Annotated in this window: 42 protein-coding genes and 1 tRNA gene (1 of these 43 running past the window's edge); 21 read left to right on the top strand and 22 right to left on the bottom strand. The window is 54.4% G+C overall.

The features are described 5' to 3' along the window. Positions 1 to 2263 carry the 5' portion of a PVC-type heme-binding CxxCH protein gene (locus tag ABX962_RS00215; RefSeq protein WP_372715480.1) on the bottom strand. 2366 nt of this gene lie to the left of the window's left edge, so 2263 of the gene's 4629 nt are visible here — the first part of the coding sequence; its start codon is at positions 2261 to 2263; the stop codon falls past the left edge of the window. A 617-nt stretch (positions 2264 to 2880) separates the two neighbouring features. Here ABX962_RS00215 and ABX962_RS00210 point away from each other — a divergent pair. The 5 genes from ABX962_RS00210 (at position 2881) to ABX962_RS00190 (ending at position 11022) form a co-directional block, all read left to right on the top strand. Then, the gene (locus tag ABX962_RS00210) at positions 2881 to 3330 is read left to right on the top strand and encodes a MarR family winged helix-turn-helix transcriptional regulator (protein ID WP_372715478.1); all 450 of its coding nucleotides are present in this window, start codon (positions 2881 to 2883) and stop codon (positions 3328 to 3330) included. Between the two features lie 84 nt (positions 3331 to 3414). Continuing rightward, a complete protein-coding gene (locus ABX962_RS00205) occupies positions 3415 to 3978 on the top strand; it encodes a flavodoxin family protein (protein ID WP_372715476.1) in 564 nt (187 codons plus the stop codon). Between the two features lie 64 nt (positions 3979 to 4042). Beyond that, positions 4043 to 5413, top strand: a complete 1371-nt coding sequence (locus ABX962_RS00200) for a Gfo/Idh/MocA family protein (RefSeq protein WP_372715474.1) — start codon at positions 4043 to 4045, stop codon at positions 5411 to 5413. 108 nt (positions 5414 to 5521) lie between these two features. Further along, positions 5522 to 5728, top strand: a complete 207-nt coding sequence (locus tag ABX962_RS00195) for a hypothetical protein (RefSeq protein ID WP_372715472.1) — start codon at positions 5522 to 5524, stop codon at positions 5726 to 5728. Between the two features lie 680 nt (positions 5729 to 6408). Further along, positions 6409 to 11022 carry a chemotaxis protein CheB gene (locus tag ABX962_RS00190; RefSeq protein WP_372715470.1) on the top strand — a complete coding sequence of 1538 codons (4614 nt, stop codon included), beginning with the start codon at positions 6409 to 6411 and terminating at the stop codon, positions 11020 to 11022. An 887-nt stretch (positions 11023 to 11909) separates the two neighbouring features. Here ABX962_RS00190 and ABX962_RS00185 read toward each other — a convergent pair. Both ABX962_RS00185 and ABX962_RS00180 read right to left on the bottom strand, forming a co-directional pair. After that, the gene (locus ABX962_RS00185) at positions 11910 to 13949 is read right to left on the bottom strand and encodes a glycoside hydrolase family 32 protein (protein ID WP_372715468.1); all 2040 of its coding nucleotides are present in this window, start codon (positions 13947 to 13949) and stop codon (positions 11910 to 11912) included. 125 nt (positions 13950 to 14074) lie between these two features. Next, a complete protein-coding gene (locus ABX962_RS00180) occupies positions 14075 to 15403 on the bottom strand; it encodes a sugar porter family MFS transporter (protein ID WP_372715466.1) in 1329 nt (442 codons plus the stop codon). A gap of 363 nt (positions 15404 to 15766) precedes the next feature. Between ABX962_RS00180 and ABX962_RS00175 the strand changes: the two genes are divergently transcribed. Then, positions 15767 to 15910: a hypothetical protein gene (locus ABX962_RS00175; RefSeq protein ID WP_372715464.1), complete on the top strand. Its 144-nt coding sequence runs from the start codon at positions 15767 to 15769 to the stop codon at positions 15908 to 15910. 96 nt (positions 15911 to 16006) lie between these two features. On the opposite strand, the gene ABX962_RS00170 is transcribed toward ABX962_RS00175, so the two are convergent. The 3 genes from ABX962_RS00170 to ABX962_RS00160 all read right to left on the bottom strand — a co-directional run bounded on the left by ABX962_RS00170 (position 16007) and on the right by ABX962_RS00160 (position 19212). Then, entirely contained in the window at positions 16007 to 16183 is a 177-nt protein-coding gene (locus tag ABX962_RS00170; protein ID WP_372715462.1) for a hypothetical protein, read from the bottom strand. 211 nt (positions 16184 to 16394) lie between these two features. Next, positions 16395 to 17840, bottom strand: a complete 1446-nt coding sequence (locus ABX962_RS00165; RefSeq protein WP_372715460.1) for a nucleoside hydrolase-like domain-containing protein — start codon at positions 17838 to 17840, stop codon at positions 16395 to 16397. Beyond that, entirely contained in the window at positions 17833 to 19212 is a 1380-nt protein-coding gene (locus tag ABX962_RS00160; RefSeq protein WP_372715458.1) for a polysaccharide lyase family 1 protein, read from the bottom strand. Before ABX962_RS00160 ends, ABX962_RS00165 begins: the two co-directional genes overlap by 8 nt. 261 nt (positions 19213 to 19473) lie before the next feature. Between ABX962_RS00160 and ABX962_RS00155 the strand changes: the two genes are divergently transcribed. After that, positions 19474 to 20247 carry a helix-turn-helix domain-containing protein gene (locus tag ABX962_RS00155; RefSeq protein ID WP_372715456.1) on the top strand — a complete coding sequence of 258 codons (774 nt, stop codon included), beginning with the start codon at positions 19474 to 19476 and terminating at the stop codon, positions 20245 to 20247. Positions 20248 to 22138: 1891 nt separating this feature from the next. Here the strand turns inward: ABX962_RS00155 and ABX962_RS00150 are convergent. The 4 genes from ABX962_RS00150 to ABX962_RS00135 all read right to left on the bottom strand — a co-directional run bounded on the left by ABX962_RS00150 (position 22139) and on the right by ABX962_RS00135 (position 26708). Continuing rightward, positions 22139 to 23140: an NADP-dependent oxidoreductase gene (locus tag ABX962_RS00150; protein WP_372715502.1), complete on the bottom strand. Its 1002-nt coding sequence runs from the start codon at positions 23138 to 23140 to the stop codon at positions 22139 to 22141. Between the two features lie 106 nt (positions 23141 to 23246). Next, positions 23247 to 24380, bottom strand: coding sequence for an alkene reductase (locus ABX962_RS00145; protein WP_372715454.1), 1134 nt, complete (start codon positions 24378 to 24380; stop codon positions 23247 to 23249). Between the two features lie 73 nt (positions 24381 to 24453). Next, positions 24454 to 25824 (bottom strand): NAD-dependent succinate-semialdehyde dehydrogenase, encoded by a 1371-nt coding sequence (locus tag ABX962_RS00140; protein WP_372715452.1) that lies wholly within the window; start codon positions 25822 to 25824, stop codon positions 24454 to 24456. Between the two features lie 113 nt (positions 25825 to 25937). Beyond that, positions 25938 to 26708, bottom strand: coding sequence for an SDR family NAD(P)-dependent oxidoreductase (locus ABX962_RS00135; protein ID WP_372715450.1), 771 nt, complete (start codon positions 26706 to 26708; stop codon positions 25938 to 25940). Positions 26709 to 27092: 384 nt separating this feature from the next. Here ABX962_RS00135 and ABX962_RS00130 point away from each other — a divergent pair, with 384 nt between their 5' ends. Continuing rightward, positions 27093 to 28481: a PQQ-binding-like beta-propeller repeat protein gene (locus ABX962_RS00130; RefSeq protein ID WP_372715448.1), complete on the top strand. Its 1389-nt coding sequence runs from the start codon at positions 27093 to 27095 to the stop codon at positions 28479 to 28481. A gap of 98 nt (positions 28482 to 28579) precedes the next feature. Further along, positions 28580 to 28846: an RNA polymerase sigma factor gene (locus tag ABX962_RS00125; RefSeq protein WP_372715446.1), complete on the top strand. Its 267-nt coding sequence runs from the start codon at positions 28580 to 28582 to the stop codon at positions 28844 to 28846. A 531-nt stretch (positions 28847 to 29377) separates the two neighbouring features. Here the strand turns inward: ABX962_RS00125 and ABX962_RS00120 are convergent. From ABX962_RS00120 to ABX962_RS00110, 3 genes are all read right to left on the bottom strand, one after another. After that, positions 29378 to 29743, bottom strand: a complete 366-nt coding sequence (locus tag ABX962_RS00120; RefSeq protein WP_372715444.1) for a SpoIIE family protein phosphatase — start codon at positions 29741 to 29743, stop codon at positions 29378 to 29380. 960 nt (positions 29744 to 30703) lie between these two features. After that, positions 30704 to 32467 (bottom strand): hypothetical protein, encoded by a 1764-nt coding sequence (locus ABX962_RS00115; protein WP_372715442.1) that lies wholly within the window; start codon positions 32465 to 32467, stop codon positions 30704 to 30706. Positions 32468 to 32634: 167 nt separating this feature from the next. Further along, positions 32635 to 32717: transfer RNA gene (locus ABX962_RS00110), tRNA-Ser, on the bottom strand. A gap of 110 nt (positions 32718 to 32827) precedes the next feature. On the opposite strand from ABX962_RS00110, the gene polX reads away from it, so the two are divergent. Next, positions 32828 to 34549, top strand: a complete 1722-nt coding sequence (polX, locus tag ABX962_RS00105) for a DNA polymerase/3'-5' exonuclease PolX (protein WP_372715440.1) — start codon at positions 32828 to 32830, stop codon at positions 34547 to 34549. A 400-nt stretch (positions 34550 to 34949) separates the two neighbouring features. On the opposite strand, the gene mqnC is transcribed toward polX, so the two are convergent. The 4 genes from mqnC to ABX962_RS00085 all read right to left on the bottom strand — a co-directional run bounded on the left by mqnC (position 34950) and on the right by ABX962_RS00085 (position 38041). Continuing rightward, positions 34950 to 36104 carry a cyclic dehypoxanthinyl futalosine synthase gene (gene mqnC / locus ABX962_RS00100; protein WP_372715438.1) on the bottom strand — a complete coding sequence of 385 codons (1155 nt, stop codon included), beginning with the start codon at positions 36102 to 36104 and terminating at the stop codon, positions 34950 to 34952. A 36-nt stretch (positions 36105 to 36140) separates the two neighbouring features. Next, positions 36141 to 36953 (bottom strand): menaquinone biosynthetic enzyme MqnA/MqnD family protein, encoded by an 813-nt coding sequence (locus ABX962_RS00095; protein ID WP_372715436.1) that lies wholly within the window; start codon positions 36951 to 36953, stop codon positions 36141 to 36143. Positions 36954 to 37118: 165 nt separating this feature from the next. After that, positions 37119 to 37820 carry an RluA family pseudouridine synthase gene (locus ABX962_RS00090; RefSeq protein WP_372715434.1) on the bottom strand — a complete coding sequence of 234 codons (702 nt, stop codon included), beginning with the start codon at positions 37818 to 37820 and terminating at the stop codon, positions 37119 to 37121. Continuing rightward, positions 37817 to 38041: a hypothetical protein gene (locus tag ABX962_RS00085; protein ID WP_372715432.1), complete on the bottom strand. Its 225-nt coding sequence runs from the start codon at positions 38039 to 38041 to the stop codon at positions 37817 to 37819. Before ABX962_RS00085 ends, ABX962_RS00090 begins: the two co-directional genes overlap by 4 nt. A 275-nt stretch (positions 38042 to 38316) precedes the next feature. Here ABX962_RS00085 and ABX962_RS00080 point away from each other — a divergent pair, with 275 nt between their 5' ends. From ABX962_RS00080 to ABX962_RS00070, 3 genes are all read left to right on the top strand, one after another. Further along, on the top strand, positions 38317 to 39735 hold the full coding sequence (locus tag ABX962_RS00080; protein WP_372715430.1) for a DUF6513 domain-containing protein: 1419 nt from the start codon (positions 38317 to 38319) through the stop codon (positions 39733 to 39735). Positions 39736 to 39882: 147 nt separating this feature from the next. Next, positions 39883 to 41664 carry a TlpA family protein disulfide reductase gene (locus ABX962_RS00075; RefSeq protein ID WP_372715428.1) on the top strand — a complete coding sequence of 594 codons (1782 nt, stop codon included), beginning with the start codon at positions 39883 to 39885 and terminating at the stop codon, positions 41662 to 41664. Between the two features lie 152 nt (positions 41665 to 41816). Next, the gene (locus ABX962_RS00070) at positions 41817 to 42047 is read left to right on the top strand and encodes a hypothetical protein (protein ID WP_339937162.1); all 231 of its coding nucleotides are present in this window, start codon (positions 41817 to 41819) and stop codon (positions 42045 to 42047) included. On the opposite strand, the gene ABX962_RS00065 is transcribed toward ABX962_RS00070, so the two are convergent. After that, positions 42021 to 42818 carry a (5-formylfuran-3-yl)methyl phosphate synthase gene (locus ABX962_RS00065; protein ID WP_372715426.1) on the bottom strand — a complete coding sequence of 266 codons (798 nt, stop codon included), beginning with the start codon at positions 42816 to 42818 and terminating at the stop codon, positions 42021 to 42023. The two genes, ABX962_RS00070 and ABX962_RS00065, sit on opposite strands and share 27 nt — an antisense overlap. A gap of 143 nt (positions 42819 to 42961) precedes the next feature. On the opposite strand from ABX962_RS00065, the gene ABX962_RS00060 reads away from it, so the two are divergent. After that, entirely contained in the window at positions 42962 to 44143 is a 1182-nt protein-coding gene (locus ABX962_RS00060) for a ribonuclease D (RefSeq protein ID WP_372715424.1), read from the top strand. 17 nt (positions 44144 to 44160) lie between these two features. Here the strand turns inward: ABX962_RS00060 and ABX962_RS00055 are convergent, their stop codons facing one another. Continuing rightward, positions 44161 to 45597, bottom strand: a complete 1437-nt coding sequence (locus ABX962_RS00055; protein ID WP_372715423.1) for an arylsulfatase — start codon at positions 45595 to 45597, stop codon at positions 44161 to 44163. A 394-nt stretch (positions 45598 to 45991) separates the two neighbouring features. Continuing rightward, positions 45992 to 49132 (bottom strand): hypothetical protein, encoded by a 3141-nt coding sequence (locus tag ABX962_RS00050; RefSeq protein WP_372715421.1) that lies wholly within the window; start codon positions 49130 to 49132, stop codon positions 45992 to 45994. A 261-nt stretch (positions 49133 to 49393) separates the two neighbouring features. On the opposite strand from ABX962_RS00050, the gene ABX962_RS00045 reads away from it, so the two are divergent. The 5 genes from ABX962_RS00045 to folP all read left to right on the top strand — a co-directional run bounded on the left by ABX962_RS00045 (position 49394) and on the right by folP (position 53555). Beyond that, complete coding sequence (locus ABX962_RS00045; RefSeq protein WP_372715419.1) at positions 49394 to 49732, top strand: hypothetical protein; 339 nt, start codon at positions 49394 to 49396, stop codon at positions 49730 to 49732. A gap of 67 nt (positions 49733 to 49799) precedes the next feature. Continuing rightward, positions 49800 to 50597: a DNA repair protein RecO gene (gene recO, locus ABX962_RS00040; protein WP_372715417.1), complete on the top strand. Its 798-nt coding sequence runs from the start codon at positions 49800 to 49802 to the stop codon at positions 50595 to 50597. Next, positions 50594 to 51961 (top strand): tol-pal system YbgF family protein, encoded by a 1368-nt coding sequence (locus tag ABX962_RS00035; RefSeq protein WP_372715415.1) that lies wholly within the window; start codon positions 50594 to 50596, stop codon positions 51959 to 51961. The genes recO and ABX962_RS00035 overlap by 4 nt, the downstream gene beginning before the upstream one ends. A gap of 9 nt (positions 51962 to 51970) precedes the next feature. Continuing rightward, a complete protein-coding gene (gene lptE, locus ABX962_RS00030; protein ID WP_372715413.1) occupies positions 51971 to 52528 on the top strand; it encodes an LPS assembly lipoprotein LptE in 558 nt (185 codons plus the stop codon). A 244-nt stretch (positions 52529 to 52772) separates the two neighbouring features. Then, positions 52773 to 53555: a dihydropteroate synthase gene (folP, locus tag ABX962_RS00025; protein ID WP_372715500.1), complete on the top strand. Its 783-nt coding sequence runs from the start codon at positions 52773 to 52775 to the stop codon at positions 53553 to 53555. Here folP and ABX962_RS00020 read toward each other — a convergent pair. Beyond that, positions 53552 to 53752 carry a hypothetical protein gene (locus tag ABX962_RS00020; protein WP_372715411.1) on the bottom strand — a complete coding sequence of 67 codons (201 nt, stop codon included), beginning with the start codon at positions 53750 to 53752 and terminating at the stop codon, positions 53552 to 53554. The genes folP and ABX962_RS00020 overlap by 4 nt on opposite strands. Before the next feature lie 452 nt (positions 53753 to 54204). Between ABX962_RS00020 and ABX962_RS00015 the strand changes: the two genes are divergently transcribed. Together ABX962_RS00015 and ABX962_RS00010 are read left to right on the top strand one after the other, a co-directional pair. Continuing rightward, entirely contained in the window at positions 54205 to 56085 is a 1881-nt protein-coding gene (locus ABX962_RS00015; protein ID WP_372715410.1) for a sulfatase-like hydrolase/transferase, read from the top strand. Positions 56086 to 56180: 95 nt separating this feature from the next. Next, positions 56181 to 57431, top strand: a complete 1251-nt coding sequence (locus ABX962_RS00010) for a chorismate synthase (protein ID WP_372715408.1) — start codon at positions 56181 to 56183, stop codon at positions 57429 to 57431. A 41-nt stretch (positions 57432 to 57472) separates the two neighbouring features. Here ABX962_RS00010 and ABX962_RS00005 read toward each other — a convergent pair. Beyond that, on the bottom strand, positions 57473 to 57671 hold a 199-nt coding region (locus ABX962_RS00005), incomplete at its 5' end, for a hypothetical protein (RefSeq protein ID WP_372715406.1).

Raw genomic sequence — 57671 nt, 5'->3', positions numbered from 1 at the left:
AAAGTTGTAACGTTCGTGTTGCAGAACCATCGCCAGCGTCGTCCGTCACCAGTCGATAGACGCGTGCAAAACGCTTGTCTCGCAAATCGCTTTCGTAAGCAGCCCCTTTGCCTGTTTGAAAACCGTTGGGCGTTGGATTGTGCTGGATGATGTAGTTGTACCAGTCCAAGACCCAAACGTTGCCGTCGGGGCCAACTTCCGACATGATCGGAGCGGACCAATCATCGATGCTGGCGACCGTATTGAACGCGTTTCGACTGCGGTAGCTGGCGCCGTCTTTCTCCAACACGAAAGATCCAACGAGATGTCCCGTTGGACCGCAAACCATTTGAATACGATTCCACCAAGTCTGTGGATAATTGCGAGCGGTATAAATTGCCGAACCACATCCGGCCGTGAATCCACCATGCCAGTCGACTTGTCGAATCCGATCGTCGATCGGTACGAATCGATGTGACGGAGCGATATTTTGCAATGTCTCTGGCGACCATCCGGCGACTTGATCGTAGTACCGATTGGAAATCGGCATATGGACGCTCGGACATCCGTTGGCCGTTGAACCAAAGACGTAGCCCTCTTCGCTGAAGCCTAGTCCCCAAGTGTTGTTATTGGTTCCGCGCATGAACTCCAAAGCATCGACACGAATCGTGTGCTCATCAAACTTACTCGATCCTGCGTCAGCAACTTTGCCGGTCTGGGCATCGATCACAAAGGCCGGAGCTGTTTTGTCCGATGCACCCGATTTGACTTTGAATCGCCAGAAGCCTTGGCGAAAACGCATCTGCGGCTCACCGTTGATCACGGGCTGCGAATTGTTGTATCCCTGCATTCCCCAAATCCAGTTATCGGGCCCGTACTGGAAATTGCTGACACCACCGTGAGTGTCGCCCAACGCCCAGCCGGTGATCAGTGACTGGCGGAAATCGGCTTTGTCATCACCGTCGATGTCTTTCAAATAGACGGTCTCTTCGCCGTCCTGAACGATCACGCCACCCCGGTAACAAACAAGCGTCGATGGGATGCTTAAGTTTTCTGCAAAGACAGTGAACCTGTCGGCTTGGCCGTCGTTATCAGTGTCTTCGCAGATCTTGATGCGGTCGCGGCCCACGGCTGGTTTTCCCTGCAGTTCGTTGGGGTAGTCTACGGTTTCGCAAACCCACAGACGACCATTCTCATCCCAATTCATCGCGATCGGCTTGCCCTTTAAACCCCCGTACTTGTCGTTTTGCTCGGACTTGCCGGGCCAGTTGTCGCTCGACTCCTTTGCCCAAATCGCGAGATGCGTTCCCTTCGGAGTCGCGTAAGCTTTGATGGACTGCTCTGCTGGCAGAGGATCTTGCATCTTCGAGAACGGTTCAGCTTGCGTTCCCCACTGAGCACCAGGGGTGTAGTTTGGGATCTTTGCACCCACTTCGGTTGACGAGAACTTTTCATCGTCAACCGAAGGCGAGGTCATCTCAGGTGTCGTGAAAGAGCGATTCGCCGCGTTGACTGCGTGAGCTTTTGGATCGCCGGGCTTGTCGCTGTCGGCAGAAGCAGCGGTAAGCGTCTGACCACAAGCCCAAATAACACCGCGTGCAAGCAATTTCTGAAAGTCCTCGTTGGACCACGTGCGATGATCGTGTCCCCACGCCGTGTAGAACACCCGCCCTTTTCCGCTAGTGCGGACCCACGTGTAAGGCTCGCCTTCGGGATCGCTAACGGGGCCGGACTCATCACTTCGCGTTTCGAGAACCGTCTTGTCCGGATTGAGTTTGCTGTGTCGATAGCTTTCGTCCATCGACCGAACAGGCTTCAGGCCCCGCATGATTTCATGGTCGGATTCCACGATCATGGTTTCAAAGCGAGTAAAACCGTGACTTTGAAATTGCCCGCCAACGAGCTCGATGTACTTTTCGGAGTTCAAGAAACAGAAGGACGCGCAGTGAACGGGAATCAGGCCTCCGCCATTCTGCACATAGCTCAGTAGGGACGACTCGGCCTCCGGGGTAATCTGTTCGATATTCGCGAAGACCATGAGCCCGTCGTACTTCGCGAGATTGTCCTCGTTCAATTCGCTCAAATTCTCGGTGTACCGAAGTTCAATCCCTCGCTCTTTGAGCGGCCCAACTAAATGCCGATAGAACTCAGACGGCTTATGGAAGCCAGTATCGCCAAGCATCAGCACAGAGACTTGCGGATCCTCGGCTGATGCGAAGTCGCAGAGGAGAAGTGATGTGAAGAGCAGACATGCATTCCCGAGGCGTTTCAATAGTGCAGTCATCTTGTTTCCGGTAGTCAGATTTGTTTGACGGTGCTAGCTCCAGCGGCGTTATCTACACAGACGCCGTTGGATTCGCCGTGGTCGACACGGCGCCGCCAGAAAGGGTGATGGGATGAGAATGTCGTGAAGGAACGTGCGTTATACCCGCTTCTGGTCAAATCAACAGGAGGAATTGCGCACGCTGCCAGAGATATTTCACAAGGTCACGTTGAATTGCAGCTTTAGATAGTCGTGCGTATACGCATAAACCCCAGGCGGTTCTGAAAGTTCCGAAACTAAGTATGCAAATTCACCATTGCTGCTGCTTTTGCGACGTCAGAAGTCTTGGTTGATGACAACAGGAACGCAGCCAGTCTTCGCAACTAGGCGAGTCTTGGTCCCTGCAAAAGCGACTAGCGGTCCATTCACTGGAATTAGCAAGACCGCGGCATTTTGGATCAGCGTAGCGCCCAACGAGCAGGATGCCGGCAATCGTGCTGACCACCGACAGGAATTGACATTCAACTCGTGGCCGTTATTGGTTTCAAAAAATGGGGGCTACGAGCTCGAATGATTCTTGTGTACGCTTTCCTACGGCAGAGAAATCTTACACCGCCTCAAGGGCATCGCTTGAACAGATGAAAGACTCTACACAACCAGAGCGTGAGTTACCCTTGGCGCTGCGTGCCGCCTACATGTCACTTCACCGCAATACGGACGCCAAGTTTGATGTGCATGGGGTGACCGCAGATCAATTCGTACTCTTGTTAGCATTGTCAGAAGGCCGTGCATTGACCCAGCGCGAATTGGCCGACCGTATTTCCTCGGATCCGAGCACGGTCCGAGCGATGCTGGTGTTGCTGGAAAAGACGAAACTGGTCGAGCGGGCGTGCCATCCTACCGATTCACGCGCTAAGACAGTAACACTCACCACCGCGGGAAAACGAAAGCTACGGAAACTGTGGAAGGTCGGACAATCCATTCGCGATGACATGTATGCGTGCATGACACCGGATGAGGCAGAGACATTGATTTCCCTGCTTCAGAAAATCGCTTGCTCGCTCAGCCTGGAAAAATCACTCGTTTAGCAAATCATCTATGCGGATCGCGAACGTCGCTGATTCTTCGTAGATGATCCTTAATAAATCATTTACACTCAAACGGAAGGCTCGATGACGAAGATTTTGGTTCTTTATCATTCCAACACTACCAACACTCAGCGCATGGCGGAGCTGGTTGCTGAAGGTGCACAGCAACTTGAAGATGTCGAAGTCCGACTGCGTAGCATTGAAGATGCCGACAGCACCGATTTGGATTGGTGTGACGGACTTGCGCTCGGCTCCCCGACCAACTATGGCTGCGTCAGCTGGCAGATGAAACAATGGTGGGACCAGCAACCGATCGAAAATTGGGGCAAACGCGACGGAAAGATCGGCTGCGTTTTCTCTTCCGCCGGAGCTTGGGGTGGCGGCCAAGAATGGACCTGCATGGCGTTGATGTCTATCCTGATCAACTACGGGTTTCTCGTGTTCGGCTTGACCGATTATTCCGGCATCAAGTTCTCGGCTCACTACGGAGCAATCTCCGCTGGCGCACCCGAGGAAGAACGCGTAAAAGAGGCCTGTCGTCGACTTGGAAGAAGGCTATCTGAGTGGACGGCAAGTATGATCCACGGACGCAGTGAGACGCATCCTCTGAACCAAACTTATGAACGATTCAAAGACTTGGGCAAATAGATCCAGAACCCGAGTGCAACCATTCCCACTCCTTTTACCACTGAAATCTCAACGAGATTCAACAATGAAATCCAAGGCAATTTTCAACCGACGTGATTTTCTTCAAACGGCAAGCGCTGCCACGGCGGCGGGCGTTTTCATGAGCACCAACGCCGTTAGCCGCGGGCAAGATTCGCCGAATGAACGACCCGTTTTCGCCACGATTGGGTTGCGCAACCAAGGCTGGACAATCACCGACAAGTCGACCAAGTTCGCGGACTTCGCCGCCATTGCCGATGTCGACGCTAATGTGCTGGGAGTGATCAACGATAAGCTTGAGAAGAAAACTGGAAAGAAGGCTGATGGGTACAAGGACTACCGTGAAGTGCTTGACCGCAAAGACGTTGATGCCGTCATGATTGCAGCGCCGGATCATTGGCACACGAAGATCTCTGTTGAAGCGATGCTGGCCGGCAAGGACGTGTACTGCGAAAAGCCGTTGACTTTGACCATCGACGAAGGCAAGTTGATCGAAAAGATTGTCAAGCAAACTGGGCGTGTGTTCCAAGTCGGAACCATGCAGCGAACCGAAAATGATCACCGGTTTCTTAAAGCAATCGCATTGATCCGCGACGGCCGGATTGGCGAAATCCGCAAGGTTACATGTGGAATCAACGGTGCCACGGGGTCGCCAGTGATCCCTGCTATCAAAGCTCCCGAAGGCCTTGATTGGGACATGTGGCTCGGCCCAGTACCAAAGGTGCCCTACCGTGCCTTGCCCGAAATGCGAGAAGGCTACGGTGGCGGTGTGCCACTCTTCACCAACTGTCACTATGCATGGCGCAACTGGTACGAAACCTCCGGTGGCCAGATGAACGACTGGGGTGCCCACCACGTGGACATTGCAACTTGGGCACTGGGTGCGAGTGATACCGGTCCAAACAAGGTGACGCCCTTCAGCTATTCATTACCGGTTGAATACAAAGACGGCTATCCGACGGTCAGTGATCAATACAATTCGCCAACCAAGTTTGAAATCCGCGTCAACATGCCCGGAGACATTCCGATGATCATCACTAGCGAGGGTGACAACGGCATTTTGTTTGAGGGAACGGAGGGGCGCTTCTTCGTCAATCGTGGCAAGCTGGCGGGCAAGCCGGTCGAAGATTTGGAAACGAATCCGTTGCCTGATGACGCAGTGGAGAAGGTCTATGGTGGTCCCGTCAGCGAGAACCACACCGCCAATTTCATCGAGGGTATGCGCTCGCGTGAACAACCGATCTCTGATGTCTGGACGCACAACCGCATGCTAGAGACTTGTCACTTGGCAAACATCGCGATCCGCTTGGGGCGCGAATTGAATTGGGATCCGACTAAACGTGAAATTATCGGTGACAAAGAAGCCAATTCGTTCCTTTCGCGAGAGAATCGCAAGGGTTACGAAATCAACATGTAGTGACAACATTATGTCGCCAGCCTCCGAGGATCGATTTGGACCCCGGAGGCGCTCGCTCAATATTGACGCCGGCGTTTTGCAATCGCTCTCTTATGCTTTTTGTAGCTGATGACTCGACGATCGGTCGCCCTGCTGATTGTGACCTCAAACGGCTACAGCCGCGGTTTGCTCGAAGGGGTGATTTCCTATACCAAAAAGCACGGCAATTGGTCGGTTTGTTTAACTGAGCAGGAGCGTGGCGCACCGCCACCCGCATGGTTAGAAACTTGGGGCGGGGACGGGATCATCGCGAGGATTCAGTCGGTCGTCAGTTGAAACGCTGCGGTGTCCCAATCGTTGACCTCAGTGCGGCTCGCCAGATCAGGGGAGTTCCCTGGGCGGACACCGAAGATAGAGCGATCTCACGCCTGGCAGTCGAGCATTTTACGGCGTAAGGTTTTCGGAATCTCGCATACTGCGGAGATGCTGGCTTTCAATGGTCATCAAAGCGCGGCCGCCACTTTCGTCAGTTCGCAGCAGCATCTGATTGCAAGGTTTTCGACTATCAGTCCGTTGCACGCTATGATCGCGTCTTTGACGCCGTCGCGGAGAAGCGATGAATCATGGATTGGGTCCAGAAGCTTCCACGCCCGGTTGCAATCATGGGGTAGTTCCACACCATCGCCAACGATAGCAACGACCACACAATCGAGCCACCTAAATTTCATTGCTTCCAAATGGGCGGGGCGAGATTCGATAAAATAGCCAGATCGAAGCCGGAGCACGCCATCCGCACTGCTTGCTCAACGTCCGCTACCACCGGCCGCCCCGAGCATCTCGGATTGTTGTCCCGAGACAAAAAAAAACTCCCAGTTGTTAGTCTGGAATTCAACGGTGTCGTTGTTGGCATCATTATCCAACGGTAGTCGGATCTTACACCGCCAAGAGTAATCCAATACACTAAAAAGCGGGAAATCACCCCACTCTGAAGCGTGTTAAATGAATGGTGACCGTCTTTGAGCAAAGAAAACGACCAACCGCAAGTCAACGGCGAAGAGCCCGCCGATGAAAATCGAATCGCCAGCCAGCACCCTGGACCGACTGTCGTGGGTATTGGGGCCTCTGCGGGCGGATTGTCGGCTTTGAAGGTGTTTTTTTCCCAAGTGTCTGCCGATAGTCAATTGGCGTTCGTGATCGTCATGCATTTGTCGCCCGAGTACGAAAGTCATCTGCCGGAACTTATTCGTGCAAACACGGCGTTGCCGATCGAGCAGATCACGCAAAACACGCAGCTGCGTGCCGGGCATATCTACGTGATACCGCCGGGCCGAAATCTCAATACGATCGACACGCATCTTCGATTGTCCGAACTAGAAGCGGATCGCGCATTACGAGCGCCGATCGACCACTTCTTCCGTACGCTGGCCGCCACGCACGACGGCAACTCGATCGGCGTGATCCTAACCGGCACTGGTAGCGATGGCACGCTCGGCATTCGCGAGATTAACGCCAAAGGTGGATTGACTGTCGTTCAAGACCCGAACGACTGTGAATACGACGGAATGCCGCAAAGTGCAATCGCCACCGGCGTGATCGACCTGATTTTGCCACTCCAAGAAATTCCCGATGCCGTTGCCCGCTACGCTCGCGTGCGACCCCGGCTGCCACACCCTGATCATGACGAACCGACCGACTGCGTCGATGAACAGGCGATCCAGCGGGTTTTTGCTTTGCTGCGCACTCGCACCGGTCGCGACTTTAGCCGTTACAAGCGATCGACGATCCTCCGCCGAATTACACGTCGGATGCAATTGCAAAACGTAGAAGTGCTCGATGTATACCTTGACGAGCTGCGGCGAGATCCCAACGAGATCAACGCTCTAGCCGACGACCTACTGATCACCGTCACCAATTTCTTTCGTGACCCGAAAGTGTTTGAGCGACTGGAACAGCACATCATTCCCGAACTGCTCAAACGAAAATCCGCGAGGGACGATGTCCGCGTATGGAGCGTGGGTTGTGCCACTGGTGAAGAGGCTTACTCACTAGCGATGCTAATGATCGAAGCCACTTCCACTATGGAGTCGCCGCCAAATTTGCAAGTGTTTGCCTCGGACTTACACGAGCAATCTTTGGCCAAGGCGCGTGACGGGTTCTATCCAGGCGATATCGAATCGGACGTCAATCCAGAGCGGCTGAAACGATTCTTCGAATGCGAGAGTGGTGGCTACCGGATTCGCAAAGAGGTTCGTGAAAGAGTGGTCTTCGCGCCGCACAACTTGTTGGGCGACCCACCGTTCTCGAAGCTGGATTTGATCGTTTGTCGCAATGTGATGATCTACTTGCAACGAGATGTGCAGCGAGACGTGATCGATTTGTTCCACTATTCGCTGTGCCCAGACGGCACGTTGGTGCTTGGCACTTCGGAAACAGTTGACTCCAGCGATTTATTTCGCGTCGACGAAAGGAAATTGTCGATTTATCGACGTCGGAACGTTCCCGCGCCTGAGCCACGGTTGCCGGTGTTCCCGCTCAGTCGTCCGGGGCGGATGCCACCACAGGTAATGTCGGCGATCGCACCGCTGCCCGAATACCGCACGCTGCATTACGCGATTGTCGACCGCTGCGGGCCACCGAGTCTGTTGGTCAGTCCCGATGACAAGGCGGTGTACTTGACGGAGTTTGCGGGCCGATATCTCTGTGTTCCCGGTGGTGAGATCACTCAAAATGTTTTCAAGCTGGTCCGCGAGGAACTTCGCTTGGATCTCCGCGCGGTTGTCCATGACGCTCGAAAGCGAGCGTCCGTACAACGCAGCCGAGCACTTTCAATCACTTGCGACGGCGCATCGCTGCAAGTCATCTTGAGCGCCTATCCGGTCTTAGGTGGTGATCACGATGGCTTCGTACTGCTGGTCTTCGACGAACTCCAGCAGATTTATGCAAATTCCCAATTGTCCGTCGATTTCGAGCACGGGGATGTCCAGCTCGCGGACACAAAACAGCAGCAACATCTCGATTTAGCGACACCTATCATTGCACCGGCGCCTGCTCGTTTTATCGAACTTGAAGCGGAGCTCGAAACCTCACGACATCGCATGCAAGTGCTCGTGGAAGAGTATGAAACCAGCCGCGAAGAGATGAAAGCATCCAACGAAGAACTGCAATCGACCAACGAAGAACTTCGCTCGACGATGGAAGAACTCGAAACGAGTAAGGAGGAATTGCAGAGCATGAATGAAGAGCTGCGGACGCTCAACCAGGAGAACCGCCATCGCTTGGATGAACTAAAGCAGTTGTCCGGCGATCTGCAAAACCTGCTCAAATCCACCAATGTCGCTACGTTGTTTCTCGATCGCGAGCTTCGGATCGTGCGGTTCACACCCAAAATCGGTGAACTGTTCAACATCCGAATCGCTGATCGCGGTAGATCGCTGGGCGACTTTACGAGCCGACTGGGTTATCTCAATTTGCTCGACGACGCTGAGCAAGTGCTCAAAGCGTTAATTCCGATCTCCCGCGAGGTTTGCGATGAACAGGGACGCTGGTATCTCAGCCGCGTGTCGCCTTATCGCAGTACTGACGATCGGATCGAGGGGGTCGTGATTACGTTCGTCGACTTTTCGGAGCGTAAGGCGGCGGAACTGGAATTGCAGCAGACTAAGGAGCGATTGGAAGTTGCCCTAGAGGCGGCCAAGATGGGCGTTTGGGAACTTGATGTCGTCAGTGGCATGGCACGCACCAACACACGCCACAATCAAATTTTTGGCCGTGAGGCCGGCGAAGTAGAGTGGAGTCTGAAGTCGTTTCGCGAGCAATTGCTGCCCGAGGATCAACCGCTGCTGGACGAGGCGATCAAAACCGCATTACGCAGCGGCGTGCTGGACGTCGAACTTCGTGTCCGCTGGGCCGATGGGAGCATACATTGGGTGTACGATCGCGGACGTGTGACCTATGACAACGATGGTCGGCCGAAAGCAATGTCGGGTGTAACCTTGGAAACGACCGGACACCGTCGATTCGAGCAGCGGTATCGGTCGCTGTTTAACACAGTAGACGAAGGTTTTTGCTTGCTCAAAGTCTTGTTTGACGAACAAGACAAGCCGGTCGATATTGAGTACCTTGATGTCAATCCGGCCTTTTCAGTTCAAACTGGCTTGACCGATGTGGTGGGCAAGCGATTCAGCGAGGTTGTTCCGGATCTAGAAGACCACTGGTTCGAGACGTTCGGTCGAGTCGCCAAAACGGGCACCCCCGAGCGGTTCACGCAGCGTGCTGCTCAACTGGACAATAGCTACTTCGACGTCTATGCCTTCCGGATCGACGAACCGGGCGACAATCACATCGCAATTCTTTTCGAGAACGTGACCAAACGAATAAACTTTGAGCAATCACTTCAGAAAGAGAAACAGATTGCGCAAGATGCGAACCAATCTCGCGGCGATTTCCTTGCTAATATGAGCCACGAGATTCGTACTCCGATGACTGCCATCCTCGGGCACACCGATCTCCTGGTTGAACATCTTGCAGGCACCGAGCATGCATCAAGCCTCGAAACGATCCGACGCAACGGTGGCTTCCTGTTGGAGATTATCAACGACATACTAGATCTTTCGAAGATTGACGCAGGACAAATGCGGATCAATATCGAGCCGGTGCGACTGGACGTGCTCGTTAGCGACGTGACGCGATTGATGTCCATGCGTGCCGAAGGACAAGGACTCGCGTTAGAGGTCGAATTCGTGGGTAAACTGCCGCGAATCATTCAGACCGATCCGCTACGGCTTCGTCAGATTTTGCTTAACCTAGTCGGAAACGCGATCAAGTTCACCCGCGAAGGTTCGATCCGCATCATCATCCGACATGTCGCTGACGCAGCCGATTTAGTGGCAGCACCCTGTACCTCCAATGAGACAACGGGCGTCGTGACGGCGCGCGAAACCTTGTGCCAAATCCAGTTTGAAATTATTGATACTGGTATTGGTATTACAACCGAGCAGATCGAACAGCTATTCCAGCCATTCGTACAAGCCGACGCTTCTCATACTCGCCAATACGGCGGGACCGGGCTAGGGCTAACCATAAGTCGTCGGTTGGCACAAGCTTTGGGGGGTGATTTGACCGCAACAAGCACACCCGGCGAAGGCAGCACGTTCACGGTCGTTATCGATTGCGGTCACGTCGAGGGGAACGAGCTGGAAACCCTCGAAGTTGTTGCAGCAGAGACTGCTGAAACATCGGCGGCCGACATTCGGCTCAACGCAACCATTGTGGTTGTGGACGACCGTCGCGACATCCGTTTCCTGGCCCAGCACTTTATCGAGCGAGCTGGTGGCACGGTCGTCACGGCGGACAACGGACTCGAAGCGGTCGAGTTGATTGCCCGTCGACAACAAGCGGGCGAACCGATCGACGCCGTGATAATGGACATGCAAATGCCTGTGATGGACGGCTATGAAGCGGCGAAGAGACTGCGTGACAGTGGCTTCACCGCACCGATTATCGCGCTCACTGCCAATGCGATGATCAGTGACCGGGAACACTGCCTGCAAGCTGGCTGTACCGACCATATTGCCAAACCGATTGACGGTGCCAACCTGATCCGCATGCTCGCCAAACTCACCGGAAAGTAGCGTTCCAGCCTCTTGAATTAATGTGATATACGTTTTGTTGCATGCGTTACAAGTCAGGCCGGCAGATACGATTCTCGATTGGTCGCATCGCACTTGCAGGCAGGGGCTGGCACGCCCACTTCATGTAAACTCATTGTCGGGAAGCGTGCCGTTGATTGGACAACAGCAACGCAATGACGCGGGTAATCACGCGATGAACGCGTTGGATGGCGGGGGCTGATTAACGAGCGGGTGCGAAATCGCCCGTGCAATTGGGCTGGTGGGTTTCGCTTACGAATCAAGCTAATACTGTCGCAACTTGGCCGCAGACATTGGGGTTGCGATGTTTGCAGCTCGACGACGCCGCGCCGAAAAAGTTCTAACGGTGTCTTGTCGCCCCGACTCACAAGATAGATAGTTCGTCGCGTTGATTCGCGGCGAGCTGTTTCTCGTTGAATAGCAACAATTTATGCTGTTTTCTTCGCTTGTCATGTCAGTTCAAACGCATGCTTGAATCTCGCTGTCTTGAACCATCCTCTTCCGTAACCTCTTGCTCGGGAACCATTTAGCGAGTTCAAATCCCGTCGCCCCTTCCAGGGATGCAACGGAATCGCGATTCAGTATCCGACGCCGGTGTACAAGGACGCAATTGATTGTGCACAGTACATAACAACGGAGGTCAATCTCACCGACGCGAGTTAGCATCAACCGCTATCTGCTGAAGTCGATGCAACCTCCGCGCGCCGGATTGCCGAGGCCGGTAAGGCTGGCTTCGCACTCTAGACATTTTCTGGTGTGCAGTTTTTGCTGCGCTGTGCTTTTAAAGAGAGGAGCTATTTTAAAGACTCATAGACATTCTAACCAGAACGTTTTGACGCGAGTTTCGCTTGAATATCAGGAAATAGAATTCACTTTCGCCAAATCGATTTGAGCTGCTGCAAGGTGGTGTCTGTGACTCTTGCGGATTCGTCGCCGGCAAAGACCTCGATCATCGGATGATTCGCTGTTGGGAAAATCCGGTCGCTAATGACCGCTTCGCCATCGCCTGCAAAGACTTCGATCGACGATCGGTCGACAATTATTTGCAGTGTGATTTCACCGTCGATCAGACGGACTGGTGCCTCGTGGCGTCCCGCGAATGCCTTGTGAAAGTCGACGTTTCCGGATTTCCTTCGATCCACGTAGACGACGCCCGGCTCACGGTCATAGCCGACCTCCGTAAACTCATCCTCGCCCGTTCGAATACGAAAGCCACACGATCGCGCCGCCGCGGGTTGCAAGGTTGTTTCAAGAACAAAGTTCATGTCGCTCAGGTCGCCCCGTTTCGTGACGGCAACAGGAGGCCAGGTCGCCGCATCGGTGTTTAGAGTCAGTGTGTTCGCGTGGAGTTGGCGAAGTTCTTTCACCGGTCGCTGCACCAGTGTGTAAATGGGGTCTCCTGTGACGTCGAACGCCGGCACCTTACGCAGGCTCAACGTACGAGGGACCGACATGCAACTGCGCCAGGGTGCTGTCGGCACTAGGCACGTTTCCCAGTTGTTCAGCCAGCCAATCCAGATTCGTCGTCCATCCGATTCCGGAATGTCTGACCAGCTGACCGGAGCATAGAAATCTCGGCCAAAGTCGACCCAACGAGCATCCTGATTGGCGGTGAATGTCGTGCCGTCAAAGTGACCGACAAAGTACTCACCTCCGCTGCCACCGGCGATGCTACCGTCACCCATGTCGGCTTCCAGAACCCACAACTTTTTTCCCGGTTCATTTTCGACAGGCAGTTCAAACAAGTCGGGACATTCCCAATTCGATTTCCCCGTCGTGCCGGCGGGCCCAAAGCGGCTGAGTTCTTCCCAGCTCTTTAGATCGCTCGACGCATAAAACACCAGAATTTTGTCGACAGCCAGCGAAACGACCATTACCCAGCGATTTCTGGGTGCGTGCCAGAAGACTTTGGGGTCACGAAAGTCAGGAATGTTAATGTCCAGGACCGGGTTCTCGGCGTACTGAGTCCAAGTGCGGCCATCGTCGATACTGTACGCCAAATTCTGAACCTGTTTGCCGTGACCATGGCCGGTGTAAACAGCAACCATTGGCGGGTTTTTGCCATCGCCGAATCCGGATGAGTTCTTGTAATCGACAACGCAGCAACCGCTGAACGCCATCACGCCATCTTCTTCTGGTATCGCCAGCGGCAAGTGTTTCCAATGGGTCAGATCTCGGCTGACAGCATGCCCCCAACTCATGTGACCCCATGAATTGCCCGCGGGGTTGTACTGATAAAACAAGTGATACTCACCGTTATGAAACACCAGTCCGTTGGGGTCATTCATCCAGTTGATTTCCGGAGTGAAATGCGCCTGCGGACGAAGCGGTTCATTCAGATACTCAGCGGCTTGCCGATATTCGGCAAGCTTGTATTGGAGGTCAAATCGCTTGGGCGCCAGATCTGTCTGGATAATGTGGTCAACGGCGATGTGCCCCCATTCGCCGGTCGCCCTGTCAAATATCCTGAGTCGGGCCTGCTTTCCTGCAAACTCGGTCACGTCCCAGGATGACCACTCGAGTTCTTCCGATTCCGGTCCCGTTGCGGCGCGCAGGCGTTTTCCGTCTACCAGCAATTCGATGCCGACCGTCTCTTTATGTGGACCGCCTCCAATCAGGAAGGCGATGTAAGAACGCTGGATCGTGATCTCGGAGCTCGTTGCAGTTCCAACCGACGCATCACCTCCTTGAAAGGTGTTCACCAATCGACTGCCGCGAAATCCGGAGACCGCCTTTTGATTTGTCAGTGTTCCGCTAGCCGGTTCGTCACCGAATGCTTCGCCGGTGATGGTCCAACCTTCATACGTTCCCGATTCGAAATCGGCTACTAAAACGTCGTCGGCTCGCAGCGGCCCCCGGCATGCGAGTAGACACAACACAGACAACGTGAATAAATAATGAGGCTTCATGAGTTATTTCCAAATCGTTGATATCGCAAAACTGCACTCTCATTAGTTGCCTGCGATGCGGATTGTTTGAGATCGTCGGGGAAGCTCATTGCGGCCCCGGAGGTGAGCAAACGCAGGATGCCGCTTCATTCCGCCATCCCAAGTTCGTGTTCAATTTGCTCCAGTGGTCGCCCCTTTGTTTCCGGCACCATGGTTTTCACCCAGACAAGTTGCAACACCATCATCAAGCAGAAGAAGGAGAAAACGTACCCGGGAGCAAAAGCGGTGACCATCGATGGAAAGAACATCGTGAGCAACGCGGCAAAAATCCAGTGCGTAAAACTGCCGAGCGATTGCCCCTGGGCGCGGTGGCGATTAGGAAAGATCTCGGAAATAAAAACCCAGATCACCGCACCTTGGCCCACCGCGTGTGCCGCGATGAATGCAAAGATGCAAGCCGGTACAATGGCATAGTTCTCCGCGAAGAACGCCCACGCGCAAAGTCCCAACGACGCGATGTAGCCGAATGATCCGATGGTAAGCAGCGTCCTGCGGCCCAAACGGTCGATCAGCCACAAGCCGATGAAAGTGAAGATCAAGTTGGTAACACCGATACCAATGGACTGTAGCAGTGCCGCCTTCTCGCCCAAACCGCTCAGTTCAAAAATGCGAGGTGCGAAATACAGAATGGCGTTAATGCCGGATAACTGATTGAAGAAAGCGATTAGAAACGCGAGTAGGATCGGAGTCTTGAGACGAGCGGTCCAGAATCCACCTGTGCTGGATGATTCATGAGCAACCGCTGAGATCTCGTCCGCCTTCGCTTCGATGTCCCCCTCCAAAGCGTCCGGATGGATCAACCGCAAAACCGCGGTGCCACCCTCGCGATCTTCTTTGTAACCGATTAACCACCGCGGACTCTCGGGCAAGCCAAAGCACATGGCACTGTATATTAAGGCCGGAATCGCTTCGACGCCAAGCATCCAACGCCAGGCGTTTTCGCCCGTTCTGCCAATCAGCATGTTGGAAACAAACGCAATTAGAATTCCGAACACGATATTGAATTGAAACATCCCCGCCAGGCGACCTCGATGCTCTGGCGGCGCGATCTCGGCGATGTACAAAGGCGCGGCAACGGTCGAAATACCAACGCCCAATCCGCCAATAAAACGAGCGACCATGAAAGAGTAAAAATCGTTCGCGAGTGCAGACCAAATCGCGGACACAAAGTACAAGATTCCGATCCAAAGCAGCGTCTTCTTACGGCCGAAATGGTCTGTAGGCCAGCTGCCCAGCAGCGAACCAATGACGGTGCCCCAGAGCGCCATGCTCATTGCCAGCCCGTGATGGAAATCGCCCAGCTCCCACAGCGACTGAATCGTTTTTTCCGCTCCCGAGATCACCACGGTGTCGAAACCGAACAGGAAGCCGGCCAGTGCCGCGGTGAGTGACCAAAAGAAGAGTCGTTGATTCAAGCGTCGGCTCGCTGATTGTGGCTTGTGATGAATTTGCATTGTATAGTATTATCCTTCGTATATAACATCTCTCGTTACACTTTCCTTGTCACAGATTGCGCAAATGGCCTGTGCGCTCCGCGTCAGGCTTGGATTGCCGCAATGCTTTTAACACTACATGTTGCGAGCCTACCGAAACGTCGAGCAGAGCTTTCATGACGCGGATTCCGAGACACGATGCGTTGCGGAACGTATTTTGCGGCCTCGAAACTTAATGCGGGCGGAGGCCTGGATGACGCCCATGAGTCCGATTGAATACCGAGTCAAGGTACTTCCGTCGGACGGTGATAAGCTGGACGTTCTTGTGCTTGTGGACAACACATCGTGGAAGCTTTTGCAGACCGCGTGGTTAACCGCGAATCGCTAGCAAAATTCGAATCCAGGCGGCCTTACGATGGCAACACACTTGCAACGGTCCAGCGTACCGATGCCGGTTGGCGACATTTTGATTTGCACGAGGTTGGATAATCCTCAGTGGCTAATCAGAGGCTTCCACTCACATCAGCCTGCCGCCCGACGCGCGAAATCTTACGAACAATTGTCCTCCAGTGTCCTGTAAACGAATCACGCCAATACAGCCACCACACGCCCTGAAATATCAGGTTGCGATGTTTGCAGATCGACGACGCCGGAGCGAAAAAGTTCTAACGGTGTCCTGTCGCCCCGACTGACCTGGGTCACTATAGGTTCCGGTTTGGTTTTCTTAGCTTCTTTGAGTGCGATGGCTTGTAATTCACGCATGAATCAAGGTGCCACCGAACCCGAATGCGTACGCCGCTGCCAATATACATTTGTAGGGCGGCATGGTCGGCTTCATCAGCGGTTACTTCAACTTGATACTCCGTGTATTCGCTCGGCGACAACGATAGTACGCATTGGACAACAAAAATCGGAGGTCTTGTGACCAGAAACTGGAAGCGTTCGCTATGCGAAGCTCACTCGCGTGACCCGATTATTCGATGTTACAAACGATCCGCTGATAACGAACTAGTGCCGGTATACCGCTATCCGTGACCTCAACGATGATGTGAACATCTTTGCCTGATTCGCTCGGAACAATGAAGCTGGCGCGTTCTGCCGAGCCGTCTTTTTTAATGGTGACAGTCGCGGCGGCCGAATCAGCTTCAGAATACTGCCACCATCGAAACGTCAGTTCGTCGTCGTCGGGATCAGTCGCTGTTGCAGCGAGTTGCACTACTTCGCCCGGCTTGACGTTGCGAGTCAGGTCGCCATTCACTTTGATGACAGGATGGTGATTGGCTTCGGTGAACTCGTTCACGCACCAGTCGGCACGTGCTGCGAAATCGTTTTGCAAATCGCCGATCCATCGCCACTGAGGTTCGAGATAGGAAATCAATTCGGCGTCGTTGGGAATCTCCTTCTTCAATCGCTGCCGTCCCCAGGCCGAACCCGAAAACCAGCGACCCATCGGATATTGATAGCCGGACTCTGACACGGGGTCGAGCCACGTGTTTTCGCGGACCTTGACAAAGCGACCGCCCCAGCCGCCCCAATCCGGGGATTCATCGCTGCGCAGGCCGTTTGGAATGTTGTAGAAGAACGCTGGCGAATCACCCTCGGATCGAAAATCACCTTCTTCGAAACCCTTGTCGTCGCCCGTATGTGCCTTGTAAAGGGAGCACAGCAGGCCGTGATTCTCGAGGATGTTCGACTTCATCCACGAGCTGGCAAGATAAGTCTTCTGGTCCGTTGGGATGTACTTCTTCCAGTGATAGAATATCGCAATAAACTGATCGGAAATGATCGTCGGAATGCCGTATTTTCCCCAGTGCGGACGGATGTAGTTTTGGTAAGTTTCATCCTGCTCCCAGATGAAATAGAAGCGGATCTTCTTCGCCACCGCAGCCATCTTCTCCGGATGCTGCTGCTCGATCGTCTTCAACGCCCTTGCGATGGTGTTCGTTCCGCCCCAAGCCTGAATCCAGATCGGACGCTCGTCCGACTCGTCCAGCAAGACCTCGACGATTCGCTGCGAACCTGCGGTGACCTCGTCCATTTCCCCTTCCGACTTTACGTTTCCAAGCAACGTTCGAGACTGAAGGAACTCAGGCGTGGGATAGCGAGGGTCGTGCTTGATGAGGTTCGGATAGACTTTGGCATACGCCGCCAAATAGGGCTGTGCCCAGTCGTCTCCGGCCCAGTTGTGCCCATGAGCATGATACTGCGAACTGGAAGTGATGATTCCCTCGATGTCGAAATCGTTCGCGTAGAGCAGAAAACGGACTATCGAACATTCGTCGTCGATTTCGCCATCGCTCGTGACAATCACGCGTGGCTTATCCGATGCCACCAGCGAATCGTTTTGGCCTAGTAGCAACAGGGCCAACAGGACGAGCTGAAACCGAATTTTCAGAACGTGATACAAATGACTACTCACGGGGCTTCTCCGGCGTATTGATGTTGTTTTCCGGTTTCGTGTAGTCCACGAACACCGTCGGGTCTGTGCCGTTGAGATACTCCTCGACGTTGGTGTATCCGTCGCCGTCCTTGTCGGACGCGTGGTCATCGGCATTGTTAGCGTCAAAGCCGTATTTGCCTTCCCAGTCATCGGGCATGCCGTCGCTATCGGAATCGGTGGGGGCTGTTCCGCTCTTCAAGTCCGGCCAACCGCCAACGTCCTTTGGCGTGGTGATGATGCCGTTCTTGCCATGGGTGCCGGTGCCATTGCGGACCTCTTCGGTGATGCGTGCATCGATCGAATCACGCATTGGCAATGAGCATCCAGCATGTTCAAGAACAGCCCGATAAGCTTCCATTGGGGATTGCTGGTGAATGGGCATCCCCTTCCACGGCTCCGCGAGCTTCTGAAAGGAATTGCCAGCCACGCCCAGCCAGTTGTCAGCAGTCACATCGGGAGCCCCGTCGACATGATTACCAGCCACATGCCAACTGCCGGTATCGTCATCGCCGCGGCTCGACGGATTTGCAATACGAGAACTCACGTCGCTGCGTGTCGCGGGACCGGGTTTATAGAAATTGGCCACCATGTTAATCGTCGAGAAGGGGATGGGTGGATTCCGCCGATCTCCCTTTTGTTGTGCCTCCCCGCCATAGCTGCTTTCATAACCCCAATTGTAAAGCACGTTGTTACGGTAATCGTTGAACCCACATCCTGATGCCCAACGGGGGTTTCGACTGTCGTTGTGAGCCATCAAATTGTGATGATAGGTGCCGTACTGGTTGCCCCAGATGCCGCCAAAACGATGCGACCCGTCAGCTTTCGCGCAAGCTTCGGTGATCATGCACCATTGAATGGTGACGTTCTCGTTGTGGTACAGAGAAAGCACCTCGTCAGTGCTCCAACTGGCCGACACGTGATCCAGAATGATGTTCTTCTTATATCGAGTGCCAACGGCGTCCCCCTCGTGATCGGTTCGGACTCTGAGATACCGAATGACGACATCATTGGCGTCGATGCTAAGATTTCCTTTGATCGTGATGCCACCGCCGGGTGCGGACTGGCCGGCGACAGTGATGTGGTCGTGCCGGATTCGCACATCGCCGTCGATCGTGCCCGCCACCTTGAACACGACGATGCGCGGCCCCTCGACTTCGCAAGCCGCCAGCAGGCTGCCCGGCCCCGAGTCGTTCAGGTTCGTCACCGCTATCACGCGTCCGCCGCGCCCGCCTGGGGTGCTGGCTCCATATCCTTCCGCTCCAGGAAATGCTGGGAGGTCTCCCGCAATGGCCTGTCCGGTCGTGATAAGCAAGAGCACAAGGGCAGGCATCAATGGCAGCAGAAACTTCATAAGAATCTCCTCGTTATGTTTGGGGGGAAAGCATCGTGGTCCGTTGGCCGAACTCTGTCGGCACGTTGTGGTCAGCGTGTTCCCAACAATCGAGGAAGATGGCGCCACCAACATCGCCGCATTTTATCTACTATTTGCCGCAAGTCTCACTGTTTCGGACGCGATACTCACGGTATTCTAAGGTGCATGAAACAATTCGACACCAGACGCCCCGAGTTCTCTCCCTACGGCTTCACGTGCGAGCTGTGGAAACCGGCTCGCATGCCCCGACCGGACCGACACAACGAGGTCGAACTGAATCTGCTCTCGTCTGGTTCGCTGAGTTACCTCCTCGGCGGACGTCGGACGATTATCGATGCACGACGCCTCGCAATTTTCTGGGCGGCGATGCCCCATCAAATTGTCGACTTCGAAGGAGCGTCGCCTTACTTCGTCATTACCTTGCCGCTGAGCGATTTCCTGCGGGCTGGCACTGATTCCGGTCTGGTGAGTCGAGTCCTTCAGGGCGAACTCCTCATTGACTCGATGCAGGACAACGTGGACGAGATGATATTCCATCGGTGGGAGCAGGAACTGGGAAATGGCGATCCTTCGTTGGAGCTGGCGGCAAAATTGGAGGTGCGTGCGCGGCTGCTGCGATTAGCAGCCAGGGTCTCAAAAGCGACAACGCCACGTTCCACCCCGATGCTTTCGCGGGCGGATCAACTTGCCTGCTATATCGCGAGAAACTATCAGCAACCGCTGACGTCCGAGTCAATTGCTGAAGCCATTGGCCTGCATGCAAACTATGCCATGAGCCTATTTCGGAAGACGTTCGGCACCACGATAACCTCATTCGTCGCCCAGCACCGCATCTCGCATTCACAGCGTCTGCTGATTACGACCGACAACGCTATCCTGAACATCGCGTTGGACTCAGGTTTCCAGAGTCTTAGTCGATTCAATGAAGTCTTCAAAGCTGTCTGCGGTTGCTCGCCGCGAGAATACCGAAAAGAACATTGTGCAACAGTTGGTCGTCACCCGTCATCCCTCTAGAATCACATCAGTAACATACGAAGCCTATGACATGCAGTGGTGAATTTCACCGCCAGCTATTTCGCGTGGACTCGCGACCACGAACGCCAGGCGGCTGGAGTGAATCCCTGTGGCAAGTCAAATCAACTTGTTGAGCGTCAAAGAAAACGCTTAAATGTGACCCCCGTCCATTTTGTACAAGCGTAGATCCTTCTGCCCCAAAATCGCAGCCTACCTGCTTGCTCCGGTTTCATCGATCGGGCGATTCTCTGTTATCCGCCTCCGGAGCACCGAAACATATCAAATCGGTGGGCTGGACCAAATCGATTTTGCTTAAGGAAGTGGATTGGTTGTCTTGTGCAAGCTGGGCAGATTTTTGGTTTCGCTTCTCTGCAATGGTCAGAAAACAATCCGTCAGCTCTGACGTTATCTATCTACATGCCGCCCGTACAGTCGCCGAAATCCTTCTAGGTTTTGGCACTGGTTAAAGCAAATATCGCTTGAATATTGATTGCCAGGATCCCACTTGTTGAGGATCAGCAGTAGCAACAGGTGGGTCATAAGAAACGCAGAGTGCGCTAGTGTAAATGTCTTAATCGTGGCTTTGCTGCTTATGAACGGAGAAGGCTTGGTTCCGTGGAGCCTCTCGTTCCGATAAGTGTAGAGAAACCCGTTTAACAAAAATGACAGCCGTACTTCGGTAGAAAAAACAAACTTCGTGCCAAAGAGCTCGATCTCAGATCCTGCCATCATTTTACGCACCACAATTCCCGCCTTACGTACGCCGACAGCTGGTACGGTCCCATGCCCAAACTTCTTTGCTAACGCGTCCAAGAAATGCCGTACCATTTGAGTGTTTCTTGGATACAGCAAAATCCGTTTCGTAACCCTTCCTCTCTGTCTCTCATTCGTAGCGGCGGGGTCAAATGAATGAAGGATCCGCTTGGCAAGAAACTTGCACGATTGAAGTAGAAGAGCAGAAAGGCTTTCATCGATCGCTAGTGCAATTCGTTGGTTGTTGTTGTATTGCTGAGTCCAAATCAAAGGTATTGAGAATTGACGGAGATTGTCATAGAAACTCAACTCAGAGTTCTCACCGATCGATATCCCATGTAGGTGTTTGCAGGACATGTCCAACGCTTCCCAGGTGGAATCAAAAGAACAGTCGATTCGTCTCGGCATGAAATCAAGAGCCTCAATTAGCAGAGACAACACAGCATCATAGATTGTTTCTGAACTTCCGTTAAACTGAAACGAATGAAGAAGCTGGGGTGATTCTTCCGCACACGCTCGAGAAATTGTTGTTCAATCCGGAACATCAAAGTTTCGCCAGGAGCCTGGATGTTGGCTTTCCATCGCTTAAAGAAATCGGTTTGGAACTGTTGGTGAGAATTCATCCTGCAGCCTGAATCGTACATTTCCACAACAACCCCTGGTTTCCCATTCGACTCACTGGACAAGATCTGCCGCCTAGCGGAGAGTAAAACGGCTTTGGCCGATTGCGTGTCGCAAATACATATTTACTTGGGACGGTCCAGTTTTATCGACCGGACGATTCTTTGGTGTCGACACTGCCAATGCGTGATTCAATCGATGCACGCATCACCGAAGAGGTCCACGATGGCACCGACACCCATGGCAGGAACGGCATGCTGAGCGAAGATCTGCTCCGTTCGATAAAACCGGCGCAAGTTTCAGTAATGTCGAATTTGCGTCTAACCCAGCGAATCCGGGTCATCCATTGCGATCAAATAAGACGGACGTAGACTATTCGGCTTGGTTGCAACGGGTTCTTGTCAAATTCCCGTTTAGCGGAAAAGGGTATCGAAACTTTCAGATGCTCTCGGCGGTAGCCACGCTGCGAAATAGCGGATTAACTTGTGACGAATGCAGGCGTGTGATACAGGCCTGGTTAGCTGATGCGGACGAGTTGTTTTCCGAGGTTGTCGCCGTCGAAGAGCCCGATGAAGGCAGCGGGTGCGTTTTCGAGGCCCTCGGTGATTGATTCTTTCCAAACCACTTTGTCGGCTTTGATCAGCTTCGTCATTTCTCGGACAAACTCGTCCTTTGCATCGAGGTGATCACGAACGATGAACCCTTGCATGCGAATGCGTTTGCCGATGACCTGAAATAGGTTTCGGGGTGCCGGGATCGGTTCGGTCGCGTTGTAAGTCGAGATCATTCCACATTCCACACAGCAGCCGAAATCATTTATGACATCGAGTGCGGCTTCCAAGTGGTCGCCTCCGACATTGTCAAAGTAGACGTCGATTCCGTCCGGTGCATTCTCGGCCAACTCGCCGACCAAGTCACTCGTCTCTTTGTAATTGATGACCTTGTCGATCCCCGTCTTCTGCTTGAGCCACTCGATCTTCTCCGCCTTACCTGCACTACCGATCACACGGCAATCTTTTGCTTTGGCAAGTTGGACCACGATTGAACCGACCGCGCCCGACGCGGCGGAAACAAACACGGTGCTACCTGATTGGAGACTGGCGATCCGATTCAAACCCACCCATGCCGTTAGCCCCGTCATACCTAGTACACCCAAAAACGCTTGGATCGGAGCGAGGTTCGGGTCGATTGGAGTGACGCCGTCGCCGTTCGATTTCCAATATTCACGCCAACCGAGACTACCTAACACAGTGTCGCCTTTGCTAAAGTCTTTGTTGCGAGACTCGATGACCTCGCCGATGCATCCGCCTTCAAGAGGTTCATCAATCTGGAATGCTGGGACATAGCTGTCAGCACTTTTCATTCGACCCCGCATGTAGGGATCAACAGACATCCAACTGTTTTTGACAAGGAACTCTCCATCATCAATCGGTCCGATCTCCGTGAACTTCATTTTGAAATTCGATGACGTCGGTGCACCCGTCGGGCGTGAGGTGAGAACGATTTGTTGCGACTTCATCACTTGAGACGATTGGGTAGTCACGAGGCTGCTCTTATGGGTGGAAGGAGTGTTCTTTCTTACAAAGCGTTTTGCTCACGCGCCGCGTAGACGCATACGGGTTCCTTTATCTCGCTGAAGCACTCAAGTTCTCTTCCTTGCTCTCATGATAGGTGGGAAAATCAGTGAAGCCTTCTGGTCCGGGCGAATACCAAACGTCTTGCGATGCCTGTTCATTGAAGTCCCAATCATTTGCAAATCGCTCCACCAAATCGGGATTGCTGATGAAAGGTCTGCCGAAAGCAACCATGTCCGCAAGTCCATCTGCGACCGCCTGTTCGGCTTGATCGCGATCGTAACCACAGTTCGCCATTAATCGGCCGCTGTACACTTCGCGAATATCTTTCAGCGTGATCGGATCACCTAGTTCATGAAATCCGAATGCCAAACCATCTAGAATGTCGAGCCACGCGAGTTTGTAGTTGCTCAATTGCTCCGCGACATATAGAAAGGTTTCTCGAAAGTCGGGTGACCCCATCTGATTAAACTTCCCGTTCGGCGAGATGCGAACGCCAATCCGAGAAATATCAAAAGCGGTTTTACAGGCGTCGATGATCTCGCGGACGAGCCGAAAACGATTCTCGAGACTTCCTCCGTACTGGTCTGTTCGATGATTCGTCTTCGATTGAAGAAACTCATCCAGCAGGTAACCGTTTCCAGCGTGAATTTCGATCCCGTCGAAACCCGCCGACTTCGCCCGTTCTGCTGCGGCGCGGTAGTCTTCGACCAATCGCGGGATTTCGTCTGTTCGCAAGACGCGTGGTGTCTCGTACAGCTTCTTGTCGCCTGATGGAGTGCGAATCGAGTCGTCTTCGATCCCAATCGCTGAGGGTGCTACCGGAGCAGAACCATCGTGAAAATCACTGTGCGAAGCCCGTCCTGTGTGCCACAGTTGCATGAAGAAAGGTGTCTGATGATTTTCGTGAACTGCGTCAACGACTTGCATCCAGGCATCGGCCTGCTCATCACTCCAAATTCCAGGAGCACCGACCCAACCAATAGCTTCTTTGGAGATGAACGTGCCTTCGGTGATAAGAATTCCTGCTGATGCTCGTTGCGCATAATAGCGTGCCATCAACGCATTTGCCGTCATCGTTTTTTCGGCTCGGCCGCGTGTCATCGGCGACATCGCGACTCGATTCTGGGCGACAAGACCGTCCCATTGGAACTCGGACATTAGATTGGGTGCGAATTGATTCATTTGAGTCTCTTTCGATACAGTTTTTGGGTTCGGATGAATTGACTGATGTGCCGAGCACGCGGCAAAGTTGCTACTACTTGCTACCGCAGTGTATCAGTTTTTCGTTGATGAACTCGAGGATGCCGAGGTGCGAAAGCTCGCGTCCGTAGCCCGAGTTCTTGATGCCACCGAACGGAAGTTCAGCTTGAGACTGGGTAGGTTGGTTGATGAACATCATTCCCGTCTCCACTTGCTCAGAGACGCGGCGACCACGCTCGACGTCAGCGGTGAAGACGCTGCCGCCCAGGCCGTAGGACGAATCGTTGGCGAGCTTGATTGCTTCGGCTTCATCTTCGACGACGTACACCGTCGCGACCGGGCCGAAAATCTCTTGATCGAAGGTTGGCATATCCTTCGTTACATTTGTCAGGATGGTCGGATTGAAGTAGGCGCCGTCGCAATCAGGTCGATCGCCCCCCAAGACCACAGTGGCACCCGCGTCTATCGCCGACTGCACTTGTTTCTGCACTGTGACGGCGGCGTCTTCGGAAGACAGTGGCGACAGCGTCGTGTCGGTGTCCATCGGGTCGCCGAGTTTCAACGACTCCATTTGCTTCTTAAATCCATCCATAAACTTGTCCGCCACCGCCTTGACGACGATGAATCGTTTCGATGCCACGCAGGACTGACCGGCGTTGACGATTCGGCCTTTGACGGCTTGCTCTATCGTATGATCGAGGTCCGCATCTTCGAGAACAATGAACGGATCGTTGCCGCCGAGCTCAAGAACACTGCGTTTGAGGTTCTTGCCGGCGACGGTAGCCACGGAAGCTCCCGCAGGTTCGCTGCCGGTCAACGAGACCCCTTGGACGCGAGAGTCAGAGATGATCGCTTCCACGAATTCGCTTGAAACAAAGAGGTTGGTGTAGACGCCACTTGGTAAACCACAATCGTTAAACAGTTCTTCGATCGCAACCGCACACTGCGGAACGTTACTGGCGTGTTTTACCATGACAGTGTTGCCAGCCATGATGTTGGGGGTAGCAAAACGCACGACTTGATAGAAGGGAAAGTTCCAGGGCATTACACCCAACAGAACGCCAAGTGGTTGGTAACAAAGATACGCGTTCGCACCGTTAACGTTCATTTGCTGATCGGCCAGAAATGCCTCAGCACCGTTGGCGTAAAACTCTGCTATGTTCGCGCAGTACTCAATTTCATACTGGCTTTCGCAGATCCGTTTACCCATTTCCAAAGTGATCATTCGAGCGTACTCATCCGCGTCAGCTCGCAGGAGATTGGCGAACTTCTGCAAGAAAGTTTTGCGTTCATCGAATGTGCTTTCTCGCCATTTTTGAAAAGCCGTGTGGGCGCCGCCGATGGCATCCATCACGTCATCCTTGGTCATCGGCTCAAACGTTTTGATCGTTTCGTTGGTCACTGGATTGATAGTTGCAATGGTCATCAGTGAGATCTCCGGTAGTTGAGTTGAGGTATTCGTGTCACCGCAATCGACTGGCTTACTGCTTGCCTATCTTGGCCCAACAAGCAACTTTCTTGTCGAAGCTGGTTTCGCCCTCAGACGCCCTGCAGTTTTCCAACCAATTTTCGTGTTGCAAAACGTGGCAAGAAGCCTGTCGACGTGACCATCAAGCGATTTTTCCAGCCGGGAATTACGACGTCTTGATTGTCACGGTAGCCTTCGTAACCGGCTTTCGCTACGGTTTGGGCGGACATCGTGGAGGATGAAAACATATCGAGCTTGCCCATGCCGGAGTCTTCGGCGAAACTCGACTCGGTCGGACCGGGTTCTAGACAAGTGACATGCAAGCCGGTGTCAGCGAGTTCCTCTCGCAACCCTTCGGTAAACGACAAAACGTAGGCTTTACTCGCGTAGTACACCGACATGTTCGGGCCAGCTTGGTACGCGGCGATCGACCCCACGTTCAAAACACCGCCACGACCACGCTGGATCATGCCGGGTAACAAGGCTCGCGTCAGACGCGTCAGCGCCACAACGTTCAACATCAACATGTCGGTTTGTCGGTCGATCGACAATTCCGCGAACTTTCCGAGAGCACCCATTCCCGCATTATTGACCAGCGTGTCGATATCGATGGCATGCTCGCGCAGTTGTTGGCTAATCTGATCGACACCATCCGTCGTAGCGAGGTCGCTGCAGATGACAGTTGCACCAACACCCTGGTCCTCGCGAATTTGGTCAGCGAGATCGTTCAATCTGGCTTCACTGCGAGCGACCAGCACGACATCATCACCGCCTGCGGCGAACTGGATCGCCAGTTCTTTGCCAATTCCGGATGAAGCGCCCGTAATGAGTGTAGTTGCCATAATTCGACTTAAATTCCAGTAAGAGTGATTGCAGCGAAGTGATCGGTGTGGCTCGGTTAATCACAGCAGCTGTCTGGTGAGATCGTCGAACAGGTCACGAGCCAGACAACGCAATTGGTGTGCCAGGACGCGAATCGAACCGGAAAGGTTGGTGGACTGGTCGGTTAGCGACCGGCCTAGCTGATGGCATGGCAGATGAAGTAGTTGAATTCCGGAGCGATGACAGCAATCCAACGAGTCCAGGCTAATTTCGAGTTGCGTCGACACAGAACTGAATCATTGTCATTCAGGCCAACGCAAACTTGCCCTTGGTTTATGATGGTTAGGCGTCTGTCCAGAATGCAGAACGCCCTAGATCAATCTGCCATTTCAGGAATCGAGTTAGTGAAATTTATAATCCTCCAATCGGTATGTGCATTAGCTCTCTTCGCCACAACTGCCGCCGGCGAAACCAGCAATTACCCACAGTTTCGCGGTGTGCACCAGAACGCGACGTCGACGTCTCCGCTACCAATTCATTGGTCTGACGCCGATGGGCAACGGAAAGGTGTCCGATGGAAGATCGATCCTCAGGGAGAGGGATGGTCGCAGCCGGTGGTTTGGCAGGATCGACTGTATCTGACCACGGCTGTGCCGCAGGACTCCGCGAACGCAGAATCGACCAAGCCAGAAAACTACAACGGCGGCTACGGTCGAAACCGTAATGATTTGGTAAACGTGGTTTATCAATATCAAGTGCTTTGCATCGACCGTGCCTCGGGCAAAGAAGTTTGGCGTCGGACGGTCAAAACCGGAATCCCTCCGATTTCACGCCACACAACCAATACGTATGCGACTGAAACCCCGGCCATCGATGGAGAACGGATTTACGCTTACTTCGGAATGAATGGCGTGCACTGCTTGGACCTCCAGGGTAATGTCGTTTGGCAAACCGACTTGGGCGTCTACGAAATGCGGGCCGGATGGGGAACTGCTAGCTCAATTGCACTGCAAGATAATCGCTTGTTCATACAGGTGGACAATGAACAGCAGTCGTTCCTGACTTGTTTGGACACCAAGTCTGGTAAAGAAGTCTGGCGGACCAACCGCAGTGAAAGCTCCCAATACAGCAGCCCGTTCCTTTGGAAAAACTCGCAGCGTACCGAATTGATTGTTGGCGGAATGGTCTATCGTTCTTATGATCCTCAAACAGGTAGGCTCCTGTGGCAAATAGACATGGACAAGGGTCGCAGCTCAGCTACACCGACCGCCGTTGGTGACCGATTATTCATTGGCAACGAATTTCGAAATCGTGGCGGACCAGATGATGGCGGCGGACGGCTCTACTGCATCACGCCTGGTGGTGAAGGCGACATTACCCCACCCGACGACAGTATGACGGGCCCGTTTGTCCAGTGGCGAATGGATGATTCTGGTATCCAGATGGCATCACCGGTCTATTGCAAAGGCAAGCTGTATTTTTTTCAGCGGAGGGCGGGGATTGTCACCTGCGTCGATGCTTCAACTGGAGAAAAAATATTCGAATCACGAGTCCGCGGGGCGAGATCATTCTGGGCTTCGCCATGGTCAGACGGGCGTTATGTCTACGCCTTGGACGCCGGCGGTAGTACGCACGTTATTGAGCCAGGTGACTCACTGGAGACGATTGCCGTCAATGAACTTGGCGATCAGATGTCATGGGCCACCCCAGCATTGACTGATAGCGAGATCTACTTGCGAACTGTCGATCATTTGTACTGCATCGTCGGCGTTGAGTCGGCGGATCATCGGTAGTGTCGAGTCGCGTATCAGTTACAATCATAGGGTGGCTCAAGTACAAAACATGAAACAAGCTTGCATCGTCAAAACACTTTTCGGATCGATAATCGTCAATGGAAAACACTTCAGTCAGTCTCCTCGACCAATTTCAACTATCGGGTCAGTCGGATTCTTGGGATCGATTGCTGACTCTGTATGGGCCGCTGCTGCGTCGTTGGATATTAAAGGACGAAGTGAAAGCGAGCGATGCGGATGATTTGGTCCAAGACGTTTTGCTCGCGGTTGCCAACGACATCAAACAATTCGAGCATCGCGGACACGTTGGAGCCTTTCGCGGTTGGCTGAAAACAATTCTGCTAAACCGTCTTCGCAAACACTGACGTTGCAGAGACCGCAAGCCGGGTGGATTCGGTGGCTCAGAGATGGATGCGAAACTCGCCGCGTTGGAAGACCCGGCCAGTGAAATTTCCCTGATTTGGAATCAGCAGCACGATCAATATGTACTGCGGCAATTGAAGGACCGTGGATTGCCTTCGAAGTTCTCGTGCCAGTGGCGCGAATCAATAGCACAGTCGCGTCGTCGTCCGACAAGCTATTTGGGTCTTGTGCCCTGATCGCATCATTCAATGCAGGAATGAAACGATCGGGTCGGTCGCACTCAAGACTTTGAATGATGCTCAGCAGTCCGTCGGCACCCATGAGTTCGCCATTCGCGTCTACCGACTCGACAACGCGTCGCTAAAAAGTAGTACCAAGTCGCCGTCTGAGAGCTTCAGGACGGTCTGAGTGTAACTTGCTTCATCAAAACACCTAGCGGAAAGTCGCTTAATTCGAGTGTCTCCGATGGCTGGGATATAGCAGTCCACTGCCTATCTAACTGCTGCAAACACAGGGGTTCGGGATGACCAGCATTACAAATGCGTGAGCCGTCTTGTTGGAGAGAAAAAAGAACAGACCACTGCGGTGGCAAACTGGTGGTTCGAAGCCAGCTCAGCAAACTGCTGGTTCATTTCAGCAACAAACCGGTTTTGCCGCACAATGTTGATATTGCGCCGCATCAGCTCCCGCAGACCGATTGCCAACTTTGATGCGTCGACACCGTGACCACTAACATCGGCCAGAAGAATTCGAGTGATTCTGCCTGAGGCGTATGAAAAGACATAATACACATCACCGCCACCTTGCGCTTGCTGATGGTGCTGACTGTAAATCCAGGCCTCCAGACCAGGCGTTTCAAGGTATCTGTCAGCCTGTCGGTTTCCACCCCACACCTCCATGCATTACATGCGCTGATGCCGCAGGCACTTCAATGAAGACTGGACGTGGACGTTTCACGATTGGAAGCAGGATCAAACATCACGGTTGTAATAGTTGTCACCAGCGTCTTGCTGGCAATCTGAAATTAGGTAGGGTGGATCGAATGGGTACGTTGGTGTTTCGGGACTGTAGAGAGTTATTATTGAAATACTCGCGATTTCGCGGGCCCGGATGGTAAAACGGAGCACGACAATCTCCCCGTTCTTTCGAGATTCATACGGTTATTTTAGCACACCCCGTGAAAGCACTTCGATCAACCAGCCTTTCACGAGAGTGATTCATTTGCCGAGGAGTGGATCCGATAGTCTTCACGAATACTGTTGCTTCCGCTGCAACGAAAGCAACGGTCTGCGTTTCTTGTGCGGACACTCGCTTTGTTTTTCCATTGCAGCGTCAAGTTGTCTACAAAGGTACCAACGCCGATGGGCATTGTATGGCTTGGTGAGGTGCTGCCATTAATGTAGCTAATGCTGTTCAATTGATCTCAGGTTCAACAAAATGACTTTAACTTGGAATCACAAAGAATGACAGGAAACCACTTGTTTTTTTGATTTTCACCGTGCCGGAGCCTCGGAGCATCCCAGATCTCGAGTCATGGTGAAATCTAGCAACCTTCGTCGCTGTATCGCAAGAGCCGAGTGCTGTTGTTTACATGTTATGATCGCGAGGGCTTTTCAATGATGAGACTCACCTAAGCAGACGGAAATGCGACTGCAATTGGGAGAGTGAGGCAGCCGCGCGAACTGCGGATCACCAATTATGATCTCAGTCGCCGATGCCTCGCAGATTTTCGTTTTCGACAAGCCGACGTAAGTCCAAGTGGTTCGCAGTGCCCCTGGTCTATTGATGAGTAATATTTTGTTACGCTCGTCCCTGGAAGGTTGCATGAATGCAATCACGTCTGGAGATGGCCGCGACGGTCACTGGCTTGATGGTGCGTCCCGCGTGGTGAAAGGGTCGTTGCCCGCTTCAGCAAACACGGGCTGCAGGTATTCTTGGACATTGCGAATCGCGGTGAACACGCGACCAAATGGACGATTGCTGTACGCGTCGGTTAAAGCGTCACTCTTGACGGGTTGCCCATGGCAATCGAATACTCCCATGATCTCCCCATCAGAGAAACGCTTGATAAGTTGACTGCCAGTCTTACGGAGCTTTCCAAACGACAATGATCGAATGTCGTGGTCATCGGCACGAATGCGTTTGATCAACCGATCGAAGTGATTCGGGATCATTTGGTTTGTGTTGCCGGCTTTAGTGGACTTATCCAGAGCAGTGCCCGCCCTATTGACCACTAACACCGCATGAGGGCCGTAGCCTGGGAATGTTCTGCGATGCTTCATCGCCCACTGGATGCCCTGGACAGTCAATGGGAAGAGAATGTGCTCTCCATAAACGCCGCTCTTGCGACGGACCCGCTTGATGAAGGAATCCTCCGCGGTCGATTTGAAGTCCAGAATTTCCTGGTGCCGGGGTGAGTGGGCCGAGAACAGGTGTACTTCGCCCACCAGTGTTGATGCGATCTCTGCACGACCGAAGCCGCAATTGAGCCCCATCAAAAGCAAAAGCCGATCAAACGGATGCCCATAGCGCATCAGCAGTTTCAGTTCATCAAATGAAAACGTGTCTACCTGCTCTAGGCTCTTTCGTGCATGGTCGACAGCAAGACGTCTGATTCGCGTGTCCATGTCGCCGAAAGCAATGGGTTTTGTCCACTCGAACCGCGAACTGGTGTCCAGCCATTTCAAGAAGCGAGTGAGTGCACTCAAGTAATTTTTGCAGCTTTTCGACGTCATCGGAGTCGTTGTTCTGAGCTTACAGGGGCGTCGACGCCAATACCCGATGAGTTCGTTGATTTCGGAAGCGTCTAACTCCGAAATCGGACGGTCCCCGTGATGCTGAATCAAAGTTTCCACCTGCTTCACCTGAGTTTTGCCCCAGGGAGAGATTTGGTTCGACTCTGGACGGTGGAACTCGCGTTCGAGGTACTCTTGATATTTCTTCATTGCTTGGTGCAGCGTTCCTTCGATCGCAATAGCGTCTGCTGACTCCTCGCACGAAGTCACTCCTGGGCGAGACAAGTGATGCGTATCGCTGGCGGGCACTTCGTCGTCAGCAAACAGTTTGACGGAAGCGAGGTCCGGCTTGGGCGAGGTGAGCGGCACTCCCGCAGCAACAAGCACCCTTTCAGACTCTTGCATCGCCAGAATTTTCGCGGGATCCACGTTTTCCAGTCGCGTGTGGACGGATGCAAGCTGGCCATCGTCGTTGATTGCTTCCAATCTCGTCAGATTTTCCTCTCCGATTCGATAGGCGCGTCGATCCTCCGGCAGAACGAGAATGACCGTGAAACGCTTTTGGAGTCTCTGCAGTCGCTCCGCGTAGTTCGTCGGCGTCTCACCGCCGTTGCGGGGCAGGACAAACTCACTTGCCCCTTTGGCGGTGGCTCGGGCCACTTCTAATTCGGTTTCGCACCAGAGTGGGGCCGGTTCGCGCGAGCGGCTCGCGATTACAGTCCAGATTTCACGAAGCTTGACCTCGCGAATCTCAGCCTGGCGGAGGTCGGTACCTAAGATGAATTTGTGCTGCTGCCGGATGCCGGATTTACTTAGCTTCCAGCCTATCTGCCGGGTGTAGTATCCCCGGCTGTCGGGTTTCCATTGACGACGCGCTCGCGTGACCATTTGGCAGCACTCCTGCCGGTCTTATCGGAACATTGGGGTCCCTGACAGGCTTCTTATCGGAACATTTATCGGAACATCGCATTTTCGAGACAAAACTGACTGCCCGAAAAAGACGTGAATACCAATAAAAATAGCCACTTACCGACTGGCGGCAAGTGGCTTTAAAGCGGAGGACACGGGACTCGAACCCGCAGCCCCTTACGGGGTACCTCAGTTCCAATGAGGCCGCTCACCAATTCGCTTATCCTCCGAACTTGGCTTCGCTATTCTGTGCTGGATTGCGTTTCCTCGCAACTGGTGGTGTTTTCCAGACCAACGGATTGGTAATGTAAATCTAAAAAACCCAGTGGAGAATGACGGATGGATAACGCGGCAATCGCAGATGTGTTTGACGAAATGGCGGAACTGCTGGAATTCCGCGGTGAAAATCCGTTCCGTATCCGGGCTTATCGCAACGGAGCCCAGGCGATCCGCGATCTCGACGAGCCGGTCGTGGCCATCATCAATGACCCCGATCGTAATCTCGCCGACATTTCGGGTATCGGCAAGACGATCAGTGAGAAAACAGAGACACTGATCCAAACCGGCGGGTTACCCCAATTGGAAGAATTGCGCCAAGCGGTCCCCCCAATTGTGATCCAAATGGCGAGGATCCCTGGATTGGGGGCCAAAAAAGCGATGAAATTACAGGAAGCTCTGGAAATTGAATCGCTCGACGACCTGAAACGCGCCTGTCAGGAGGAACGAATCCGCAAGGTCAAAGGATTTGGCCCCAAATCCGAAGAGACGATCCTGGACGGGCTGGCGATCGCCCAGCAGGCGGCCGAGCGAATTTATTGGTCCACTGGCGATGATTTGGCCACGACCATCGGCAACCACATGCAGTCGTGCGAGGGAATCGAGAAAATGAGCTGGGCGGGCAGCTACCGCCGCGGCCGTGAAACGATCGGCGACCTCGACTTGCTGGTCGTCGCCAAAGACCGCACCGCAGCGATGGACCACTTCGAAGCGTTTCCCCAGCAAAGCCAAACGATCGCGCGCGGCGATACCAAGATTTCGATTCGTGTCGCCAAAGCATTCCAAGTCGACATGCGTCTGGTCGAAGCAAACGAGTTTGGTGCAGCACTGCAGTACTTTACCGGTTCTCAGGCACACAATGTTCACATGCGGCGGATCGCCAAAGAACATGGGCTGAAAGTCAACGAGTACGGAGTGTTTAAAACCGAAGACGACTCGCGAATCGCTGGCGAAACCGAAGAAGAAGTCTACAAGGCAATCGGATTGCCTTGGATTACGCCCGAGCTTCGCGAAGATCGCAACGAGTTCACCTGGGCTGAAAAAGGCGAATTGCCCGAGCTGATTGAAACGTCCGACATCGTGGGCGATTTGCACATGCACACCAACGCGACCGATGGTACCGCAACGCTGCAAGAGATGGCCGACGCCGCGATCGCCCGAGGACTGAAGTACATCGCAATCACCGACCACAGCCAGCGTGTTTCGATGGCATTTGGATTGGATCCGAAACGACTTCGCGAACAATGGAAAGCGATCGATGCAATTCGCGATCAGTACGAAGGCCGGCTGGTAATCCTGAAAGGCATCGAGTGCGACATTCTCGAAAAAGGGGGAATGGATTTGCCGGACGATTGTTTGGCCGAAGCCGACTGGGTGCTGGCGAGTGTCCATTACGGTCAGAAACAACCACGCGACCAGATCACCGAACGGATTCTCGGCGCGATTGAAAATCCGCACGTCGACTGTATCGCGCATCCCACCGGACGGTTGATCAATCGTCGTCCACCCTACGAAGTCGATATCGACGCGGTGATGACGGCCGCAAAAGCTAACGGGACGCTGATGGAGCTGAACGCGAACCCGGCGCGATTGGATTTAAATGATGTGCATTTGGCGGCCGCCAAACGGCACGGAATCCCGATCGTGATCAGCACCGATGCGCACTCGACCGAGGGGCTGGACGTGATGCGATTCGGCATCAAGCAAGCACGTCGCGGCGGTTTGACCAAAGACGATGTGGCAAATACGCGGCCTTGGGACGAGATGAAGAAGTTAATGCGTTAAAGCGTTTGCGAGAATCGCGTGGGGCCGAGTTGTGATTGGCCGGTGAAGGCCGAGCGAGTAAGTGGAGACGCGCTGCAAGCGATGTTGCGCGGACGGCCCTCACCCGGACGAGGCCTAAAGGGCCCGTCCGACCTCTCCCGTGCTCCGCTCGGGAGAGGTGACCTGCAAACAGCCACCTCTCCCAAAACGAAGTTTAGGGAGAGGTCGAGCAGAGCCTTCAGCGATGCTCGGGTGAGGGCCGACCGAGCAAGTGGAGACGCACTACAAGCAAGGTTGCGCGGTCGGCCCTCACCCGGACGAGGCCTATGGGGCCCGTCCGACCTCTCCCGTGCTGCGCTCGGGAGAGGTGACTCGTATCGTCAACCATCTCTGCTGAATGCAGTATTGACGGCGAAACATGCTAGGTGAGCTGTACCAAGTCTTTGGACGCTAGTTTGCGATTGGCCTCGATCGCTTTCTGCTCTAGCTCAGGTGCAACGAGCTCGTAGTTGACACTGCGTTGCCGTGCTTCGAACCCGAGCTCTTCAATCGAGGCGCGGATTTGATCGAGCGTCAAGAAGTGCACCGTGCCGGCTTCGGCGACCACGTTTTCTTCGAGCATCAAGCTGCCCATATCGTTGGCGCCGAACAACAATGCCAACTGGCCGACCTTCAATCCTTGCGTGACCCAGCTGCTTTGAATGTTCGGTACGTTGTCGAGGAACAATCGCGATACCGCCAACGTTTTCAGGTACTCAAACGAGCCCTTCGGTGGGATGTGCGACAGTTCGGTATTGTCGGGCTGGAACGTCCAACAAATGAACGCGGTGAAACCACTCGTTTCATCTTGCAGTTCACGGACGCGGTGCAAATGCTCGATCCGCTCCTCCAGCGTTTCGACGTGTCCGAACATCATCGTACTGCTGCTGACGCCGCCCAGTTTGTGCCAGACTCGCATCACGTTTAACCAGTCATCGGTCATGACTTTGCCGCGAGTGATCTCGTTGCGAACGCGGTCGACCAGAATTTCGGCACCGCCGCCCGGGATGCTGCCCAAACCAGCTGCCTTGAGCCGCTTGAGCACTTCTTCGATCGAAAGGTTATTGACCTTGGTGAAATGGTGCAGTTCGGGTGGGCTGAATCCGTGAATGTTCACGTCGGGATAGGCACGTTTGATGTCGCCGAGCATCTCTTCGTACCATTCCAACTTGTATTTCGGATGCAGTCCGCCTTGCAGCAAGATTTGGTTACCGCCCAGCGCGACGGTCTCTTCGATCTTTGCCAACAATTCGGCGCGAGGCAACACGTAGCCTTCGTCACTTTTCGGACCACGATAGAATGCACAAAAATCACAGACCGCAGTGCAGACGTTGGTGTAGTTGATGTTCCGGTCGATGTTGTAGGTGCGGTAGGGCTCGGGATGCATCCGCCGCGAAACCGCTTCGGCAGCCGCCCCCAAAGCAGCCAGGTCGTGGCTTTCGAGCAAACGCAGTCCTTCGGCCGAGGTCAACCGTTGGCCCTCGATAGCTTTGTCCAAAATGTCACGGATCGAATTATCAGCGGCAGGAGCGATCATGATTTTTCAGTCGTCAAGGATTTCAGGGAGCTTGATTTAGGACGTTTCGATGGGAGAGCTTGAATCAGGAACAAGGCCAAGCGAGACCGCGCGGCGACGAAATTCGTCCAATGCAGTCCGTTCGTCGGGGCCAAGCGTGTAATGCAGATTCTCAGCAAAATAACGGTATAGGTCTTCGTTGGTTAGCCCATGGGCGGCAGCTTCACACGCAGCGATCTCTTCGAGCGATGCGATGCCCTCGTCACGCGACGCTTCGAGCGCAGTCGCTAAATCGCCGACGTCCACCCCGGTACGTGCGACCCACATTGCAAACACAAAGGGTAATTCAGTCCATCGGCACCATCGATCACCCAAATCCCATATTTCTTGGTAACAGCGTGGAGCTGGATGCATCGCGCGATCGCCGATCATCAGCAATGCGTCGGCATCGATCGCCTCAGGCGTCTGCTCCATTGCAAAGGGAACAATCTCGGGCCGAATGCCGTGAATTTCCCACAGCAAAATTTGCAGCAGCGCGGCGCTCGTGCGACTGCCTTCGTCCAATGCCAATCGCTTGATATCGGTGGCCGGAACGCGGCTGAGCAAACGAACACTCCACACCGGGCCTCGGCAACCGATCACGGCATCCGAAACGATGGTATGCGAGGGATCACGCAGGTACTCGACCGAGGGAATTAGGGCCACATCCAATTTGCCGGAGTGCAGATCATCCGCCAATCGGCTGGGCAAATTGAAGGACAACTCGCCACGATCCCCCAAACGCTCGCGCAGCCCCCACACCAACGGCTTGGTATTCAGATACGAAACCGCACCAATGCGAAGCGGAGCGTTCGGCAGTGAAGATGTCATTAGATCTCTTGTTTTGTCGATCAAGGGCGTCGTCGATCGCGTGAACGGCCGTGACCATGCCTTCCCAAATCTTTCGGAGTCCCGAAAACGGAATCGGAAAACGTCACATGTCCACTCTCCAAACCGCAGTCCACTGCGGCGTTTAACGCGAGCGAGAGGGACAACCTACACGATTTGCTGCAATTCGTCCGCAGGGCATCCAACCGTGACGCGAACGCCGCTCTTGGGGTGATGAAATGCGATCGATTCGGCATGCAGCATAATTCGCGTTGGATTCGAGGACCGCAGCCCCGCCGAGGCCCACGCAACCGCGTTTTCAGAACTGTTCTCGCCATACAGCCAATCCCCCAGGATCGGATGGCCTCGCAGTGCCGATTGGATTCGCAATTGATGCATCCGGCCGGTGTGGGGAAACAGCCGAACGAGCGTGCGATCGCGTTCACGGCAATAACGAACGACTTCGACGCGGGTTTCGGCGAACTTTGCCTCGGGATCGTTTTTGGTGGCACGCTCGGCACGTGGCTGATCGGGGACCTTTCTGAGATAGTCCGTCCACAGCGGGTCGACGGGCTCGATTTTCCCCGCAACGACTGCCAAATACTGCTTATCGACCTTCCGCGTTGCGAATTGTTCGGACAGCAGTTTGGCGACCCGTTTTCGCAGTGCGATCAGCACCACACCGCTGACGGGGCGATCGAGTCGATGAACGACCGCGAGATAATCGCTACGATCGGAAAGCTGGGTACGTAAACGCGACTCAAGACTATCGGCGCCTGGGGGCGATTGCGTCGACAGTCCCGCTGGTTTCTCGACGGCCAACATCGACTCGCCGTCCCACAACACCTTGATCGCACTGTCAATCGTCATCCGCAAACATCATCCATCATCATCGCAACTACAATGCGAATCGCATCGTTACGTTTATCATTGTGGTTGTCGTTGCGTGCTTGGCACGTTACCTGCTTCGCACCATCTGAACCACTTAGTTTTGATGCCATACCCGAGCGCACAGCAACCGTCTCGCAACTCAACAACAGCGCACCAACAACAGCGCAAAAAAAACGAGAGATCCCGGCCACGACAATCACTGAAGTAAGTTGTTAAAACACAAGATGTCGTGTTCAAATTACTTCAACAATCGATCGACGGATCTCTCGTACCTTTAATTTGTAAAGAGAGAATCGATCACGTCAAGATGAGTTGTGTTATTGGTGGCAAAATTCAGAGCATCGTTTGGCATGGTTATCGAGTCATCCGATCGCGAAGAACGATCCCCATCACATCGACTTGATTCATTGCAACGGTCATCCTGTGGGAAGACGGAACCGTTTGCGAAGCGACTCACTGCCCTCGAAACACACTCATGCGCACTACCATTGAACCCGCTGCCGACCACCACTATCACTTTGTCACAGGGCGGCTAGCCGAGCATGCGGTGCGAGAGATTGCTGCATCGCTCGCGAAGGAATATTCGTTCACCTATTCCGTCGGAGTGATGCCAATCACGGTGGCCGCATTGATGACATCCAAGTGGCTGCTGCGGCACTTGGACATCCCCGCACCGACGACTCATGTGATCGTGCCGGGCTATCTCGAAGTGGGTTACAACGAATTGCAAAACGGCGTAAAAATACCGGTAATTTGCGGCCCAAAAGACTGCCGGGACCTTCCAGAGGTGTTTGGAAAATCGCGTCCCAAAGTCGTTCCGAGCGAGTACGACATCCAGATCATTGCCGAGATCAATCACGCGCCGCGGATGTCGATTGACACAGTACTAAGCATCGCCAAACAACTGCGTGAATCGGGGGCCGATGTGATCGATTTCGGTTGTGACCCTGCATCGCGCTGTAACACAATCGGCGATTACATCCGTGCCTTGGTCGACACAGGATTAAAAGTTTCGGTTGATACCTTCGACACTTGGGAAGCGAGCGAAGCGACCAAGAATGGAGCATCGCTGGTGTTGTCGGTGAACTCATCGAACTGTGAAGTGGCTAAAGATTGGGGCAGCGAAGTGGTCGTGATTCCAGACCAAGTGGACGACAAAAAAAGTTTTGAAAAAACGATCAATTATTTGGCGAGACATCAAGTTCTGATGCGATTGGACCCGATTTTGGAACCGATCGGCGCAGGGCTCGCTGCGAGTTTGATTCGCTATGCGGACACCCGCCGCGATTACCCCGAACTTGAAATCATGATGGGGATTGGTAATTTGACCGAGTTGACGGAAGTCGATTCGGCAGGCATCAACTTTTTATTGCTCGGTATCTGTCAAGAACTCGGCATTCGCAGTGTGTTGACCACCGAGGTGATCAATTGGGCACGCTCCTCGGTACGTGAATGCGCCGAAGCAAGAAAATTGGTTTATTACAGCGTCAAAAATCGGGTGCCACCGAAGCATTTATCCAATGCATTGGTACAGCTTCGTGATCCAAAACTCAAAGCATTTCCCACCCGCATGCTGCTATCGCTTGCGGCAACGCTGAAAGACAATAACTATCGCATCTATGCCCAAGATGAAACGATTCATTTGTTGTCTGCGGGTATGCACTTACAACGATCGGATCCCTTCGAATTGTTTGATCAATTGATGCAGCGTCCCGAATCGAGCAACGTGGACGCAAGCCACGCGTTCTATCTCGGTTACGAGATGGCCAAAGCGTCGATTGCGCTGCAGTTGGGCAAACAGTACGACCAAGATCAGGCATTACGCTGGGGTATGTTGACCCAAGAAGAGAATCTGCATCGCATCGAGCGTAAAAGTCGCCACCGAAAGTCGTAATTTCAGCGGATGGGAGCCGTCATACTCCTTTGTCGGGTGGTGCTGCCGACAGAACCGATTCAGAGTGCTAAAATCAGGACAGTTGTTTGCTTTACTCAACACATCGCTCTCCCCCCTTAGCTCACGCTTCGTTTTTGGTTCACCGTTATGCCGCGATCACCTTGGTTCCGCTCACCTTCGCCTCGATTTGCTCGTTCGCTTTGCTATAGCGTTTATTTCTCGCTCGCGCTGATTGCCGGCATGTCCTCGGGATGCAGCAACAGCGATACGGCGGACACATCCCAAGCGACCGATGATGCGACGTTACCGCTCACGCAGCCTGGGGAATCCAAGACGGATGCCAATGAGACGGATGTAAGCGGGGCAGGGGAGGGCAGGGCGGATGCGGCAGCGATGGCCCACGATGCCCCTGAAAAGGGCGAATCGCTCGCACCCACTTCACCCGTTGCGATTCCCGATCCATCGACTGCTGCGACCGAGTCCGCAATGGTGGGCGAGGCCATTCCAGTGGGCGAGGCCATTCCAGCAGGCGCTCCGCAGCCCGACAACCAAGCACCGAACTTATTGACGATGGCCGATCCCGTTGGGGCGAGCGAGAGCGTCGATCCTAAACGTCGTCAATTGCGAGCGAACCTGACTCCCGATGAGCTCCATGAATTTTTAGCCGGCGCCGATAGCGACATCCAAGCGATCGCAAGTGGCGCATCGGGAATCCAAGATCCGAAGGAAGCGTTTGCCGAGATGCGGCGAATTTCTCAAATGAAACTCGAGGCCGCGCGTCGCTTGCAGAATCATGCGGACGCCAATGCCGACGCTCGCAGTGATGGTGCACGCGGCGAACTTCAATCGCTTTCACACCTTGCCGCGCTGGGCGATTTGAAATCGGCAATGGAGCTCGAGAAACTCGCTACCGCGAATCTTGATTCGGATGATCCCCGATTGGTGACCGACAGCCGATTGGTTTTAATCGGTTTTGCGATCGAGTCGCTACAAAACGGCGAAGCGGATGCACCGCAACGGATTGTCCAGCAGGTCCAGGGTTTGGCTAACTCCGACGCATCGTCGGACATCCCCGCGATGATGGTAATGGGACAAGCTCGCCAAGTGTTGACTCAATTTAATCATGACGCCGAAGCCAAAGCGGTTCGCAATACGATCATTGAACTGTACGCCGACTCATCCGATCCGCAGATCGCAAAGATGGCGGCTCAATTGGCGGGCAATGTTCAATTCGACGAGATCGATCGATTGCTGGAACAGGCGATCGAAGGCGAAACGATCGCGACAGCCAATTGGACCGATGCGGTCGAAGCGTTACTGATCGCATCGCCAGACCTACAAACGGTGCAGTACTTAGCAGGTGCGGCACTTCAATTCGAAGGGCTCAACCAACCACAGCTTGCCGAGGCAACCTACAAGAAGCTTCAGGAACAATTCCCCGACACCAACACAGCCACCGGGCAAGAGGTTCAGCTAGCGATCGACGCTCGAAAATCGCGTGTCGACGCGATTGGTAAAACGTTTGATCCTGATCTAAAATCAATTGACGGTGGCGAGTTATCGATCGCCGATTATCGCGGCAAAATTGTCTTGATGCCGCTGTGGGCGATGGGGTTTCCGGAATCGTTGCAATTGATTCCTCATCTGCAAGAACTCGAAGAACAATCACCTGAGACGATCGCGATTGTCGGCGTGAACTTGGATCCTGCCGGAGCTCCTGTGGCAGAGTTTGTCCGGCAAAACAAATTGAACTTTTCCAGCTATCGAGCCGAATCGTCAGCGACGGCCGAAGTTCCCAACGAGGTCGCGGCCAGGTTTGGAATGGTATCGATGCCGTTTCTTGTGGTGTTGGATCAAGAGGGCCGCGTCGCATCGATCGATTACACGATCGCACAATTACAACAAACGCTGAAACGACTTCAGAATTAGACGGCCGCGGAAAGTCAATACAGAAAAAAACGATTTACAAATCTTATCAAGCAATGATGGATTCGAAGCGTTCTGAACTACACTGTGTGATTCAATGAGAAGAACTATCCGAATCCTTTTTGTCGGAAGTCATCTTATGTTGAGGACCTGAGATGCAATTTATTGAACTAACAGGAAAAACTTTGTTGGACGTAGTCAACGAAGGCGAAATTGATCTGAAGCAGATGCATGAATCGGGCGTCAACGGCGATTCAATCTTGCGAATCAACAAGTTCGGCGAGATCGAATTGCGTTCGCGTGACGAGTGGATGCTGGTCGGCGGATTGATCGGCCATTTCGAAGACCGTCTGATCTCGTTAACGGGACTCGATTGGGCCGAGTGATCGGGGGTGCAAAATCGACACACAGTCGACCCATTGCTGCAATCGCGACGGACACAACCGACTGGTCCGATCCGTTCGACATACGTCGCCACGCACCGCGTAACAATCGGGAAATACACGCTCTGAAACAAGCCGGTCCACCATCGTTAAACGAATCGATCCTGAGAGCGACCACTTCATCGACGCCTGTGTCGCGATGCGGCCCAGCGTACGCAGCCGCGTGTATCCGAGATGTTCGATCGACGAGCGTCCATCTTTGCTGAACGTGTCGACCAAGCAGCGACGAAACCCGAATTCAGCGGCAAGCTGAAACACCTGTTCCGCCGCCATACACGTTGCCGACTCGCTATCGGCATAGGCGACGGCGACCAATTCGGTGGCTGGTCCGATGCACTGCGACGCCGAATCCCACAGCTGTTTCATCGCGGCGGGCGTCTTGATTCCCGACGGGCCAATCTTGGCAAAATGAAACGCTCGGGGCAGTTGCGACACCACGCCTTGCCAATCCGCGGCTTCGCCCAGTGCGGCGGAAAGCAGCGGTCGCGTGGGGATCACCGGATCATTCGCAATCGCACCCGAGTATTGCAGGCGAATCGACGGAGCCCCCCCCGCCAACGGGGCGATCCCCAGTGCGGCCGCGTGCCAGATTGCGGGGTCGACCGCCGCAAGCGCGCCGCGGCTTGGCTCTTTAAAGTCAATGATCCCCACCCCAGCGGCAACCGCCTCGCGAAACTCAAAACCGTCCCTCACACTGACTAGCAGATCCGTCACAGAACAACACTTTCGCTTTTAAGAGAGGCAGAAACTGGCACGATTGCAGCATAAACCGGATAGGCGATCACAACCAAAGGGGGTAAAGTCGACACTCCTAATGTTATCAAACCACTGCTTTCCTCAACATTCAAAGCCAAGTTTTGAAGTACGAGTCCATCAACAATCACGCGGAGCTCGAAGTTCTCTGTGAAGAGATCGCCAAATGCCGTTTCATCGGATTTGATACCGAGTTTGTATCCGAAGATAGCTACCGTCCAGAACTGTGCTTGATTCAAGTCGCTTTTGGGGACCGCTTGGCGATCATCGATCCCTATCGGGTGGAAACCACCGATCCATTCTGGGAGGTCCTTTCGCAGCCGGGGCGAATCGTCATCGCACACGCCGCTCGCGAAGAAATTCGTTTTTGCTATCGCTTTTCCGGAAAACCGATCGCCGGTCTGTTTGACACCCAATTGGCTGCCGGGTTTGTGGGGATGGAATACCCCGCATCGCTGGCGACATTGGTCCAGCGATTGGTGGGCAAGTCGCTACCGAAAGGCGAAACACGAACCAATTGGCGGCATCGCCCGTTGAGCAAGGATCAGATCACCTACGCGCTGCACGACGTGGTCGATCTCGAGAACATGTACCAACAACTCAACACGATGGTATGTGATCTGAATCGCGAAACGTGGGTCGCCGAAGAAACGGCCAACTTGCAGCAGAAAGTTATCGACGCCGAGACTCGCGAAAATTGGCATCGCGTCAGCGGTTCGTCGGGGCTAAACCCTCGTCAATTAGAAACGGTTCGCCAATTGTGGCTGTGGCGTGAGGACCGTGCTCGCGAGACCGACCGAATTCCACGTCGGGTGATGCGTGACGACTTGCTGGTCGAATTGGCCAAAAAAGCATCAACGAACATCGACAAGATTCGCAGCATCCGCGGTCTCGAGCGACGCGGTTACACCGGCCAATACGAAGCGATTGCCGAGGCGATTCGCGTCGCCTTGGACACGCCGGACGAGGATCTGCCGCGTCGTCCGCGTGGCACCCGCCGCTCGGTTTCACCGATGTTAAGTCAATTTCTATCGACGTCAATCGCGTGCATCAGCCGGCAACACAAACTTGCTCCGCCGATCGTTGGAAACGCGGACGATGTACGTGAATTGTTGGGTTATGAATTGGAACATCGCAAGAACGATCCCGAGCCCTCGCTGTTAAAGGGATGGCGAGGCGACATTGTCGGCAAGTCGTTCCGCAAACTGTTAGCCGGTGAACTCGCGATCCGCGTCGCCGATGTCAGCGAAACACAACCCCTCGAGTTCATCGATGTCAAAGAGTAGACGCGGAAGCAAAACGGCTAGGGCAGCGGTCGCGTTCGCCCCTCGCCGCGAGCTTTTGCCAACGCCGATGACAACCGCTGGACGACTTCGGGATTTTGGCTAGCCAGGTTCTCGGTTTCTGCTTTGTCCTTGGACAAATCAAAGAGTTCATGGACTTTTTTCCCGTCGCTGGTGGAGGCAATCATCTTCCAGTCGCCTGAGCGAATCGCAATCGCATTGTCTTTCGTGTCGCCTTGAATAAAGGCGATCTCGCGAAGCGGTGTGTTGGGATCGGTACCGAGCAGTGCCGGAACGATACTGAACGAATCTTCGCCCGCGTCCTCAGGCAGTTCGGTATCGAGGATCTCGGCCAGGGTAGCCATCATGTCGGTCAAACAAACCAACTGGGTCGATTCGGATTGAGGGGTGATCTTTCCTGGCCACCGCACGATAAAGGGAACCCGGTGGCCGCCTTCGTATGGGGATCCTTTTCCATCATGCCATGGACCGTTGGTGAGGTGCCCAAGTGCCCTCGCGTCTTGCTTGGCTGTTTTGAACCGCTCGCGGATATCATGCGAATCGACCGCCAAGTTCAACTCGACGTTTTGCGTGCCTTTGAAATCTTTCGGACTGTTCCCGTTGTCGCTGGTGAAGACGAGCAAGGTGTTGTCGGCGATCCCCAACTCGTCGAGCGTGTCGATGATTTCGCCCACATGAAAATCGAGTTCCTGCACGTAATCACCAAGCAGCCCCGCTTGGCTTGTCCCACGAAACGGTGCTGCCGGAGTCACATGTGTGTGCGGCGCACAGGGTGTGAAGTAGAGAAAGAACGGTTGTTCTGCGTTCTCTCGGATAAACTCGATTGCCTTTGCCGTTAAATCCGAATCGACTTGATCTTCCACCCGAGGTTTAGCGAGTCCCGAGGGAAACGGTTGCCCCGCGACGACACGTAACTTTTCGCCGGGAACCAAACCGACAAAGTCGTGGTTTTCGACGAAGGCACGGTATTGGTCATTATGATTGGTGGGGACGCCAAAGTGGTAGTGAAAACCGGCTTCTAGCGGCCCAGGGCCCAGCGGATGCTCCCAGTTTTTTCCGTATCCAAGGTGCCATTTGCCGATCGCGGCAGAGCGGTAACCGTGCGACTTGACCAACGATGCGAGCGTCATGCGATCGCGTTCGAGTCGATAGCCATTTCCTTTGCGATGAAGTCGCCAAGGCAGACGTCCCGTCATCAATCCATAGCGTGATGGTGAACAAACCGAAGCCGCGGCATGAGCATCGTGGAACATCATGCCCTGGTTTGCCAACGCATCGATATTCGGAGTCTGGATCTTTGTGGCACCATAACAGCGGATGTCACCATAGCCGAGATCGTCTGCCATGATGATGACAATATTGGGGCGTTGTTCCGCGACCGCTGACGAACCGCAGAAGAGGAACATCAGCGTGAGCAGCCGAATGTTGAATTGCATGAGTCTCTCAATCGTGTGGGGAAGCGATTTCGCAGAAGCCAGAAGACACGTCGCCAGAGATTGGCACACGTGATTATGATACGAAAAAACCCAAAGCGTAAGCCTGTTTTTTACGCTCGATTCATTCGCTGCGAAATGTCCCTGGGGTAACCCGAGACGATTGGCGAGGCAGTGAGAAGTGTGGCATGCGAGTGGTTCGCAGCCGTGCCAATCCGACTAGACCTCTGCATCCAAGATGGCGGCTTAGGGAGTTCACCGTTTTGGCCCAAATGGCAAATGTTCCAGCGGTGGTGTATTGCTGCAACAACAATTTTCACCGATCACTCGGGAGTGGACCTTGCCCAAGATCCACTCCGTTCGTTGCTCGTTTGCTCTCGGCTTGGAACCGATGGCTTTAGCGGGTTTGCACGTCGCTGCTGCGTCGGCTCACGCGGTCGCTTTGAGGACTCATGTAGTGAGTTGCCTCTTCGGCCACCAAGACGGTGTCACCCGAGCGAACTTCGGTGCGGAAGCGATGGTGTCCCGCACGATCTGCCTTAGCGACAACTCGCAAGCGAACCTCTTGACCAGCCCCGATGCGAGGGATTGGATCGAACAAGACTTGTCCGGTCAGCAACTCGCCACTTTGGCCTTCGATCTTGTTCGGTTCGATCCCGTGACTGAATTGAGCCAGGGCACGAATGTCGGTCGCTTCTTTGCTGCCACGGTTTCGCACGATGATTTCGTAGGTCACGTCGGCACCGATCGGAGCCGGGGCAGGGGGGTCGTTGACGGTCAACACAAGGTCCGCAATCGATTCCACTCGGGTTGCCAGTGCGACGCCGGTTTGACCTGCAGCCGAGCCTTTGCAATCGAAGATGAATCGTTGATCGCCAGTGGCGGTCATGTTACAGCGGAATTGGTAGTTGCGACTCGCACCAGGTGCCAGAGCATTGATCTGCCACTTCAGAGCACCTTGCTGAAGCTGAGCTTCCTCGAGTCCGCCGAGGTACTTCACACCGCCAGGCAATTGCAATGTCGCAACGATTCGCTCGCTGATTGCCGAACCGGTGTTCTGGACCTGCAGATTGTAGAGCGATTCGGTGTTTTGGTACTTCAATTCGGGACCGGTTAACACCGCTTCGAGTTTGGCCGAGGCCACGCGGATTGTCTTTTCGGCTTCCGCACGAAGATCGAGATCTCCCGATGCCATGCCGTGGATCTTCAGATCGACGAGGTCTTGGGCAGTCAACTCGACTTCGAATTGAGCTTCTTTGCCTGCAGGGATGTCACCGATTCGCTGAGTTTGTGGAGTTGCCGAGTTAGGCGACAGCGTGAAGACCACGTTAGGGGCGGTTCCATCGCCGGGATTCAAAACACGAACCGTGTAGGTTTGCGATTGACCATAGATGACTTCCTCAGGTCCTTCGATCGTCAGATCCAAGCGAGGTTCCTGGACCCGCACCGTCGCGGTGGCATGCTGAGGCGTCATCGTCCAATCGACGTCCAAGTCATGGGTACCGCTTCGTTCGGCTCGCAACCGTACAAACATTCGCTCGACCGAACCGGCGGGTAACGAATCAATCGTCCATACTAAACGCTCCGAGCTACCTTGGGTTTGGTTGTCGATATGGCCTTGCGAGGCGTTGTGACCATGGATCTCGGCCCAATCAGGGATCATCGCACGGACCAGGACGCCTTGGGCATCGATCGCCCCTCGGTTCTCGACACGAATCTCGTATTGTTGAGTTTGGCGGATCATGATTTCACCCGGACCAAACGTCACCACTCGAATGCCTGGCAATTCCGAAGCGATCGAATTTTGGCCCTGCATCAGCTCACGTTGTGAATCCAATCCGTCCGATCGGCTCGTGCCGGTTCGCATCGAATTGGCACGTTGCGAATCATAACGAGGTTGAGCAAAGTTGTCGCCAGAGTAGTTACCGGTCGACGAGTCCGAGTTGCCGCCATAGTTATCCATATCGTGCAGTCGAGTTGGCTTTGTCACGGAGTTTGACGAAGCATCAGCCACCTGTGGAACACCGACGGGTTGACCGAACGTGACCATTTTTTCGGTTCGTACGTTGAAGCCGTCACCGCGGCTGGACGATGCATCCGAATTGTCGCTGGATTGACCAGCAAGTCCGGAACCAACCGGAGCCATGATTTGGCTGGCGGCAGCCGCGTCGCTTTGCGTGGGCACCAATTGGCTAGGTCCAAAGGCACTGACGGGAGGTCCCGCACGATGCGAGATCGTTTGAGCGGACGACTTCGGTGCAAGCTGGCTATCCGGTGCAGGCAGTGTCGATGCCGGGGACGGCACCGTCATGTTCGGTGTTTGATAATCGGCCGATGGGGCTGGAACCGCAGCAACGGCGTTGGATGGTGACGCGGCGGCAGCTGGCATTCCCAGCGAGGCGGGTGCTGCGGTAGGAGCCGTCGGTGCGATGGCGTTGGTCGGAGCTTTCGCGATGGCCGGTGCAGGTGTTGGTGCAGCTGCCGGTGCTGGAACCGGAGTCGTCGTAGGTGGGTTCACCGCCACTTCCGGCTTAGCGACGGATGGCAGGGGCAATTCGGCCGACGGGGTCGGAACTGGTTTGGCCGCAACCTTGGCCGAAGCCCCAGCACCGCTGCCACGACGCGAACTCGATCCCGAGCTGTTGCCTTCCGAAACGCTGGCCTTCGGTTTCGCAGCCAGCTTGGTCTCGGCGACCGATTCCGCGGATTCAATTTCTCGGCGAACGACTTTAGGAACAAGTTCTGGAGTTGGCTTGGCAGTCGCAGCGATCGAAGCCGTCGCGGCGGGGCTGGTCGACTTCGCAGCCGGTGTGATCTCGGCCGGATCGAGAGCTTCCAGCGAACGACGTCCGCTGCGGCGGCTGCTCGTTTCACTCGACAGCGCGTTTGTGTCGTGCGTGGTGCGGCTGAAGGTTTCGCGAGGAATGACACGAGCGGTTGAAGGGGGGGCTGCGAGAGCTTCGCTACGATCGCGAGCAACGAGCACCGAGTCCGACGGCGGCGTGGGAACGCGGGACGCTGTCTTCGGGGACGACGCTGTGGGAGTGGAAACCGGACTAGCCTGTAGCGGCGCCGGAGCACGGCCACGAATCACACGCGCGGTGCTGCCTTGGCGGGGGTCGCGAATCGGAGTACGAGTATCGGTTTCCGGTGCGGTGGTACCACGATGGTACGGAATGCCGCTCCAATCCGCCGGGGCACGATCGGCAGTGGTCTGGCTCGTCGACGCCGCACGCGATTGGGTGTGCGAAGACGAAGTCGAGGTGGAACTCGAAGACCGACCGAACAATCCACTGAGGATTCCTCGCGACTCGGTATTGTGTTGGATGTGGTTGTGTGAGTTGTTTGCAGCAAGCGAATAGAACAGATTAGGTGCCGTTTTCGTCGGAGCCTGCTTCGTTTGCTGATCAGCGACCTGAGCAATTTTTCCGCTTTGCCCCGTCGACTGAAACGCCGCCTGCGTCGCGGTTGGGCTCTGCCCCATCGCTGCGGAGGACATCAAACAGGCAAATGGGATGGCGAATAGCTTCGAAGCCACTAGCATTTTGCGATTGCCGCGCATGCCTACATCTCACGATTTTAGAAAGGAAATTGGATCTTTGGATTCATCGTCTTTTTCGCCCAGCATGGTCCAATAAAATTTGACGGTTATGCCGATTTTGCATCGCGGGGGTGGGACCGGTACAACCAACACGCCGGCAAGGGCACCTAACCGCCCGATTTCCCAAGCGTTACAATTACGTCTCGTCATATCCCTTCCTGTCTGCCATCCCCCGAACCAGCGAAAAAGTAAAACGACATGAGTCGACGCGAAAAAATCGAAGCCATGCTAGCAGACGAGCCCAACGACACGTTCCTGCGGTATAGCTTGGCGATGGAGCACAAGAGCGAAGGCGACTTTGCCGAGAGTCTGAGACGTTTGGAGGAACTGACACACGACGATCCTCCGTATGTGCCGGCGTTTTTTATGGCCGGTCAGATCCTGGCCGACCTTGCGATGGAAGATCCCACGCGTTTGGATGAGTCACGGGCATTTTTGCGTGATGGCATCGACCAGGCACGCAGCCAAGGCGACGCTCATGCCGCCGCAGAGATGAGCGAATTGCTATCATCGCTCGGCGAGCGAGGCGAATTGTAGAAGGGCAGGGGGCTGCAAATTTTTTTTTTCTTCTTTCCCTTTGAACCAATAACCCTAGGCAAGTCCCGTGGCGGCCGACCAAAGCCATGCGATTGTTCTTCGCACTACGGAATTTAGCGAAACAAGTCTCGTTGTGACGCTATTCACACGCGACTTTGGGCGGTTATCGGCGATCGCCAAAGGGGCTCGGCGGCCCAAAGGTCCCTTCGAAGGTTCGCTTGACCTGTTAGCGGTTTGTCGTGTAGTCGTTCATCGTAAGAGTAGCGATGCGCTCGATTTATTGACCGAAGCGAAACTGCATCGACGTTTTCGCGGGGCCGATCGTTCGCTCGCTCGCGTTTACGCTGGCTACTACGTCGCTGAAATATTGCGGCTGATGACTGATGACCATGACCCTCATGTTGATGTTTACGATTTGACGATTTCAGTCTTGAACCAGATTGATGGCGTCGGCGATGTTGCCTCGACCATCCTTTTTTACGAAGCCCAGATGCTGCGGTTGCTTGGCCACGCGCCGGGGACCGATCGCTGCACGGACTGTGGAAAAGAGATGGCAACGACGGCATCGCGGATTCCGTTTGCATTGGCGACCGGAGGCATCGTCTGTTCGAGCTGTGCACCGCGTCAGCATCAATTGATTTCCGTTCGCAACGTGGTGATTCAGCAATTACGAGATTTGGTCGATTCCAAAACGTCGCTGCCAACCTTGGTTTCCGCCCACGTTTATGGGGAGCTTAGAGCGGTGATGAGCCGATACATACAAACGATCGTGGGCAGAGTGCCCCGAACGCAGTACTTGCTGCCGCAGTCGGTGCAAACCGAGACTCTGCCGTCTGCCTCGAATCCTACGGAACCGACCGCATGAAGCGATACGACCAAACCATGCATCTATTGCTACCAAATTCGATCCGTCAATGGATTCTCACTTGCGAGGATCGCGTCACGCGTCAAGCGATGCCGCGTCTTGTCGGCACGCCCCGCTGGATTGCCACGGCGATCGCGGTTTGCACGTTCGGCGGGACGGTGGGTTGCCAGTCCTTTTCGCGGCCGCCCAGTTTGTTTCCATCGAAGTCGGCGCTCTATGACGTGCCCGATGAAGAGGGCGTTCGCCAAGCTTCGGCAACCAATTCGTTTGGCGACACCGCACGAAAAAACACGACTCGCGTCGTGAACTTCGTCACGATGCGTGAACAGGAAAACGTGACGAAGGCAAAAGACCTTTACAAGCAAGGCGATACCGTTTTCCGGCAAGCCGAGACGATGAACGACGAAGAGGCCAAGGCGACCTTTCACAAGGCCGCCAAATTGTTTCGCCGAGCCAACGAAGCATCGCCGGGTACTGCGCTGCAGCAGGACGCGATGTTTATGCAGGCCGAAAGTTTGTTCTTTGCCGATCGCTTGAACGAGGCGAGTGAAGCCTACACCGAACTGCAAAAAGCCTATCCACGCAATCGCCACAACGACCGCATCACCGCTCGATTGTTCAGCATCTCGCGATACTGGATCGACACCGAAAAAGCGACCGAGGGCAAGTGGAAGTTTTTGAACCTGACCGACCACAAACGCCCGATCACGGACGCCGACGGTCATGCCATCCGTGTGCTGGACCAAATTCGTTACGACGACCCGACCGGCAAATTGGCGGACGACGCAACCATGGCTGCCGCAGCGGAAAACATTCGCCAGGGCAAATTTGAAAAGGCCGACGAATTCCTCACGGATTTGCGGGAAACCTACACCGACAGCGAGCACTTGTTTCTCGCCCATTTGCTCGGTATCCGCTGCAAGCTCGAGATGTACGCGGGGCCTGCCTACAGTGGTTTGGTGCTGGATGAAGCCGACAAGATTGTCGAGCAAACTCGCACTCGGTTCCCCGACAAACTGCGTGACGAAAAATACTCTGACATTCTTGCGCGTGCCGCCGCAGAGATCTCCTTTCATCGCGCCGAACGCTTGGCCACCCGAGCTCGCTTTCGCGAAAACAAGAAAGAGTATGGTGCCGCCCGCTACTACTACAACGAACTGCTCAAGTCACACCAAGACACGCCCCATGCCGAGACGGCTCGCACTCGATTGGCAGCGATCGAAAAACTGCCGGACGTGCCGACGCCACAACTTGCTTGGCTGACGACGGTGTTCCCGGACTCCAAAGCATCCACGCCGCTTGAAACCACCTTTGACAACGGCCAAGAGCGTCCTGAGACCGATAGCCCCACCATGCTAAGGTAAACGACGACTGTGAATCGAATCGTCAAACCTATCGACGCGACTGTTCGCAGCATGCTGTTGCTGGGCATCACGCTATCGCTATCGATCATAGGCGGATGTTCGCTGTATCAGTACGGCCCTTCGTCGCTGTACCGATCGGATGTTCGCACCGTGCACGTTCCGATTGTTCGTAACGAAACGTTCCGTCACGACCTGGGACCGCGATTGTCACTGGCAATCGTGACCGAAATTGAAAGTCGCACGCCGTTTAAAGTCGTCTCGGACCCTGGGGCCGACAGCACGCTGTTGGTTGTCTTGACCAGCGAAAACAAAAACGTGCTGTCGGAAACCAGCTCGGATGATCCGCGTGCTCTCGACGCGACGCTGACCGCGCGAGCGGATTGGGTCAGCCGTCAAGGCGAGAAGTTGTTCCAGAACACCGTCGCTCCCAACAGTGGCTCGGTGATCTCGTTCAGCCAAGACTCGCGATTTGTACCCGAAGCAGGCCAGTCGATCGATACAGCCATGCAGGCGACGATCGAAAAACTTGCCCAGCGAATTGTTTCTCAGATGGAACTTCGTTGGTAAGTCTATCCGTTGTAGAATGCAGCGATGTTCTGCCAAGGAACGCGTCGCACTTCTCTTCTACACACGTGATGGCAATCTCAAGTTAATGTCTGCAACGGACTCGGCCTCGGACCATGGCCCCGATAATACAACGGATCAGCGGGCCCAATCCAATCAAACTCATTCCAACTGGGCGCATTGCAATCGGTGCGACCACTGGGACATTGGCACACGGCGACTCACGTTTGGTCGTCTGCCGCTGGTGATGGGGATTTTGAATGTCACCCCGGATAGTTTTTCCGATGGGGGGCGTCACCGGCGCGTTGACGTTGCCGTCGCCGCGGCGCTGCAAATGCAAGCCGATGGGGCGGCAATTATTGATATTGGCGGTGAGAGCACACGACCCTACAGCGACGTGGTCGATTGCCAAGAAGAAATCGCTCGTGTGTTGCCGGTGATCGAGCAATTATCGGGGCAGCTGACGATCCCGATCAGCGTTGATACATCCAAGGCCGAAGTCGCCAAACGAGCTCTCGATGCCGGCGCCGAGATCATCAATGACGTGACGGGGCTCGAAGGGGATCCGTCGATGGGAGAGCTGGCGCGGGAACGCGGCGTCGGTGTCTGCGTGATGCACATGCGGGGAACACCGCAAACGATGCAAGACGATCCACGCTACGAAGATGTCGTGGCCGAGATCGAGCGTTATCTGCAAGAGCGACTGCGTTGCTGCGAACGGATCGGAATCCGCCGAGACCGGGTGTGTTTGGATCCCGGGATCGGTTTCGGCAAGACCCACCAGCACAACTTGATGCTGCTACGTGCGACTCGTCGATTCGTCCAACTCGGTTCGCCCTTATTGATTGGGCATTCACGCAAGGGCTTTATCGGGAATCGGATCGGCGACAAAAATGCCGACCGTACGGCAGGCACGCTAGGAGTTTCCTTGGCGATGGCCGTAGCGGGAGCGCAAGTGATCCGCGTTCACGATGTCAAACCAACCGTGGATGCCCTGACTCTTTTCGAAGCCTCGGGCGGTCTCGATTAGCGAGCCTGTTTGGGCGTCGTCTCGCCCCGTTTGGGCTCACGGTTTTGCTCATTCGCCGCCGGGGCGTTTTTCGTCGATGACGACGAGGGCCCGGTTACGAAGAGTTGCCCCGTATCGACCGTTCCGTTGGCACTGACCTGAAACGTATCCTTCAAACCATGAACGGTTTGAACGGTGTAGGTTGCTAGATTAATCATCTTCGGTTCCCCTGCTGCCCAACGCAGATTGACGTTTAGTACTTTAAAAGTATTCGCCTATTTCCTACGACATCTCCGAACAAACTGACACCGAATTGCCAGAAGTGAGACTCTAGGAATCAGTTTATCACGAATGATCTGAATAGTCGCATCAAAATCAGGTCCATGGCAATGTGGAAATCCAAAGTCAATGGAGTACAATCATCCGTAAAGCCCCGTCATGGTAGCCACGGCAAACACAAGGCAACGTGTCGGGGATACAATTGTTTCGACAAGCGCGTTCCGAAAACTTTCCTAAATCCGGCCAATCCGAAAAGACTCGCTCGACCGCAAAAATAATCGACTCGGCGGGTGGCTTTTTTTGGATGTCGATCCGCACGAAATGATCGAGCCGGAGCCTCGTTTTGATTTGATCCCCGCTCCTACACCTCCCATCCCGAAGCGACCTGTTTATGACCTTCCACACCTTGATTCGCGGCTTGCTGATCGGCATCAGCATGGCAGCCGCCTTATCGACAACGCAACGTGCTGAAGCGGAGCCAACGCGGCCTAACATTCTGTGGATCACTAGCGAGGACAATGGACCGCAACTGGGGTGTTACGGCGACACCTATGCAGACACACCCAATATTGACGCCTTGGCAGCAAAGTCGTTGCGGTTTCGACACTGTTGGTCCAACGCCCCCGTCTGTGCTCCGGCCCGGACAACCATCATCTCTGGTATGCATGCAACCAGCCTGGGCGGCCACCACATGCGAAGTGGGGTTCGTTTGCCAGCCGATGTGAAACTGTATCCGCAAGTGCTTCGCGAGGCAGGCTACTACTGCACCAACCACTCCAAAACCGATTACAACTTTGCCAACGACGACGCGGGTTGGCAAAAGGGGGGTGGAAAATCACCATGGCGAAGTCGTCCAACCGAGGCGACGCCGTTTATGTCGGTGATCAATTTCACCGTCAGCCACGAAAGCCAAATTCGCAAACGTCCGCATACCTTGGTACACGATCCTGCCAAAGCCCCCCTGCCTAAATACCACCCGGATACACCCGAGGTGCGTCATGACTGGGCCCAGTACTACGACAAGTTGACCGAGATGGACAAGATGGTGGGCGGCGTCCTGAAAGACCTCGAAGCGGACGGTCTCGCGGATTCGACAATCATCTTTTATTACGGCGACCACGGCAGCGGGATGCCTCGCAGCAAGCGTTGGCCGTTTGATTCGGGATTGCGTGTACCGTTGTTGGTCCATGTTCCCGAGCAATTTCGCTCGCTTGCCCCCACAGATTACTTACCCGGTGGCGAGTCGGCTCAATTGGTCTCGTTCGTCGATTTGGCCCCTACGGTGATCAGCTTGGCCGGGGTAAAACCGCCAGCGAACATGCAGGGCGTTCCGTTCGCAGGATCATTTGCGGGCCCCGCAAAACCGTATCTGTACGGTTGGCGTGGACGAATGGACGAGCGTATCGACATGGTCCGCAGCTGTACCGATGGCCGCTATGTCTATATGCGACATTTCTATCCAGAGCGTCCGTATTTGAAACATGTCGATTACATGTTCCAAACGCCCACAACTCGCATTTGGAAACAGATGTTTGATGAAGGCAAATTGAACGAGGACCAAGCAAAGTTTTGGCAGCCCAAACCGGTCGAAGAATTATTTGACTTACAAAGTGATCCCGATGAGGTCAAAAACCTTGCTGGTGATGCAGCACACGCGGATCGCGTTAGCATGATGCGAGATGCCGTTCACCGCTGGATGATTGAAACCGGCGACATGGGGATGTTCCCCGAAGCCGAGATGCACCGCGTGGTCGCGGAAGACCAATCGCCTCGCGAATTTGCATTAAACCATTCCGGGTTAATGACACGTCTTGCTGAAACCGCGTTGGACGCGACGGACGTCGCCAGCGACATGAGCACCGAAAAAGCGATCGAGCTTTCGGCTGACCCAGAGGCGGTGATTCGCTTTTGGGCGGTCCGCGGCATCGGACTTCGCAACGCAACCACCCCCGCCGCAATCCAAGCGGTCAAGCGTGCAATGCATGATGAATCGCCAAGCGTCGCGATCGCGGCGTGTGAAGCAATTCAAATCATCGAAGGCAAAGCTGAGCAGCAAGCCGCGACCGAGCGGCTATTGGAATTGGCCAACGTCCAAACCGTCGGGCACTTCGCCGCGATCGAGGCATTGAACGTGCTCGACATGGGGGCTCCGCTTGATGCGAAGCTGAAGCAAAAGATCGCGGCGTTGCCGCGATCTTTGAAAAAGCCACCCCCACGTGTCGGCAAGTACGTCGGCCGCCTGATCGACGACATCGGCGTGGTGACGCCGTAATGGCTTAGGACTCTGGGTCGACAGATCGCGACGAACTCGCGACGATAACAGGCAGACGTTTTCACTATTTGCTTGTTTGGGTTGAGATTGGTTTGATGGAAATTCTTGGCGGTCCTCTATTCAGCGTTGCCGGTGCGGGCGAATCGCATGGTCCGGCCGTGACGACGATTGTGTTTGGCTGCCCGGCGGGGCAAATGATTCGCCGCGCCGATGTACAAAAATACCTCGACCGCCGACGCCCAGGCGGAAACAAGCACGGAACGCCACGGAACGAGAAAGACAAAGTCGTCTTTCTGTCGGGGCTATTCCAAAACGACACTGATCAATTGCTCGGCGGCGGCAAGGTCACGGTCCAACTTGACGGCGACACGTACGAAAGCGAAGCGTACGAAGAGGGCTACACGACCGGCGAACCGATTGCCGCAATCGTGCTGTCAACCTCGAAAAAGTCAGGCGATTACACCCAGTTCGCTGGCCCCACCGGCGAAGTCCGACCGGGACACACCGATCTCGTCAAATTCCATAAATCCGGCGGGTTCGTCGATGTCCGCGGTGGCGGCCGATCTAGCTACCGAGCCACGATCTCGGATGTCGTGGGCGGCTCGATCGCCCGTATCCTGTTGGCTGAGAAATTTGGCACTGTGATTCTGTCGTCCATCTCGCAAGTCGGATCGCTGAAGGCAAAACAGAGTTTGGCCGATCGAATCGCCGAGTTGATGCCAGACGGACAGCGGCAACCGATTGCGGCCGACACGATCGCTAAACTCGAAGAATCATTGACCTCGGCGACCATCCATTCGATCGATTCCGAGTTCGCCGAGGAAGCAGGCGAGCTGATCAAACAGACACGGATTAAAGGTGATTCGCTTGGGGCGATGGTCGAAGTGGTCGCCGTCAATGTGCCGCCGCTGCTGGGGGACCCGCTGTACCAAAGCTTGAAAGTCCGCTTGATGGGGGCCCTGGGTGGGCTGAATGCGGTGCAGTCCTGCGAAGTCGGTGCGGGACGCGAGGTTGTCGAGCGATTCGGCAGCGACAACAACGACCCGATCCGCAGCAGCGGCTATGTCCGCAACAGCCACGGCGGCATGATCGGCGGGATCACGACCGGAATGCCACTGGTGATGCAAGTCGGATTCAAACCGACGTCGACGATCAATCAGCCGCAAGCATCGGTTCGCAAGAACCTGGAAGAGATCGATTTTGAATTGGTCAAAGGACGCCACGACCCCTGTGTCGGCGTTCGCGCCGGCGTGACGCTCGAGTCGCGAGTGGCGATCGAGCTGCTGAACGCCGCGATGTCGCACCAAGCGAGCCAACTGTCGAGCGATCTCTCGCAGCTGTTTTAGGCTGCGAGCTGGCTAAGAGGATCGTTCCATGCTGCCTCTTCTCAGTTGCGGACGTCCACTTCTAACACAACGAGCCCCACCGGAGAGCCGGCTACCGCCGACTCTGACCTCCCCACGGGGGAGGTAAATCCTCCCTCTCTCCCTCTCTCCCTCTCTCCCTCTCTCCCTCTCTCCCTCTCTCCCTCTCTCCCTCTCTCCCTCTCTCCCTCTCTCCCTCTCTCCCTCCCCGTAACGGTCGTT

Source organism: Novipirellula sp., from assembly GCF_041583735.1.
GTDB lineage: Bacteria > Planctomycetota > Planctomycetia > Pirellulales > Pirellulaceae > Novipirellula.
Note: the sequence above shows the minus strand (reverse complement) of the source record. Positions and strands in the feature narration are given on the sequence as shown.

Coding starts and splice junctions, on each gene's coding strand:
- ABX962_RS00210 (WP_372715478.1), top strand. CDS start 2,881: ATGAAAGACTCTACACAACCAGAGCGTGAGTTACCCTTGGCGCTGCGT.
- ABX962_RS00205 (WP_372715476.1), top strand. CDS start 3,415: ATGACGAAGATTTTGGTTCTTTATCATTCCAACACTACCAACACTCAG.
- ABX962_RS00200 (WP_372715474.1), top strand. CDS start 4,043: ATGAAATCCAAGGCAATTTTCAACCGACGTGATTTTCTTCAAACGGCA.
- ABX962_RS00195 (WP_372715472.1), top strand. CDS start 5,522: ATGACTCGACGATCGGTCGCCCTGCTGATTGTGACCTCAAACGGCTAC.
- ABX962_RS00185 (WP_372715468.1), bottom strand. CDS start 13,949: ATGAAGCCTCATTATTTATTCACGTTGTCTGTGTTGTGTCTACTCGCA.
- ABX962_RS00170 (WP_372715462.1), bottom strand. CDS start 16,183: ATGCGTGAATTACAAGCCATCGCACTCAAAGAAGCTAAGAAAACCAAA.
- ABX962_RS00160 (WP_372715458.1), bottom strand. CDS start 19,212: ATGAAGTTTCTGCTGCCATTGATGCCTGCCCTTGTGCTCTTGCTTATC.
- ABX962_RS00155 (WP_372715456.1), top strand. CDS start 19,474: ATGCCCCGACCGGACCGACACAACGAGGTCGAACTGAATCTGCTCTCG.
- ABX962_RS00150 (WP_372715502.1), bottom strand. CDS start 23,140: ATGAAGTCGCAACAAATCGTTCTCACCTCACGCCCGACGGGTGCACCG.
- ABX962_RS00145 (WP_372715454.1), bottom strand. CDS start 24,380: ATGAATCAATTCGCACCCAATCTAATGTCCGAGTTCCAATGGGACGGT.
- ABX962_RS00140 (WP_372715452.1), bottom strand. CDS start 25,824: ATGACCATTGCAACTATCAATCCAGTGACCAACGAAACGATCAAAACG.
- ABX962_RS00135 (WP_372715450.1), bottom strand. CDS start 26,708: ATGGCAACTACACTCATTACGGGCGCTTCATCCGGAATTGGCAAAGAA.
- ABX962_RS00125 (WP_372715446.1), top strand. CDS start 28,580: ATGGAAAACACTTCAGTCAGTCTCCTCGACCAATTTCAACTATCGGGT.
- ABX962_RS00120 (WP_372715444.1), bottom strand. CDS start 29,743: ATGGAGGTGTGGGGTGGAAACCGACAGGCTGACAGATACCTTGAAACG.
- ABX962_RS00115 (WP_372715442.1), bottom strand. CDS start 32,467: ATGGTCACGCGAGCGCGTCGTCAATGGAAACCCGACAGCCGGGGATAC.
- polX (WP_372715440.1), top strand. CDS start 32,828: ATGGATAACGCGGCAATCGCAGATGTGTTTGACGAAATGGCGGAACTG.
- mqnC (WP_372715438.1), bottom strand. CDS start 36,104: ATGATCGCTCCTGCCGCTGATAATTCGATCCGTGACATTTTGGACAAA.
- ABX962_RS00095 (WP_372715436.1), bottom strand. CDS start 36,953: ATGACATCTTCACTGCCGAACGCTCCGCTTCGCATTGGTGCGGTTTCG.
- ABX962_RS00090 (WP_372715434.1), bottom strand. CDS start 37,820: ATGACGATTGACAGTGCGATCAAGGTGTTGTGGGACGGCGAGTCGATG.
- ABX962_RS00080 (WP_372715430.1), top strand. CDS start 38,317: ATGCGCACTACCATTGAACCCGCTGCCGACCACCACTATCACTTTGTC.
- ABX962_RS00075 (WP_372715428.1), top strand. CDS start 39,883: ATGCCGCGATCACCTTGGTTCCGCTCACCTTCGCCTCGATTTGCTCGT.
- ABX962_RS00070 (WP_339937162.1), top strand. CDS start 41,817: ATGCAATTTATTGAACTAACAGGAAAAACTTTGTTGGACGTAGTCAAC.
- ABX962_RS00055 (WP_372715423.1), bottom strand. CDS start 45,597: ATGCAATTCAACATTCGGCTGCTCACGCTGATGTTCCTCTTCTGCGGT.
- ABX962_RS00045 (WP_372715419.1), top strand. CDS start 49,394: ATGAGTCGACGCGAAAAAATCGAAGCCATGCTAGCAGACGAGCCCAAC.
- ABX962_RS00035 (WP_372715415.1), top strand. CDS start 50,594: ATGAAGCGATACGACCAAACCATGCATCTATTGCTACCAAATTCGATC.
- folP (WP_372715500.1), top strand. CDS start 52,773: ATGGGGATTTTGAATGTCACCCCGGATAGTTTTTCCGATGGGGGGCGT.
- ABX962_RS00020 (WP_372715411.1), bottom strand. CDS start 53,752: ATGATTAATCTAGCAACCTACACCGTTCAAACCGTTCATGGTTTGAAG.
- ABX962_RS00015 (WP_372715410.1), top strand. CDS start 54,205: ATGACCTTCCACACCTTGATTCGCGGCTTGCTGATCGGCATCAGCATG.
- ABX962_RS00010 (WP_372715408.1), top strand. CDS start 56,181: ATGGAAATTCTTGGCGGTCCTCTATTCAGCGTTGCCGGTGCGGGCGAA.